51 protein-coding genes and 2 pseudogenes (2 of these 53 running past the window's edge) are annotated in these 57,671 nt (G+C 28.3%); 18 read left to right on the top strand and 35 right to left on the bottom strand.

Going from position 1 to position 57,671, the window contains the following annotated elements:
• The 11 genes from L1S46_RS01965 to L1S46_RS01915 all read right to left on the bottom strand — a co-directional run.
• Positions 1 to 753: the 5' portion of a 5-oxoprolinase subunit PxpA gene (locus tag L1S46_RS01965; RefSeq protein ID WP_238899020.1), read on the bottom strand. 15 nt of this gene lie to the left of the window's left edge; only the first 753 of its 768 coding nucleotides appear in the window; its start codon is at positions 751 to 753; its stop codon lies off the left edge, out of view.
• Between the two features lie 36 nt (positions 754 to 789).
• On the bottom strand, positions 790 to 1,578 hold the full coding sequence (locus L1S46_RS01960; RefSeq protein ID WP_238899018.1) for a putative hydro-lyase: 789 nt from the start codon (positions 1,576 to 1,578) through the stop codon (positions 790 to 792).
• A gap of 65 nt (positions 1,579 to 1,643) precedes the next feature.
• On the bottom strand, positions 1,644 to 2,717 hold the full coding sequence (locus tag L1S46_RS01955; RefSeq protein WP_238899016.1) for a DUF4392 domain-containing protein: 1,074 nt from the start codon (positions 2,715 to 2,717) through the stop codon (positions 1,644 to 1,646).
• Between the two features lie 10 nt (positions 2,718 to 2,727).
• Entirely contained in the window at positions 2,728 to 3,576 is an 849-nt protein-coding gene (locus L1S46_RS01950; protein ID WP_012058968.1) for a D-amino acid aminotransferase, read from the bottom strand.
• Between the two features lie 253 nt (positions 3,577 to 3,829).
• Positions 3,830 to 4,285 (bottom strand): Lrp/AsnC family transcriptional regulator, encoded by a 456-nt coding sequence (locus L1S46_RS01945; protein WP_236897882.1) that lies wholly within the window; start codon positions 4,283 to 4,285, stop codon positions 3,830 to 3,832.
• 14 nt (positions 4,286 to 4,299) lie between these two features.
• Positions 4,300 to 4,923: a cytidylate kinase-like family protein gene (locus tag L1S46_RS01940; protein WP_238899014.1), complete on the bottom strand. Its 624-nt coding sequence runs from the start codon at positions 4,921 to 4,923 to the stop codon at positions 4,300 to 4,302.
• Between the two features lie 85 nt (positions 4,924 to 5,008).
• Positions 5,009 to 5,713 (bottom strand): ABC transporter ATP-binding protein, encoded by a 705-nt coding sequence (locus tag L1S46_RS01935; protein ID WP_012058971.1) that lies wholly within the window; start codon positions 5,711 to 5,713, stop codon positions 5,009 to 5,011.
• A gap of 1 nt (position 5,714) precedes the next feature.
• Complete coding sequence (locus L1S46_RS01930) at positions 5,715 to 6,485, bottom strand: ABC transporter ATP-binding protein (RefSeq protein WP_012058972.1); 771 nt, start codon at positions 6,483 to 6,485, stop codon at positions 5,715 to 5,717.
• A gap of 1 nt (position 6,486) precedes the next feature.
• Positions 6,487 to 7,533: a branched-chain amino acid ABC transporter permease gene (locus L1S46_RS01925; RefSeq protein ID WP_238899012.1), complete on the bottom strand. Its 1,047-nt coding sequence runs from the start codon at positions 7,531 to 7,533 to the stop codon at positions 6,487 to 6,489.
• A gap of 9 nt (positions 7,534 to 7,542) precedes the next feature.
• Positions 7,543 to 8,427: a branched-chain amino acid ABC transporter permease gene (locus tag L1S46_RS01920; RefSeq protein ID WP_017210653.1), complete on the bottom strand. Its 885-nt coding sequence runs from the start codon at positions 8,425 to 8,427 to the stop codon at positions 7,543 to 7,545.
• A 103-nt stretch (positions 8,428 to 8,530) separates the two neighbouring features.
• Entirely contained in the window at positions 8,531 to 9,712 is a 1,182-nt protein-coding gene (locus L1S46_RS01915; protein ID WP_238899010.1) for an ABC transporter substrate-binding protein, read from the bottom strand.
• A gap of 820 nt (positions 9,713 to 10,532) precedes the next feature.
• On the opposite strand from L1S46_RS01915, the gene L1S46_RS01910 reads away from it, so the two are divergent.
• The 4 genes from L1S46_RS01910 to L1S46_RS01895 all read left to right on the top strand — a co-directional run bounded on the left by L1S46_RS01910 (position 10,533) and on the right by L1S46_RS01895 (position 15,879).
• On the top strand, positions 10,533 to 11,633 hold the full coding sequence (locus tag L1S46_RS01910; RefSeq protein WP_238899008.1) for an FIST N-terminal domain-containing protein: 1,101 nt from the start codon (positions 10,533 to 10,535) through the stop codon (positions 11,631 to 11,633).
• Between the two features lie 16 nt (positions 11,634 to 11,649).
• Positions 11,650 to 12,633 (top strand): methyl-accepting chemotaxis protein, encoded by a 984-nt coding sequence (locus tag L1S46_RS01905; RefSeq protein WP_238899006.1) that lies wholly within the window; start codon positions 11,650 to 11,652, stop codon positions 12,631 to 12,633.
• Positions 12,634 to 13,106: 473 nt separating this feature from the next.
• Positions 13,107 to 14,846 (top strand): ATP-binding cassette domain-containing protein, encoded by a 1,740-nt coding sequence (locus L1S46_RS01900; protein ID WP_238899004.1) that lies wholly within the window; start codon positions 13,107 to 13,109, stop codon positions 14,844 to 14,846.
• 103 nt (positions 14,847 to 14,949) lie between these two features.
• Positions 14,950 to 15,879 carry a metallophosphoesterase gene (locus L1S46_RS01895; RefSeq protein WP_017210660.1) on the top strand — a complete coding sequence of 310 codons (930 nt, stop codon included), beginning with the start codon at positions 14,950 to 14,952 and terminating at the stop codon, positions 15,877 to 15,879.
• Between the two features lie 211 nt (positions 15,880 to 16,090).
• Here L1S46_RS01895 and L1S46_RS01890 read toward each other — a convergent pair whose 3' ends face one another.
• Entirely contained in the window at positions 16,091 to 17,179 is a 1,089-nt protein-coding gene (locus L1S46_RS01890) for a leucine-rich repeat domain-containing protein (protein WP_238899002.1), read from the bottom strand.
• Between the two features lie 293 nt (positions 17,180 to 17,472).
• Between L1S46_RS01890 and L1S46_RS01885 the strand changes: the two genes are divergently transcribed.
• A complete protein-coding gene (locus L1S46_RS01885) occupies positions 17,473 to 17,877 on the top strand; it encodes a (deoxy)nucleoside triphosphate pyrophosphohydrolase (RefSeq protein ID WP_238899001.1) in 405 nt (134 codons plus the stop codon).
• A 104-nt stretch (positions 17,878 to 17,981) separates the two neighbouring features.
• Here L1S46_RS01885 and L1S46_RS01880 read toward each other — a convergent pair whose 3' ends face one another.
• Complete coding sequence (locus tag L1S46_RS01880) at positions 17,982 to 18,656, bottom strand: NAD(P)/FAD-dependent oxidoreductase (protein WP_012058982.1); 675 nt, start codon at positions 18,654 to 18,656, stop codon at positions 17,982 to 17,984.
• A 319-nt stretch (positions 18,657 to 18,975) separates the two neighbouring features.
• Between L1S46_RS01880 and L1S46_RS01875 the strand changes: the two genes are divergently transcribed.
• The 3 genes from L1S46_RS01875 to L1S46_RS01865 all read left to right on the top strand — a co-directional run bounded on the left by L1S46_RS01875 (position 18,976) and on the right by L1S46_RS01865 (position 21,036).
• A complete protein-coding gene (locus tag L1S46_RS01875; protein ID WP_238898999.1) occupies positions 18,976 to 19,725 on the top strand; it encodes an MBL fold metallo-hydrolase in 750 nt (249 codons plus the stop codon).
• A 30-nt stretch (positions 19,726 to 19,755) separates the two neighbouring features.
• The gene (locus L1S46_RS01870) at positions 19,756 to 20,499 is read left to right on the top strand and encodes an NADPH-dependent oxidoreductase (RefSeq protein ID WP_238898998.1); all 744 of its coding nucleotides are present in this window, start codon (positions 19,756 to 19,758) and stop codon (positions 20,497 to 20,499) included.
• A 357-nt stretch (positions 20,500 to 20,856) separates the two neighbouring features.
• Positions 20,857 to 21,036, top strand: coding sequence for a hypothetical protein (locus L1S46_RS01865; protein WP_017210666.1), 180 nt, complete (start codon positions 20,857 to 20,859; stop codon positions 21,034 to 21,036).
• Between the two features lie 220 nt (positions 21,037 to 21,256).
• On the opposite strand, the gene L1S46_RS01860 is transcribed toward L1S46_RS01865, so the two are convergent.
• The 9 genes from L1S46_RS01860 to L1S46_RS01820 all read right to left on the bottom strand — a co-directional run bounded on the left by L1S46_RS01860 (position 21,257) and on the right by L1S46_RS01820 (position 31,861).
• Positions 21,257 to 22,702 carry a DEAD/DEAH box helicase gene (locus L1S46_RS01860; RefSeq protein WP_238898997.1) on the bottom strand — a complete coding sequence of 482 codons (1,446 nt, stop codon included), beginning with the start codon at positions 22,700 to 22,702 and terminating at the stop codon, positions 21,257 to 21,259.
• A gap of 411 nt (positions 22,703 to 23,113) precedes the next feature.
• Positions 23,114 to 23,983 carry a Cof-type HAD-IIB family hydrolase gene (locus tag L1S46_RS01855; RefSeq protein WP_238898996.1) on the bottom strand — a complete coding sequence of 290 codons (870 nt, stop codon included), beginning with the start codon at positions 23,981 to 23,983 and terminating at the stop codon, positions 23,114 to 23,116.
• Positions 23,984 to 24,037: 54 nt separating this feature from the next.
• On the bottom strand, positions 24,038 to 25,429 hold the full coding sequence (locus tag L1S46_RS01850; protein ID WP_077830106.1) for an MATE family efflux transporter: 1,392 nt from the start codon (positions 25,427 to 25,429) through the stop codon (positions 24,038 to 24,040).
• A gap of 376 nt (positions 25,430 to 25,805) precedes the next feature.
• Positions 25,806 to 26,093, bottom strand: coding sequence for a DHHW family protein (locus tag L1S46_RS01845; protein ID WP_238898995.1), 288 nt, complete (start codon positions 26,091 to 26,093; stop codon positions 25,806 to 25,808).
• Between the two features lie 39 nt (positions 26,094 to 26,132).
• Positions 26,133 to 26,603 carry a response regulator gene (locus tag L1S46_RS01840; RefSeq protein WP_077830105.1) on the bottom strand — a complete coding sequence of 157 codons (471 nt, stop codon included), beginning with the start codon at positions 26,601 to 26,603 and terminating at the stop codon, positions 26,133 to 26,135.
• Between the two features lie 782 nt (positions 26,604 to 27,385).
• A complete protein-coding gene (locus tag L1S46_RS01835) occupies positions 27,386 to 27,649 on the bottom strand; it encodes a hypothetical protein (RefSeq protein ID WP_238898994.1) in 264 nt (87 codons plus the stop codon).
• Between the two features lie 240 nt (positions 27,650 to 27,889).
• Complete coding sequence (locus tag L1S46_RS01830) at positions 27,890 to 28,165, bottom strand: SDR family NAD(P)-dependent oxidoreductase (RefSeq protein WP_238898993.1); 276 nt, start codon at positions 28,163 to 28,165, stop codon at positions 27,890 to 27,892.
• Between the two features lie 10 nt (positions 28,166 to 28,175).
• A complete protein-coding gene (locus tag L1S46_RS01825) occupies positions 28,176 to 29,747 on the bottom strand; it encodes an ATP-binding protein (RefSeq protein ID WP_238898991.1) in 1,572 nt (523 codons plus the stop codon).
• Between the two features lie 392 nt (positions 29,748 to 30,139).
• Positions 30,140 to 31,861: a methyl-accepting chemotaxis protein gene (locus L1S46_RS01820; RefSeq protein ID WP_238898988.1), complete on the bottom strand. Its 1,722-nt coding sequence runs from the start codon at positions 31,859 to 31,861 to the stop codon at positions 30,140 to 30,142.
• Between the two features lie 485 nt (positions 31,862 to 32,346).
• Here L1S46_RS01820 and L1S46_RS01815 point away from each other — a divergent pair, with 485 nt between their 5' ends.
• Positions 32,347 to 32,556, top strand: a complete 210-nt coding sequence (locus L1S46_RS01815) for a cold shock domain-containing protein (RefSeq protein WP_023976494.1) — start codon at positions 32,347 to 32,349, stop codon at positions 32,554 to 32,556.
• Positions 32,557 to 32,775: 219 nt separating this feature from the next.
• Here L1S46_RS01815 and L1S46_RS01810 read toward each other — a convergent pair whose 3' ends face one another.
• On the bottom strand, positions 32,776 to 33,945 hold the full coding sequence (locus L1S46_RS01810; protein WP_238898987.1) for a GGDEF domain-containing protein: 1,170 nt from the start codon (positions 33,943 to 33,945) through the stop codon (positions 32,776 to 32,778).
• Between the two features lie 321 nt (positions 33,946 to 34,266).
• The gene (locus L1S46_RS01805; RefSeq protein ID WP_012058997.1) at positions 34,267 to 34,584 is read right to left on the bottom strand and encodes a nucleotide pyrophosphohydrolase; all 318 of its coding nucleotides are present in this window, start codon (positions 34,582 to 34,584) and stop codon (positions 34,267 to 34,269) included.
• A 189-nt stretch (positions 34,585 to 34,773) separates the two neighbouring features.
• Here L1S46_RS01805 and L1S46_RS01800 point away from each other — a divergent pair, with 189 nt between their 5' ends.
• The 3 genes from L1S46_RS01800 (at position 34,774) to L1S46_RS01790 (ending at position 38,865) form a co-directional block, all read left to right on the top strand.
• Positions 34,774 to 34,965: a hypothetical protein gene (locus L1S46_RS01800; protein WP_207716477.1), complete on the top strand. Its 192-nt coding sequence runs from the start codon at positions 34,774 to 34,776 to the stop codon at positions 34,963 to 34,965.
• 395 nt (positions 34,966 to 35,360) lie between these two features.
• Positions 35,361 to 37,094, top strand: coding sequence for an ABC transporter ATP-binding protein (locus L1S46_RS01795; protein ID WP_171788237.1), 1,734 nt, complete (start codon positions 35,361 to 35,363; stop codon positions 37,092 to 37,094).
• Between the two features lies 1 nt (position 37,095).
• Entirely contained in the window at positions 37,096 to 38,865 is a 1,770-nt protein-coding gene (locus L1S46_RS01790; RefSeq protein WP_238898985.1) for an ABC transporter ATP-binding protein, read from the top strand.
• 252 nt (positions 38,866 to 39,117) lie between these two features.
• Here the strand turns inward: L1S46_RS01790 and L1S46_RS01785 are convergent.
• The 5 genes and pseudogenes from L1S46_RS01785 to L1S46_RS01765 form a co-directional block, all read right to left on the bottom strand.
• Positions 39,118 to 40,684 (bottom strand): annotated as a pseudogene (locus tag L1S46_RS01785) (AAA family ATPase).
• Between the two features lie 290 nt (positions 40,685 to 40,974).
• Positions 40,975 to 41,457, bottom strand: coding sequence for a DNA-deoxyinosine glycosylase (locus tag L1S46_RS01780; RefSeq protein WP_238898983.1), 483 nt, complete (start codon positions 41,455 to 41,457; stop codon positions 40,975 to 40,977).
• Between the two features lie 307 nt (positions 41,458 to 41,764).
• Positions 41,765 to 42,328, bottom strand: a pseudogene (locus tag L1S46_RS01775) (Rpn family recombination-promoting nuclease/putative transposase); the annotation flags it as partial.
• 105 nt (positions 42,329 to 42,433) lie between these two features.
• Positions 42,434 to 43,090 carry a leucine-rich repeat domain-containing protein gene (locus L1S46_RS01770; RefSeq protein ID WP_171788234.1) on the bottom strand — a complete coding sequence of 219 codons (657 nt, stop codon included), beginning with the start codon at positions 43,088 to 43,090 and terminating at the stop codon, positions 42,434 to 42,436.
• Positions 43,091 to 43,281: 191 nt separating this feature from the next.
• Positions 43,282 to 43,542 (bottom strand): hypothetical protein, encoded by a 261-nt coding sequence (locus L1S46_RS01765; protein ID WP_238898980.1) that lies wholly within the window; start codon positions 43,540 to 43,542, stop codon positions 43,282 to 43,284.
• Positions 43,543 to 43,795: 253 nt separating this feature from the next.
• On the opposite strand from L1S46_RS01765, the gene L1S46_RS26265 reads away from it, so the two are divergent.
• The gene (locus L1S46_RS26265) at positions 43,796 to 43,921 is read left to right on the top strand and encodes a hypothetical protein (RefSeq protein WP_275298948.1); all 126 of its coding nucleotides are present in this window, start codon (positions 43,796 to 43,798) and stop codon (positions 43,919 to 43,921) included.
• A gap of 352 nt (positions 43,922 to 44,273) precedes the next feature.
• On the opposite strand, the gene L1S46_RS01760 is transcribed toward L1S46_RS26265, so the two are convergent.
• Positions 44,274 to 45,227 carry a hypothetical protein gene (locus tag L1S46_RS01760; protein ID WP_171788232.1) on the bottom strand — a complete coding sequence of 318 codons (954 nt, stop codon included), beginning with the start codon at positions 45,225 to 45,227 and terminating at the stop codon, positions 44,274 to 44,276.
• A gap of 195 nt (positions 45,228 to 45,422) precedes the next feature.
• Here L1S46_RS01760 and dndB point away from each other — a divergent pair, with 195 nt between their 5' ends.
• From dndB to L1S46_RS01735, 5 genes are read left to right on the top strand one after another with little or no spacing between them, the layout of a single operon-like run.
• Positions 45,423 to 46,508 (top strand): DNA sulfur modification protein DndB, encoded by a 1,086-nt coding sequence (gene dndB / locus L1S46_RS01755; protein ID WP_171788231.1) that lies wholly within the window; start codon positions 45,423 to 45,425, stop codon positions 46,506 to 46,508.
• Between the two features lie 2 nt (positions 46,509 to 46,510).
• Complete coding sequence (gene dndC / locus L1S46_RS01750; protein WP_171788230.1) at positions 46,511 to 48,139, top strand: DNA phosphorothioation system sulfurtransferase DndC; 1,629 nt, start codon at positions 46,511 to 46,513, stop codon at positions 48,137 to 48,139.
• A complete protein-coding gene (gene dndD / locus L1S46_RS01745; protein ID WP_171788229.1) occupies positions 48,129 to 50,288 on the top strand; it encodes a DNA sulfur modification protein DndD in 2,160 nt (719 codons plus the stop codon). The genes dndC and dndD overlap by 11 nt, the downstream gene beginning before the upstream one ends.
• Before the next feature lie 2 nt (positions 50,289 to 50,290).
• Positions 50,291 to 50,683, top strand: coding sequence for a DndE family protein (locus L1S46_RS01740; protein WP_171788228.1), 393 nt, complete (start codon positions 50,291 to 50,293; stop codon positions 50,681 to 50,683).
• Positions 50,680 to 51,870 (top strand): cysteine desulfurase family protein, encoded by a 1,191-nt coding sequence (locus tag L1S46_RS01735; protein ID WP_171788227.1) that lies wholly within the window; start codon positions 50,680 to 50,682, stop codon positions 51,868 to 51,870. The genes L1S46_RS01740 and L1S46_RS01735 overlap by 4 nt, the downstream gene beginning before the upstream one ends.
• Here the strand turns inward: L1S46_RS01735 and L1S46_RS01730 are convergent.
• The 5 genes from L1S46_RS01730 to L1S46_RS01710 form a co-directional block, all read right to left on the bottom strand.
• A complete protein-coding gene (locus L1S46_RS01730; RefSeq protein WP_171788226.1) occupies positions 51,867 to 52,250 on the bottom strand; it encodes a hypothetical protein in 384 nt (127 codons plus the stop codon). The genes L1S46_RS01735 and L1S46_RS01730 overlap by 4 nt on opposite strands.
• A gap of 137 nt (positions 52,251 to 52,387) precedes the next feature.
• The gene (locus L1S46_RS01725; RefSeq protein ID WP_171788225.1) at positions 52,388 to 52,660 is read right to left on the bottom strand and encodes a hypothetical protein; all 273 of its coding nucleotides are present in this window, start codon (positions 52,658 to 52,660) and stop codon (positions 52,388 to 52,390) included.
• 75 nt (positions 52,661 to 52,735) lie between these two features.
• The gene (locus L1S46_RS01720; protein ID WP_171788224.1) at positions 52,736 to 54,688 is read right to left on the bottom strand and encodes a P-loop NTPase fold protein; all 1,953 of its coding nucleotides are present in this window, start codon (positions 54,686 to 54,688) and stop codon (positions 52,736 to 52,738) included.
• A 22-nt stretch (positions 54,689 to 54,710) separates the two neighbouring features.
• The gene (locus L1S46_RS01715; protein ID WP_171788223.1) at positions 54,711 to 56,318 is read right to left on the bottom strand and encodes a DUF262 domain-containing protein; all 1,608 of its coding nucleotides are present in this window, start codon (positions 56,316 to 56,318) and stop codon (positions 54,711 to 54,713) included.
• Positions 56,318 to 57,671, bottom strand: the 3' portion of a protein-coding gene (locus L1S46_RS01710) for a P-loop NTPase fold protein (RefSeq protein ID WP_171788222.1). It continues 302 nt past the right edge of the window; only the last 1,354 of its 1,656 coding nucleotides appear in the window; its start codon lies beyond the right edge, outside the window — the gene reads right to left on this strand; its stop codon occupies positions 56,318 to 56,320. Before L1S46_RS01710 ends, L1S46_RS01715 begins: the two co-directional genes overlap by 1 nt.

The following is a 57,671-nucleotide window of genomic DNA, read 5'->3' as shown; positions in this document are numbered from 1 at the left end:
TAGTGGAATGATTTCTATATTTTCTTCTTCAAGGCTAAGCTTAATTTTTTTTACAAATTCCAATGCCTTAGCTCCATCTCCATGGACACATATAGAATCCACTTTAATTGGTATATCTTTACCAGTAATAGCTGTAACCTTATTTTCTTTTATCATCTTAATAACTCTTTTAATAGCAACTTCTTCATCTTCAATCATCGCTCCTTCTTTAGTCCTCGCAACTAAAGATCCATCTTCTTCATAAGCACGATCAGCAAAAGCCTCTCTTGCTACTTTTAATCCAATATTTTGTGCAGCATTTATCATTTCACTTCCAGATAATGCAAGTAAAATCAGTTCAGGATTCACTTCATATATACCTTCACAAATAGCTTCAGCAAGTTTTAAATCTTTTCCCGCCATATTATATAAAGCCCCATGTGGTTTTACATGCTGCATTTTAATTCCTTGGGCTCTACAAAAAGAATCTAAAGCACCAATTTGATATTGCACCATAGCTTTAGCTTCTTTTGGAGATACATTCATATTTCTTCTTCCAAAGCCCACTAAATCAGGAAAGCCAGGATGAGCACCAATGCTAACGCCAGCTGCCTTAGCTAGTTTTACTGTATAGTCCATTACAAGCGGATCTGCTGCATGGAATCCACAGGCTATGTTAGCAGAAGATATATATGAAATCACTTCTTCATCCAAACCAAGTTTATAGCTTCCAAAGCTTTCTCCTAAATCACAATTTAAATCTACTTTATACATAATTACCCCCGTTTGATCAGTTATGAGTTAAGCCTCTTAACTGAATTTAATGTCTATATTTTTAGTATCCGTTATAAGCATATGGCCAGGAGAATGTGTAATCACTATTTTAGGTTTAACATTCATAACCACAGATTGTGGTGTCACACCACAAGGCCAAAATACTGGAACTTCTCCTTCTTTTATTTTAACACTATCTCCAAAATCGGGCTTGCTAATGTCTGAAATTCCAATAACAGAAGGTTCTCCTATATGAATTGGTGTTCCATGAACCTTTGGCATTGCTCCAGTGACCATTACTGATTTAACAATTTGATCATAGGGAATAGGTCTCATGCTTACAACCATTTTTCCATTAAAGATCCCCGCTGGTTCACACTCTATATTGGTTATAAACATTGGCACGTTACAGTTTTCTTCTATATGCCTTACAGGTACTCCAGCCTCTAAAAGCTCTGATTCAAATGAAAAGCTACAACCTATTAAAAAGCTCACAAAATCGTCTCTCCATAAATGCTCAACACTAGTATATTCACCAGTTAATATTCCATCTTCATAAACTCTATATTTAGGTATATCCTTAGCTATATCTGCATCTTCTGCAATATATCTTAAACTCCTGCTTCCCACATCACTAACTTCTAATATAGGACAAGCTTTGGGATTTCTTTGACTAAATAATAAGAAATCATATGCTAACTCCTTTGGCAAGATAACCAAATTAGCTTGTGCATATCCTGCACACATTCCTGAAGTTGGTCCTGTAATTTTGCCTTCACGTATTAAATTTCGAACTTCACTTGGTTTCATCTTAGAATAATCCATAATTATCCCCTTCCTAATAATTATTCCTATATCACTACTTGCAAATCATTCCATGTGGGCAGCTGCTACACAACATTTTCATAAAAACCTAATTCAATAACTTTATCAAACCAAGTAGCACAGGTATCTTCTAATTTAATAGAATAAGATACACATTCTCTCATCAAATTAACTATTGAAAGATTCATTGATAATCCAAAACCATCTATAGCAGGTACTAGCCATCCATACATATCTATCATTCCACTTCTTGAGGCTACTACCATTGCTTCTTCTTGTAGCTCTTTTGTGTGTAATATTTCTAGATCTTTTTTTAAATATGCAATTGCAGCAATCAATCCATAACAGCCCCAGTCAGAAACTGTAGCAGTAATAAGATTATCTGCCTTTGTTGCTACTGCAATTCCACCATTACAGCCACAATTACATTTTCCTTCAGCCGCATATGGAATATACTCTTCTAAATGTTCACTAATAGTTCCCATACCAATTTCATTTCCAAGATCTCCTATTGCTATATTAAGAACACCCTTGCCCTGTAATTTAGTAAATAAAATATCTTGTTTCGCCTCTAATTCGGTTACATTTAATCCTACTGCATTATGATAAACACCAATTGAATTTGCCCCTGGACACTCAATGCTAATAACAGCGCTTGGTAATCCCTTAGCTATAATTTCATCAGCCTGCTTGGCAGCTACATTTTCATCCTTTGTAAATGGTATAGCTGCAATAGATATAGGATATTCTTTTAATTCCTCTATGCTATCATATAAGTGAACTCCTATTACTTGCGCTAAATTTTTTACAGCCTCCATATTATCTTCAGGACATATTATTACAGGTTTTACATTAAAAGCTTTAACTAAAGCTCTAGCTAATATCATAGAGCTAACAATTCCATCCATCTCAGCCTTTTTAAATGGAAGTAATACAAAACCAGTCATTATATAGACTAAGTCGCCATCTTTTAAGGTGTTCACCAATTTTTTTGCTGCATTTGTAGTTAAAGGCTCTTTTGTATACTCTCTTGCTGCAGAATATAAAATGCGGCATACACCATATCCCCTAGGGTCTAAATTCATTAAATTATCTAAATTCTCTCCCAAATTAAATATTGTCAATTCTTGTTGATTCATATTCTCCCTCCTATTCTGTTTTTGTTTCTTCTAAGAACTCATTTAACAATGCATCTTGTAATTTCTTTACAAGCTCTGGTGCTTTTCCACCTACAGGTATTCCATCAATTTCACTAGTTGCCATACAAAATTGACCTGAACTAGTAACTATAACTTCATCTGCCTCCATTAATTCCTTCAAGGTAAATGCTGTTTCATCTACAGGAATATTAAAGGATTTACACATTTTAATAAGGTGAGCTCTTGCTATACCTGGTAAAATTAAATTGTCTGTTGGAGCAGTTTTTAATATACCATCCTTAATAATTGATACATTGCTATGTGCACATTCAGTTACTCTATCCCCTCTATGGAATACAGCTTCCTGACATCCCGCCTCCTCAGTTTTTTGAGATGCAATTACACTTGGTAATAAATTTAAGGTTTTGATATTACAGTGTAAAAATCTAGTGTCTTCTAAAGTGATTAACTTTAATTTTTGTGACATATCCTTAATATTTAAAGGCTTTAACATAATCCATAGATTTGCAGGGACCTCATCTCCAGGAAAAGCATGATTTCTCATTCCAGTTCCTCTAGTAATTTGCCAATATACAAATTGTTCTCCTGAATCAACCTTTAATACCATCTCCTTAAGGATTTCTTTTACTTGCTCCTTTGAATAAGGAATTTTAATTCCTAATAAACCAGCGCTGTTGTAAAATCTTTCAATATGCTCCTCCAATGCAAAAATCTTGTGATTTCTGCTATAAGTAGCATCATAAACTCCATCTCCAAAATAGCAAACACGATCAAGCATTGGCACTGTCATTTCCTCTAATAATCCAAACTTTCCATTATAATAACCTAAATTCTCCATTGTATTTTCCTCCTAAAATTCTTAAAATAAAAAACCAGACATATTTTAGACCTTTGAATTTGACTTCTTCGTCTAAAGTATATCTGGTTTTTCTTTGAAACTAATACTATATTCATATAGTATATCCCGCAGAAATATTTTTCAATATTTTTTAAAATTCCAGTTAATTTTATTGTTATTTACTACTTAACCAAAATTTTTTCTTATATTTCAAAAAATTCAGTTATAAACCTCAAATTTTTAATATGCCTATTTACTCTTCTACCTCTGGTATTACACTAAATGTATTTTTTATATTTTTTAAAACAAAATGGGTTTTAGTTGCTGATACTCCTTCTATGCTTTTTATTGCACGATGAATTTTCTCAAGATGATCAGATGATTGACAAATTATTTTAAGCATAAAATCATAATCTCCGGTTAAATAATAACACGAAACAATATTATCATTGCCTTTAATTGCTGAAGTAAATTTATCATAGAACTTTGGATGTTCAAGACTAACTTCCATTAAGGCACACACATCATTATCTAATTTTTTTTGATCTACTATAATGGTATAATTTTGAATCACCTTATTTTTCTCCATTTTATGTATGCGTTCAAGGACTGCTGAAACTGACAAATGAATTTCATTACTTATAGAGGCTGCTTTAATTCTAGCATTTGATTTCAAACACTTTAATATTTTGTAATCCATTTTATCCATAAATATCTCCTTAGTTAAGAATTCATTCTTAACTTAATATATTCTTTAATATATCTAACACAATTTTCAATTCCTAATTTACTAGTATCAAGAGATAAATCATAATTTTTTACGTTTTCCCACTTGTTTCCCGTGTGGTAATAATAGTATCCTCTTCTATACTTATTCAATTTCCTAATTTGCTTAGCAGCCTCTTTTTCTGAAATACACAAACTTTCCATTTGATGTTTAATACAATACTCATTAGATGCATGAATAAAAATCTTAAATACATTGGGATTATCTTTTAAAATATAATCTGCACAACGCCCTATTACAACATAAGATTCTCTTTCTGCTAATTCCCGCAGTATCTTAGCTTGATAATTAAATAAATTATCATTTGAAGTAAAATCATTACTTTCTGGTGGAATCAATTCACCTTCATATACATTCTTTGACACCATATATAGTAAACTACTTTTAACATGCTCATCTGCATTTGCAAATAGTGATTCATTAATCCCACTATCATCTGATGCTAAACGTAATAATTCTCTATCATACATATTAATTTTAAGATCCTTTGAAAGCATTTTACCAATTGTTGTTCCACCACTTCCACAAGTTCTTGTGATTGCAATTACAAACCTGTCCATATTACCTCCCCCTTCATTTAATAGTGTAAATTACCTTTATTTTTTCATGACTTACTTTACACTATCATTTCATATGACCATCCTTTTATTCTCCTAAGTATGCTTTTCTAACAGAATCGTCATGTAATAAATCTTGTGCTAATCCTTCTAATACAACACTACCTGTTTCTAAAACATAACCTCTATCAGCTATTTGAAGTGCAGCATTTGCATTTTGCTCTACTAAAAGAATTGTTGTTCCAGCTTTACGGATGTTTTTTATTATTTCAAATATTTCTTCAACTACAATAGGAGCAAGACCCATTGATGGTTCATCAAGCAATAATAATTTAGGTTTTGCCATTAACGCTCTCCCTATTGCAAGCATTTGCTGCTCACCACCTGACATAGTTCCTGCAAGCTGCTTCCTTCTTTCCTTTACTCTTGGAAACAATGTAAATACCTCTTCCATTGATACTTTAATTTCAGATTTACTCTTTCTTAAATAAGCTCCTAATAAAAGATTTTCTTCTATTGTCTGATCACCAAATACTCTTCTTCCTTCTGGAACTTGGCTAAGACCATAAGATACTATCTTGTGTGCTCCAATATTGCTAATCATTTTCCCATCATAAGTGATTTCACCAGATTTAATTGGATTTAAACCGCTAATTGCTCTGAGTGTACTAGTTTTCCCAGCACCATTAGCTCCAATTAAAGTTACAATTTCTCCATTATTTACTTCTAAACTCAAATCGTGAATCGCATGAATTGCACCATAAGATATATTAATATTTTCTACTTTTAACATATTATTGTGCCGCCCCCTTTCCTAAATACGCTTCAATTACTTGTGGATTTTTTTGAATTTCTTTTGGAATTCCTTTAGCAATAATTTCGCCAAAAGAAAGTACATAAATGTATTCACATACATTCATTACAAGTTTCATATCATGTTCGATAAGTAAAATAGATATTTTAAACTCATTTTTTATCCAGCGAATAAGTTCAGTAAGTTCCACTGTTTCTTGAGGATTCATACCAGCGGCTGGCTCATCAAGAAGTAAAAGCTTAGGTTTAGCTGCTAATGCTCTAGCTATTTCTAGTCTTCTTTGTTTACCATAAGGGAGATTACTCGCAAGCTCATCTGCACTATCATCTAATTTAAAAATTTTTAATATTTCTAAAGCCTCTTGCTTCATTTTTTGTTCCTCATAAATGTGAGCTGGAGTCTTAATAATAGATGTAAACAAACTAGATTTTGCTTGAAAGTTAAAACTAATCATAACATTTTCAAGTACAGTTAATTCAGTGAAAAGTCTAATATTCTGAAATGTTCTAGCAATATGCTTTGATGTAATATCATAAGGTTTAGTTCCATCAATACGTTCACCATTTAATTGTATTTTTCCTTCTGTTGGTTTATATACACCAGTAAGCATATTAAAAAGAGTTGTTTTACCTGCACCATTTGGACCTATAAGACCAATTAATTGATGTTCCCCAATTTCCATATTTACATCAGAAACGGCAGTAAGACCACCAAATTTTATTGTTAATTTTTCTACTGAAAGTAAAGACATACTACTCACCAGCCTTTTCGCTTTGAACTATATTTTTTGTAGAGTTTTTCCCGAATTTTTTAAAAAATTTTATTATATTATCTACTGTAATTTCCCTTGTTCCAAGAATACCTTGTGGACGGAAAATCATCATGAGCACAAGCATAACAGCATATATTAAAATACGATATGTCTTAAATACCTCACTAAGTCCTCTTAAACATTCAGGTAAATAAATAAGAATTGAAGTTCCAATTACAGTTCCTGATAAACTTCCCATTCCACCAAGTACTACATAAGTTATTAACTCAATTGACTTTGAAAATGCAAAGCTTGCTGGATCAATAAAAGAATTAAAGTGTGCATATAAGCCACCAGCAAGACCAGCCATACTGCTACCTATAATAAATGCAATCATCTTGTATTTAGTAGAATTTATTCCCATAGCTTCTGCTGCTATTTCATCTTCTCTAATTGCCATAATTGCTCTACCTTTTGAAGAATGAATTAAATTTTTTAGTATTGCATAACAAATTGCTACACCTATTAATACTATTAAGAAAGAAGTGCTTCCTGGTATTCCTGAAATCCCTCTAGCACCACCAACATAATCTACATTTTGAATTACTACCTTTACTATTTCTCCAAACCCTAAGGTACAAATAGCTAAATAATCCCCTTTAAGTCTTAATATTGGATATCCAATTAACGCTGCTAAAATTCCAGCTAATATGATTCCTACAAGTAAGGCAATTGGAAAGGGCATATTAAAATTTTTAGTCATTATTGCAGATCCATATGCTCCTATTGACATAAAAGCAGCATGTCCCATAGTAAATTGACCAGTAAACCCTAATATAAGATTAAGACCTAAGGCTGCAATTAAAAAAATACCAATTTGTTTCATAATTCTAAGTATATAATCACCAATTATTCCTTGGTTTACAAGAAACATTAGAAACACATAAATTAAGGCAAGGACAACTGTTGTAATCATATATCTCGTATATGTGGTTTTAACCAAGCTTAAGCTTGGATTATCTTCATTTTTGCTTATCTTATTTGCCATTTTTATCACCTACACCTTCACATTGTTTTTCTTACCAAATAAACCTGTTGGTTTTACAATAAGAATTATAATTAAAATTGAAAAAGCAATTGCATCTGATAATCCTGAACTAATATATACCTTTGATAAAGTCTCAATAAGCCCCATTGCAAGTCCACCAAACATAGCCCCTGGTATAATTCCAATGCCCCCAAGAACAGCAGCTACGAAAGATTTAAGTCCTGGCATAACACCCATAGCAGGCTCAAGTCTAGGATATAGCATACCAACAAGTACACCAGCTGTGGCAGCTAGTGCTGAACCTAAAGCAAAAGTTAAAGAAATTACTCTATTAATATTTATTCCCATTAATGCTGCTGCATCTCTATCATAAGAAGTTGCTCTCATTGCTCTACCTGTTCTAGTTTTATTTACAAGGTATTGTAATGCAACACATAATATAATAGTAATAGCAAGTGCTATTATTTGAAGATTACTTATTGTTATTGCCCCAATTTTATAAGAAATTAAAGGAATTACTTGTGGAAAATTTCTAGTATTTGGACCTGCAACAAAATCAGCTTTTACAAAGTTTTGTAATATAAGTTCCATTCCCATTGTAGTTATTAACAATGTTACATTAGGTGAATTTCTAAGTGGTTTATAAGCAATTCTTTCAATTAACATACCTAAGACAGCACATGAAACCATAGAAAAAATTAAACATGGAATAAATCCAAGACCTAATACAGTTGCTGCAAAGTACCCTAAAAAAGCACCAACCATATAAATATCACAGTGAGCAAAATTAATTAATTTAATAATTCCATATACCATAGTGTAGCCAATAGCTATTAATGCATATACACTACCTAGGCATATACCATTTACAATTTGTTGTAATAAAGTACTCATGTACACCTCTCCTTTATAAAAGGCTATATCTCTAGGTCTACTTAAATTACAGCTTACCCCATTGATATAGCCGCTAAACAATAAAATTTAATTTTCTTTAGAATTATTTAACCTCAGTTTCAAATTCAAATTGTCCGTTTACAACTTTATTAATAACTACACTCTTAATTGGGTTATGTTTATCATCAAATTTATAATGTGTGGTTCCACAATCTGCATCTAACTTAGCCATTGCATCTTTAATAGCATTTTCATCTGTGCTGCCTGCTTTTTTAATTGCTTCTGCTAAAATGTATACTGAATCATAACTAAGTACTGAGAATGCACTAGGATCACCATTATATTCTTTTTTGTAATTTTCAACGAACTTTTTAATTGATGCATTATCTGATTTTAACGATAAGTGATCTGTAAAGTAAGATCCTTCAATGGCATCTCCTCCAACTTTTACAAGACCTGGATCACTCCATGAATCACTACCTAAGAATGGTGCCTTTATGCCAATTTCTCTTGCTTGTTTTGCAATTAATCCAACAGTTGAGTAGTTATCTGGAAGATAAATTACATCCACATTTAACTCTTTTATTTCAGTTAAAAATGCTTTAAAATCACTTTCTCCTGCATTGTAAGTTTTTTCATATGCTACAGTCCCCCCTGCCGCTTCAAAGTTTTTCTTAAATTCTTTTGAAATACCTACACAATAATCATTACCAATATCATAAAGCATTGCTACTTTTTTAGCTTTTAAATCTTCTGACGCGAATTTTGCACCAACTTGACCTTGTAATGGATCTATAAAACATGCTCTAAATACATAATCTCCACCTTCAGTAGTAACTTTCTCATTTGTTGACCCCGGAGTAATCATAACTACTTTTGAATCTTTTGCAACTGCTGCCATTGGAATTGAACATTTACTTGCATATGTTCCGACTACTGCCGAAACTTTATCTTGTGTAATTAACTTTGTAATAGCATTTGGCGCTGTTGCTGCTTGATTTTGATCATCTTCTGAAACAAGCTCTAACTTTTTACCAAGAACGCCACCAGCATCGTTTATTTCTTTTACTGCAAGTTTAGATCCGTTTTCCATTGCTGCACCTAAAGCCGGAACATCACCAGTTAATGGAAATACTCCTCCGATCTTAATTGTATCTCCACTAGCTGCACTTCCCCCATTTGAACTTACTTTAGCTGTCTCACTACACCCCATAACCATTGTTGCTGTCATTGCTAATACAGTTACTACCCCTAATATTCTTTTGAAAAATGTCTTTTTAATCATAAATATCTCCTCCAAATTTTCAATTTTTTATTTAACACTAGTCCTGTTTTATACAAAAAAAGCGCCTGTAAAATCTTCCTTGATTTTATAGACACCTTTGTCATATAGTTAATATTTTTAATCTTATTTTATGTTTACGCCATATTATGCATAATAATATTTACTTTTCTATTTTGAATATATTCCCAAGAATTATTGTAGGATAATTTTTTAACGTTAAAATTATTGTAAAAAAAATAGCTGGTGTGATTAACACCAGCCATTGTGTATAAATCTATTATACGGTATGTTGTGCAATTGTCAATAACAATTATGAGAATAATTGTAATTTCAAAAATATTTTCAGTTTTTTCTTAATATTCAATATTTTTTTCGCTTTGTATAATTATTGTTATAAGTTTATCAAGTGCTTTTTCCTTAGTACTGTACTTGTTCACCATATTGTCCGGATAATTTTTTCTTTATGATTCATTACAATAGGAAGCTGCCGCTTTGATATAATCTTTCTTATATTTTAACACATTTCCTTGTATTTGAGATAAAAAAGGAATCGCTTGAAATTAGCATTTTTTCCAAAAATCTTGATCTAAATTATAAGTATTTTTTGTATACTCAGAATTATGCCGAAAAATATAAAGATGTACTTATAAAACTATAGGTTAAGATCATGTAAATAATCCAATATTTTCATTGACTTTTATTTATGCAGTACGTACAATTATCAATAAATAGACAAATTTATTGATATATTGAGTAATTTTGCATAATAAAAAATTTATTAAATGTAATGTTATGCACTTTATTATAGAAGGTGGTACGTATGAATTATAAAGTAGGAAAAAGTTCAAAAGGTGACTTAAATGAAGCAGTATCAGAAGCTACGCTTGGGCTTAAAGCACCCAAATTAATTTTATTTTTTTCCAATGTTGAACCTTTTGAAGAATATTCTAAGAAAATTAAAGAAAAATTTCAAAGCAGTATTATTATTGGTTCCACAACATTTGCAGGCTTTTGCATGGATGGGGCTTATAAAAATTCACTGATGGTTATGGGGATTGAGGATGGAATTGAATGTTATGCTGATATATTAGAAGAGGTAGATAAATATCCTCTTAAATACATAGACAGAGTTACTAAATGTGTTAATAATTTTCGTGATAAATCTAATACCATATGCTTTGAAATTTCTACTGCTTTAATAAGCTGTGAAGAACTAGTTTTATCTACATTAAATTCAGTCCTTGATGAACATAAGATTCCCCTATTTGGCGGATCTGCTGGTGACAAAGGTAAGGCTGAAAAAACAATGGTTTCTTTTAACGGCATAGTATACCAAAATACATGTGCTTTTGTAATCATCAAAAACTTAAGCGGTAAAATCAGATTATACAGAGAAAATATTTATAAAAAAACTGCTCATTATTTTACTGCCACTAAAGTAGATACAAGAAATCGTATAGTATATGAATATGATAATAAACCAGCAGCACTTGTTATGGCACAAGCATTAAACACCACTGTTGAAAATCTTCCTAAATATTTAGATAGTTATCCTTTAGGCAGAATTATTGGAAGTGATCTGTATATTACAGCAAACCAAATAGTTACTAAAAATAATGGGATGTCATACCATGCGAAAGTATATAATAATTCAAAAATGGTTCTCTTAGAGCCTGATGATTATAAGAATGTAATTAATGAAACAATTGCTACTGTGAAAAAAGAAGTTCCAAATCCATCATTAGCTATTATGGTTAACTGTCTGGCAAGATCAATGCTTTTCGAAACAGATGGGTATTTAAATGAGTTTGCTAAAAATATGGGCAATGCTTTAGGTAACTATATAGGTTTTGCAGGTTATGGAGAACAGCTTAGAGATCAGCACTTTAATCAGACAATGGTTCTTGCTGTATTTGAATAGAATGAGGTAATGCGATATGAAGTGGTTTAAATTTAGAAAAAATAAAAATCAAAACGAAGAAGAAAATATTCAAGATGAACAGAATAACAAATTAAACACAGAAAAAGCGTCTAATTACGATAAATATGTTAACTATGGCATTTTACACATGGAAAAGAAATTTGGAGAATTCATGGATGAAGAAGTTAGGGTGACTCAATCCATTAAAGAAATCGACAATACATATTCAAAAATCAATGCCATACAAAATGTAATTAACAATATAGATTCTAATTTTAATGATTTTAGTCAATATGCTAATAAAATTAATGATGTTATGAATCGTTCTGACAGTGCAGTAAAGCAAGCAGATAATAAAATGGGTACGTTGGCAGATAAAATTAACGGAACATGTACTCAGCTAGATTCAATTACAGAGGCTTTTCATGAATTAGAAAATAACTCTAGAAACATTCAAAATATGTCAAATAGTATAACAGGCATAGCTAGCAATACAAATCTCCTAGCTTTAAATGCATCTATTGAAGCAGCAAGAGCTGGTGAAGCAGGTAGAGGTTTTTCTGTTGTAGCAGATGAAATTAGAAAATTATCCTTATCAACAACAGAATTAGTTAGTGGAATTGATAAAAGTGTTAAAGAATTATATGAAAGCATAGATTCTCTTAGAGAGGAAATTAGAAATTCTAAAACAGCAATTACTGATAACTATGAATATGCTCAAAATGTTCAAAAAGATTTCAAACAAGTAACTGATTGCACTATTGAAGCCAAAGAGTTTAGCCAACATATAATTAAAGGAATTGAACGTACAAGCTCTGAGATTAGTGGTGCAGTAACTGGTGTTGACTCTGTCACTGAGATTGTTAATTCTTTGGGTAATAAATTAGATACATTAAATTTAAGAATGAGCACAAGGTCAACTATTATCTGCGATATTATAAACTTTATGCAGCAGATTGAAAATTTACTAGCTGACTCTATTAATGATAATGGAAAGTAATTAAATATGCTTTAACTTAAAATATAATTTATATCATCAACAATTCTATTATCCCATATGTTATATTTCAACATAACATAAATATATTAATCCTAAGAAATAGTGATTTCTTATATTATATATAAAAGCTGAGATTTTCCTAATGGTACAAATCTCAGCTTTTATAAAAATGATTTAACAATATCAAGCTTCATGCTATTTGTACCTTCAAAGCCATTTAATATGCTTCCCACCTTATGTTTCTCATAAATTGTTAACTTTTTTTATTTTTACCTTCTTAAATTCTTAACTTGTTAAATTGTAAGAAAGTTTTATTTAAAACAATGTTTATTTAAAAGAATATCATACAATATATCTCTCACAAATGTTTATAAACTTCCCAATCTGTGATACAATCAAGTGTAAAATTCCACACAATATAACATAATATAAATGATTATAAAATTTAATCATATGAAAAACGAGGTAATAAAATGATAAAAATTGATAACTTGTCGTACTCATTTCCAAATAAAGATCTATATCATAATATTTCATTTACTTTAGAAAATGATCAGCATTGTGCTTTTATAGGTTCTAGTGGTAGTGGAAAAAGTACACTAATAGATATAATCATGGATCCTGAGAACTATATGTTTGATGGTACTCTAGAGATTGATCCAAATTGCAGGATTGGATATGTGAGTCAGTTCTGTGAGGTAGATAACACAAAAGAAACAACAGTTTTCGAATATCTATGTGAAGATTATATTAAACTACAAAATGAGATAACTTCTATTTGTAGCTTAATGGAAACCTCTTCTGATATTGATGCCTTACTAGAAAAATACCAAGAAGCTTTAGATGCTCTTGATGTAATTGGTGGAGATGATTTTGAAAGCACTCTTAGTAAGAAATTAAATCTTGCAAACCTAAGTAAACTTAAGGATTCAAAGATATCTGATTTAAGTGGTGGAGAGTTTAAGCTTATCCAAGTAATTAGGGAAATGCTTAATAGTCCAGACTTAATGATTATGGATGAACCTGATGTATTTTTAGACTTTGAAAATCTTAATTCTCTTAAAAACCTAATAAATTCTCATAAGGGAATGATGTTAGTTATTACTCACAATAGATATCTATTAAATAATTGTTTTAATAAAATTATTCATCTAGAAAATCATGAACTCCAAGAATTTGATGGAAGCTATATAGACTATAACTTCACATTACTTCAAACTAAAATCGAGCTTCAAGAACTGTCTGTTGCTGATGATGAAGAAATTGAGAGAAACGAACGCATAATCAAGAGACTGAGAGATAGAGCTGAAGTTACAGGGGAAACTGCTGCTGGAAGGTATCTAAAAGGTAAAATGAAATTCCTAGAAAGATTAGAAGCTCGTAGAATAAAAAGACCTTTTGTTGAAATTAAGCAGCCTTATATCCGTTTAACTACTAACAATCAAGTTGAAGAAAAAGTTGCTTTAAAAGTTAACAATTATAGTGCTGGCTTTGATGAAATACTTTTAGAAAATGTTAATTTTGAGATTAAATCTAATGATAAAGTAGCTATTGTTGGGTTAAATGGTACTGGAAAAACTACTTTACTTAGAGATATCTTTAAAAATGACAACCCTGCTATTGAAATAGATTCTGAAATTGAAGTTGCATATTTATCACAGCTTCAAGGAGAAATATTAAATGAGTCTAATACAATACTTGAAGAATTCCTAGACGCAGGATTTAAAACTTATGATGATGTTGAAACTTACATTTCAAACTATGACTTTGAGGAAGAAAGAATCAACCAAAAAATAAAAGATTTATCAGGTGGCGAAAAGAATATACTTCAATTAGCTAAAATTTCTGCAAGCAAAGCAAATATGCTGCTTTTAGATGAGCCAACAAGCCATTTAGATATATATTCACAAATGGCCCTTGAAGAAGCCATCTCGAAATATAATGGTGCTATTTTAATGATATCTCATGATTACTATTCTATAATTAATTGCGTAGATTATGTTTTACTCATTGAAGATAAAACAATCAGAAAAATGAATATGAGAAAATTTAGAAAGATGATTTATGCGAAATACTTTGATAAAGACTATTTAGAAATTGAACAAAAGAAAAGAGACTTAGAAATGAAAATAGCCATATCTCTAAGAAACACAGATTTTGAACGTGCAAAAGCCTTATCTGAAGAGTTAGAAGCATTGATTAAATTGCTTTAAGCATGATAAAAAATGATATCTCACTAACATATATTCTTCTTTAAAAGGGCAGATTAACTACATATAATCAAATTAATTTTAAATATCATAAAAGAGGTGTACTATGATAGCGGAAAAAAAGCTCGCAGAAAAGCGATTAACAGAAGCTTATAAGAATGCTAAAATTGAATATTTTGATAACAACTCTAAATACATATTTTTCAGTGATTGCCATAGAGGTGATGGTACACCCTCTGATGAATTTGCAAAAAATCAAAATATTTTTTTATTTGCATTAGAATTCTATCTTAATAATGGGTATACTTATGTTGAAGTTGGCGATGGAGATGAACTTTGGGAACACTCTAACTTTAAACATATAAGACTTGCACATGATGAAGTATATGCTCTATTAAAAAAGTTCTTTGATTCTGATAGATTGATTATGTTATATGGTAATCACAATGTACACTTAAAATATAGCAATTATGTAGAAAAGAATTATTATAAATTCTATGATGAATATAACGAAGAAGAAATAGAGTTGTTTCCTGGGATTACACCGTATGAGGCAGTTGTGTTTAAACATAAAAACACAGGTCAGGAAATACTAACTGTTCATGGTCATCAAGGAGACAGAATGAATGATAATTTGTGGCGCTTTAATATGCTTACAGTAAGATATTTTTGGAAATTTCTTCACTCAATAGGATTCATAAATCCTGCAAGCCCTGTAAAGAGTTCTGAAAGGATTCATAAAATCGAGCGTATTTATAGTCATTGGATTAAAATGAATAAAATCATGATTATCTGCGGACATACTCATAGACCCCACTTTCCAAAAGTCAAGGAATTACCTTACTTCAATGATGGATCATGTGTTAGGGCAAGTGGAATCCAAGGAATTGAAATAGTAGATGGAAAAATTATGCTTATTGAATGGAAAATCAGAACTGATTCAGAGGGTATTCTTCATATAAAAAGAAAAATATTAAGGGGTCCTGAGCAAATTGAAAAATTTGACCTAAGAAATAATAAAACAAATATGAAATAAGCTATAATATCAGCAAATTCTTCTAAGAAATATTATTTATTAAAGCTGAGACTTTCTAAATATATATATTGCGATTCACAATGCACATTTCACAATTGCGGCTAAAATTCTTGCAATATTTTTAAAATTATCATTAAGAATTATTTTTGCTATATATATATAAGAAAATCTCAGCTTATAAAATTACTAATTTACTACTTACTGTTTAATCTTAGGAATTCCCTACAATTTTATTATAATCTATACCAGCTTTAATTAAAAGTTGTTTCACTGACTCACTTTTTACATTAAACAAAGTATTTTTACATCCATTAAATGCTCCTTGTTCTATTTTAGTTATACTGTCAGGAAGAACTATGTTTGTTAAGTTAATGCAGTTTTGAAATGCACTATGCTCTATTGTTATAACAGTATTAGGAATTTTTATACTGCTTAAGTTTGTACATCCATAAAAAGTACCAATTCCTATATCTATAACTCCATCAGGAATAGTTATACTGCTTAAATTCTTACATCCATCAAAGGCACTACTTCCTATGCTTGTTACAGTGCTAGGTATTTCTATGCTTTTTAAATTTACTCCTCCAGAAAATGCATTCCATCCTATATCTGTCACACCATCTGGAATTGCGTATTTTTCGTCAACTTTCCCAACAGGATAATTTAACAATTTAGTTCCATTTTTGCTATACAATACTCCATCAACGCTCTTAAAAGTTATATTGTTGCTATCTACAGATATATTTTTTAAGTTTGTGCATCCTGATAATGCATATCCATCTATACTTTGTACACTAGCAGGAATGTTTATGCTTGTTAAACCCGTACACCCAAAAAACGCTGATCTTCTTAAGGCTGTTATACCATTTGGAATAGTTATATTTGTTATATTCTTATTTAGATAAAATGCTTTATTTCCTATACTTTTTATTGCAACATTATCAATTTTATCTGGAATTACAACATTGCTGTCATTACCTAAATAAGCCATTATTACACCAGTTTGTTTATAAAAAGCCCATGCTCCTTCTATTGTGACATTTTGAAATTGACCACTACTATTAATGACATTATCCCCAAACTCATTTGGCGTACTACCTAACATATAGCCTTTTGTATCAAAATAATATAAACTTCCATCAATTACTCTCCAGCCTGTAGCCCATGAATTTCCTTCTGAATACCACCAGCCTTTTTTATCTTGCTTCCATTCTGCATTTGCACCTATTGGATTTAACATTAATACAGAAGCTACTACCAAAGCACTAGCAATTACTTTTGTTAATTTCAATTTTTTCATATTATCCCCCTATTTTTCCTAAAGTTATAAAATGCCATTTTATTGTATTTTAACATAATTATTAATAATATTCCATAATGTTGTTTATTGTTAACTTTTTTCATTTGTATCTTCTTAACTTTTAAAAAAGGTAAACAGTTTTATTTAAACATTTGTTCCTTTTTAAAAATATTTAATTAAAACTTTGAAAAATGCTCATTTTTAACAAGGTTTATTTAAAAGAATGTTTAAATTTTATAAGTTTATTTGAAAATACAATCCATATACTATAAAATATTTTTTGAGGTGTTATGATGAAAAAAACTATTAATGTTGTAGCTGCAATTATAAAAAATGAGAACGAAGAAATATTATGCGCTCTACGCTCTCCTATTATGAAATCGCCAAATCTTTGGGAGTTCCCAGGTGGTAAAATAGAGGCTAACGAAACTCCAAAAGAAGCTATTGAAAGAGAAATCTTTGAAGAATTAAATTGTAAAGTGCGATATATTAATATACATAATGAAAATAGGCATGAATACGATGATTTTATTGTAAATTTGATAACTACTAACTGCGAATTAGTAGCTAGCTATCCTAAAGCTAATGAACATGCAGCTTTATTATGGCTGAAACCAGAAAGCCTGCTTTCTTTGAAGTGGGCTCCTGCAGATATTCCTGCTGTGCTTGAAATAATAAAAAATCATGCTATTATTTAGCATGATTTTTTACACTATTAGATATATTAAATTTAAACTAATTGATTTGTTCATTAATTTGAAAATTTTCTATTCAGATAAAGCCCTGTATTAAAATTTTCACTTTATAGATAACTATTAAGATTTATTTGTTCTTTGAACTCATCTAATCCTACTCTATCTATGTAATCGCCTAATCTTTCTCTGTTAGTTGCATTTTCTCTATATACTTCAATAACTTTTTCTATTAAATCATATACTTTTTCTTCTGATACAGAAAGTGCTATTCTATCTGCTATTCTTGGTCTTGCTCCACCTTTTCCGCCAACATAGAACATCCATCCTTTTCCGCTTCCTATTAATCCTATATCCTTAAATGCACTATCTGCACAGCTATGAGGGCAACCACTTACTCCCATTTTTAATTTATTAGGTAATTCTTTTCCATGATATAAGCTGTCCAATTTTGAACCAACTGCCACTGAATTTTGAAGACCTCTTTTACAAAAAGTAGTTCCTGGACATACTTTTATACTTCTTACACATAGACCTACTGCTGCACCTGGGTCCATCCCTAGATCATCCCAAGCGTTATCTAAATCTTCTTCTTTTAATCCAACTAATGCAATTCTTTGAGCTCCTGTAACTTTAATAGCTGCTGCATTATATTTTTCAGCTACATCTGCAATATTTCTTAAAATCTCTGGAGTTACAAGTCCAGCAGTTAAATGTGGAGCAATTGCATATGTTTCCTTATCCCTTTGTAATATTGCTCCTTTTTCTAATAAATCAGTTTTCATCGCGTATCTCTCCTAATTCTAATTCTCAAAATAAAGTATTAATGTTATATAATAATTTCTATTAGTTATTGTATCATATTTATAATCCAACCTCTAGCTAAAACATGATATTCGAAATATTCTGAACATATAGAGAATATACAATATATGGTATATATTTAAATTAAATTCTATTCATTAGATGCCAATATTTATGTACTTTAAGTTCGTGCTTTAAATTATTTAAACCAAAATACCGATTGACAAATTTAATTTTATTAAATATAATTTAGTCATGTCGAACACTGTATAAAGATTAATTATATCGGAGGAATAGATTATGAGAATTTTAGCATTGGAATTTTATAAAAATGGAAGAATGAAAGAATCTTTTGCATTTGGAGGATCACTTGAAAAAGAAAAAATTAATATAAACAAAGATTACCCTGCAAGCCTGCAAAATTATTTAATAGATACTGGGAAAGAGGTTATTCTAGTAGACACAGGTTTACCAGTTGAGACTCCTGATTTTGAGGATAAACCTGATCAAGCCTTATATATTGGTGAAAAAATTGCTAATTTTAAAGAAGCACTAAAAAATGTAGGTTATGCTCCAGAAGATGTTAGTAAAGTAGTTTTAACTCATAAACATCCTGATCATGCCGGTGAACTTAGAATGTTTGATCATGCAAAGATTTATATATCAAAAATAGAGCTTGAGGCTATGAATATTGCAGCCGACAATTTAGTTGAAGTTAATTTTACTGATGGACAGTATAAAAACTTTGATAAAAGCCAAATTATAAGTGAAAATATTTATATGCTGCCAGCTTATGGACATACTACTGGAAATTCATTAATTGTTGTTTACGATAACGGTATTCACTACATGATTCATGGTGATGTTACTTACACTGACGAAGCTTTAAGGCAAAACCAATTATCTGTTGTCTTTGAAGATAAAGGACAAGCAATTGAAACGTTAAATAAAGTCAGAACTTTTATAAAAGAAAATGATACAGTTTATTTATCAACTCATACTCCAGAAGGTGTAACTTCCCTAAAAAATAAGACTATAATGAAATTGTAATAAATCGTAAAATTGAAAGGATTGAATAAGATGAATAATACAATAGAAAATATAAAAAATCATAGATCAATTAGACAATATTTAGATAAGGATATTTCAGATGAAATCATAGATGAAATAATAAAAGCGTCTCAAGCTATGCCTAATTCAATAAATGGTCAGCAAACAACTGTCATAGCTATAAGAGATAAGGCAAAAAAAGAAAAACTTGCAGAACTTGTTGGAAATCAAGAATATGTAGCTAAAGCTCCTGTTTTCTTAGTTTTCGTAATGGATTTTTATAGAACTTATTTAGCTGGCGAAAAAACTGGTTATAAGCAAATAATACATGAAGACATTGAAAGTGCTCTAGTTGGTGCTGTAGATAGTGGAATTACTTTAGGTGCAGCAATAATTGCAGCTGAATCTCTTGGGCTTGGAACTGTTCCTATTGGTGGAATAAGAAAAAATCCCGAAGAAGTTATAGAACTCTTAGATTTGCCTAAATATACATTCCCACTTGTAGGCCTTGCAATAGGATATCCTTCAGATGAATCACACACTAAGCCAAGAATTCCTTTTGAAAGCTTTAGGCACAAGGATACTTATAACAAAGAAGCTATAGAAAATTCTATTGATAGCTACGATGAAGAAATGGAAGCTTACTTAAAAGACATCGGCAGATATGATAAAGAAAAAAATTGGAGTACTTTAACTTCAAGCGTTTATCAAAATATATATTATCCAAAAGTAAAGGATGTACTGAAGAAACAAGGATTTACCCCTGAAAAATAAATCTCTATAAATTATGTGTTTCGAAATTAGCTGTTTATTTAACGCATATGATTTATAAATAGCTTGTAGCTAGGATAATAGTTTTTTTTCATATATATTCCCTAATAAATAAAGAGTACCAATCATATTCCCCTTATGATTGGTACTCTCTTTGCATCTTTAATGTTTTTTTGCAATTTAATGTTTTACGTTATTAAAACTAATACCCCATATCATCCATTTATTCAAATCTTAATTCTTAATATTTCTTCCTTATTTAGTTTTGAGTATTTTTTAAAAAAATTTTAAAATAAGGAATATTCAAAATATTTAGAATATGATATAATAAGATAAAAATATATAGAGGTGGTATGCTTTATGGAGAAATATGGAGATCATGAAATAATCGTAATACAGAATAATGAAAATCAATACCCATATAAGGCAATTGCAAAAATAGGTGATAATGAGATAAAGCATAAAGGACAGAGTAAGTCTGAAGCAATTGATCTAGTTAAGCAAAGCATTAATAAGTTAAAATCTAAAAATATAATTTAACTGTAGTATAAGTAAATTCAAGCGAATGAAAACTATTACACTTAAAATATTAGGTATGGAAACTACATATAACCCCCGACAGATGTCGGGGGTTTTTATCTTAGAAATAGAAAAATAGACTTCTTTATTACCTCTTCATAAGAACTACTCGCTCTCACAACATTAAAACGTCATCAGGTAAAATGTTATTTTCAAATTCATAAGAATACCTTGTTTATTCTTATATATCAACTTTACTTACGGTACGAAGCCTGCCTTTGATAGGTGTTTTTTGTAACTGCTGGAACACCCACTCTCCTTTATTATTTAATATTTCTACAAAGGTAGATATATCAACTATATTGATTATTCCTATATCGTCTTTTGTCATACCTTCAATATTACAAAGCGTGCCTACAATATCTACCGCCCTCATCTTTGTTTTCTTACCTGCATTAATATGTAATTTCATAATCTCTTTACTTAGCTTCGCACCTTTTGTTTCTTTAATTTCAGGTCTTGTATTCATTTTTAAAGCAAATTCTTCTTTAAGATTATTTACAGTTTCCACTTTAGGTCTTTCCTTCAAAAGAATCTCTTTTCCGATATATTCATGTATATCATTTAAAAACTTACTTTCATTTTGTGTTACAAAAGTAATTGCTCTACCCATCTTGCCTGCACGTCCAGTTCTTCCTATCCTATGAACATAACTTTCCTTGTCTTCTGGTATATCATAATTAATTACATGGGTGATATTATCTATATCTATCCCTCTAGCTGCAACATCTGTGGCTATTAAATATCTAAAATAACCCAGCTTAAAATTATTCATTACTCTTAATCTATCACTTTGTTCCATTCCACCATGTATTTTTCTGCAATCATACTGGAGCTTTGCCAATTCTTTATAAACTTCATCTACCTTTTGTTTTGTATTGCAGAATATCATACAACTATCTGGATTTTCTAATATAGTTATATCTCTTAAGAGATCTATTTTATGTGATTCATTTACGTTATATCTTTCTTGACATATATTATCTGCAGCTTTGTTTTGCTCCTCTATTTCAATATGTATAGGATCTTTCATATATTTATTGCATAAAGTCTCTATATCTTTTGGCATTGTGGCTGACAATAACATGGTCACACGTTCTTTTGATAAGCTTTTTATTATTGTTTCCATTTGCTCTACAAATCCCATATTAAGCATTTCATCAGCTTCATCTATTATAAGATACTTTATCTTTGATAGATCAAATGTACCTTTTTCTATATGATCTATAATACGACCAGGTGTCCCAACTACTATATGTGTCTTTTGCTTAAGTTCCTTTTCTTGATCATAGAAAGGTGACTTCCCATAAATTGCAGCTGCTTTAATTCTTTTAAATCTACCTATATTAAAAAAATCCTCTTTGACTTGGATCGCAAGTTCTCTTGTTGGTGTAAGCACTAATGCTTGAGGTTTATTTTCTTCCCAATCCACTAATTGGCAAACAGGAATAGCATATGATGCAGTCTTACCACTTCCAGTTTTAGACTTTACTACTATATCCTTTTCTTCTAACGCAATCGGTATAACCTGTTCCTGAACTTTTGTTAACTCCTTGAAGTTTAACATGCTAATTGCTTTTAATAACTCACTGCTTAACTTATAATCATTAAAATTTGCTTTTATCATTTGATCATCTCTTTTCTATATCTCTTACTATTATTGTTACAAACATACATTTTTATCCCATATTTTCTCTTTATCATCACAATCCATATAACAATATGCATACTATCATTTTTATTATATCATACCCATGTATTTCATTTGCAATTAATGAACAACTTCCTTTTCTTTACATAAAAATACCCCATTTATAGTAGATAGTTTTATTATTTCAACTGTCTACTATAAAGGGCGTATGTCAACATTTAGCGGAGTTTTTGTTCTCTCCTGGGCACTTCTGAGATATATCATGCTGAAGTTGCTATTATTTTGAAATAATCTTATCTACCCATTCTTTATAAAAAATTAATTCTTTACTCTTATTTTAGCTACTTCTTCAATACTTAATCCTTCTAATTTTAGAATTTAATATTTTTATAATTCCCCGTTTAATATTCGATATATTGCTTTAGCTACTCCAAAATTTACATTTGTATCTGTAATATATTTAGCTACTTCTTTTATTTCATCAACTGCATTACCCATTGCAAAAGAATTTTCAAATTCTGTAAACATAGAATAATCATTTAAGCCATCTCCAAGTACTACTACCTCATCTTTTTTTATATTCAATTTTTGTGCTACTTTTGCAAGAATTTTTCCCTTCTCAGCATCCATATGATTTACTTCAATGTTAGTTCCAAAACTTGCTGATACAGCTAGTCCTTCTAATGCCTCCATCTTTTTACGAAGCTTATTTATAATTTCTTCTGATTGCGCAAAAGATACAAACTTTGCTATATTATTATGTCTATTTAAAAATTCATTCATATCAGTAATATATTGCATATTTTTAAAATGCAGATTATTCTTAGCATATTTTAATATCTCTTCTTCATCTTTTAATTCTGGATGGAATGTAAGAGATCTTTTTACCATTCCAGCTAAAGTTTCTTCTTTTGTATTTGTTGTATAAAATCCATCATCTGTGTATATTTCTATAGCCAGATCTGTACATTTCATTACCTCTAAAATTTCTATTGCTCGTTTTTTTTCCATATAAGTATGTTCAACTATATCTCCATTAATATCTCTATATTCTGCTCCATTTAATACAACACAATCACATTGTAAGTCATATTTATGTATAAACGGATCCACATCACAATACGCTCTTCCTGTAGCAATTGCAAACTTAATTCCATTTTTTTGTGCAGCCTTAATTGCTTCTATATTTTCTTTTGGTATATCGTGATTTTTCCCAATCAATGTTCCATCCATATCTGCTGCTATTAACTTAATCATTTATCTTCTTCTTCCTTTTCTATAATTTTTATCCCATGGCTTTTAGTTTTTATATTACTTTATTTCAACTCTAAAATTTTTATCTGAGTAAAAAACTATAAGTACAAAAATTGCACATGTAATCCAAATAAGTGGTTCTGATATACATACTCCTAAATAACCCATTGATGGAGCTAAAAATCCTACAACTGCAAATTTCCCAAAAAGTTCAATTGAACTAGAAACAAGTGGCGTAAATTTCTTTCCGATTCCCTGAAGCGTACTTCTATATATAAGAAGTGTGGCTAATACATAATAAAAAGGAGTATTAATTCTTAAATATTTTACTGCTGTATCTATAATTAAAGCATCATTTGATCCAGTTAAAAATTTTATTATATATGTTCCAAAGGCAAAGGCAGTTATAACAACTATTGTTGACCATATTGCACCCATGATAACTGTTTTTTTAAGTCCAATATTTATCCGTTCATATTTCTTTGCCCCATAATTTTGACTTACAAACGTGGCTGATGCTGTTGCCAATGTTCCAAGTGGCATCATGTAAATTTCACTAACTTTTCTTGCCGCCATATGTGCAGTTATTATTTCCTTACCAAAACTGTTTATTGCACCTTGAAGTGCAACTGAACCAATTGAAACAAGTGATAGCATAAATCCCATAGACAATCCTGAAGTAATTAATTCCATTACCATAGTACCATCATATTTAAAATCTCCTTTGGATAATTTTAGCTCCGGACATTTTTTTATAATATGATTAAATCCTAAGATTACAGCTACAATTTGTGATATGACAGTTGCATAAGCAGAACCTCTAACACCCCATTTAAATACTAAAATAAATGTAAAAACCAACACTACATTTAGAATTGAAGCATAAATTAAATATATAAGTGGACTACGGCTATCGCCCAATGCTCTTAGAACCCCTGCTATCATATTGTACATTATAGTAACAATCATAAACATTAAAATAATTACAATATATCCATATGCATCGTTTATTATTTCTTCTGGAGTATTTAAAAATTTAAGAAGATACATTATTGTACCTACTCCAACAGCCGTAAATACTATTGATATTATAAGGTCAAGAATTACTGTCATTGCCACAGCCTGTCTCATGTTATGCATCTCTTTTGCTCCAAAATATCTTGCAATCACAATAGCAAATCCATTATTTATACCAACCGCCATGCCAACAATAAGTCCAAACAGTGGGGTTGTAGACCCTATAGCTGCTAAGGCATTTTCTCCTAGGGTATGTCCAACAATCACTGTATCCGCCAAATTGTACATTTGTTGAAACACACTCCCAAGAAATATAGGTAATGCAAAATAAAAAATTTGTTTACCAGGATTTCCTGTTGTTAAATCCGTGATTTTATTTTTTTCCATTGTAGTTTTTTCCTCTCCATCTTGCTTTATATGTAATTTAAACATTCCATCAAAATCTTTTTTAATTTTACTATATCACAATATAATAAAAACTTATATTATCCGAGAATTTAGGAACAAAAAATACTTTTTAGGTATTTATTTTTTTTAGAAACATATTGTTTTTTCTATATCGTCCTTAGCAAAAAAGCACTGCACGAAATATATAAATTAGTGCAATGCTTGTATATGGAAAACATTGTTTCCCCAATGGGTTCTTCTGAAGTCCGAAGGGCTGAGGTTGCTACAGATAATTTATTAATTGTCTTATAAGAATCGAAGTGCTTTTTTATTATTTCAAATAAAAGTTTTTGCCATGCTTTTATTTTTCAAGATTTTTATTTAAAACTTTGTCAAACCCACTTTAAATAAAAAATGCATATCATTTTTCATTTAAAATTTGATTGGAATTTTCCTTAATATGAACCCAAAAATTTCGAAAATGGAATTGATCTGAAAAATATGATTCAACTTGATTCTTATAACTGCCATTTAATACTTTTTCGGTATTAAAACTAGGCCATTGCCCTAAGTAACGTCTTTCTTCTTTGGAAAAGGTTTTAGTAGGCATAGCCAAATGCAATATAAGCATAGCAAGAATAAATAAAAACGGAAACATAGGTACAATATTCTGCATACGAATAAAAATTTTATTATTATTTATTTGCATATTAATCCTCCAAGTTAAAATCTAAAATATATAAATGGGTTATAGGTTGAACCGACCATAATTAATTGTATTTCCATCCACAGTAACAAGTCTTGCTCCAATATTCATGACAATACCGCCAGCTGATATCAACATCTCATCCATAGTGCCTGAGTATTTTTCAAGAAATCGCTTCACTTTCACCATTAGAATCCTAGGACTATACGGCTTTATTAAATAATCATCTGCTCCCAGTTCATATCCCATAAGAGAATCATCCTCATCTGAGCGTGCATTCAACATAATTATAGGAATACTAGAATTTTTCCGTATTCTACGGCATACTGACCAACCATCAATCTTCGGTAGAACAATGTCTAATATAACTAATTCAACAGAATTTGATTGAAACAGCTCTAAAGCTTTTTCTCCGTCTGCAGCCTCTAATACCTGATATCCATCTTCAATTAAATAATCCACTATAACTTCACGTAAAATATCTTCATCTTCAACAACCAATATTTTATTCATTCCGTCCCTCCATTTGTTTACTTATAAACTTAATTAAAGTTAATGATTGTAATGTATAATTAACTTTAATAAAAGTATCAAATTTTGCTACTTCATTTCAAGTTTATCTTACAAATAAAATCTTTTATATTTACATACCTAATTTTATTATAACTACAAAACTAATCAATGCAAAATAAATGTATAAAAATACATAGTTTTAACTTTATAATCACACTTGCTTTATATTAATATAGTATACATAAATCCATACATCCTTTTATGTGTTTGTAGCCTTCATAGGCATAAAAAAGTGGCTTCGCCACGCTCCTTCGGAGAAACATACTAAAATATAAATCAAAACCATAGAAATTTGTTTTTCTCTATGGTTTTAGCAATAAAAACTATTCCAGTTTTTGTAAGGTGTCTGACCCCTTTGTCAAGGAAGTATGACTGAGTTTGCCAATTTCATAAATATTTCTAAGTATTTTTCTAATACACTTTATTAATTGGCAATTATATAATTGTTTCAAAATTTGGTTAATGTAAAAGCAGTAGCTTTATTTTTAAATCTAAGTAATTATACCATTAAAAATTATTTATTCATAAATGTAATTAAAGCTAATACTTTCTAAATATAAGAAAATATTAGCTTATAAAATATACGTTATTATTTTGTTTTTCATATTTAATACTTTCATAAATAATTGAAAGATATAGTCCTGTAGCAATTTCAGATAATATCTTTATCCCCTCTATAGAATTAGTTTTTCCTGCTCTATAATCTAGCTAATAATTTTTAATTACATTCTATAAAGGATCCATTCATTTGTGCTTAAATTTAACCTTAGGTCGCAAAGCATTTTCATATTATCCTTTATAATTTCACATGTAAAAGTATAGATATAATCTCCACCTATTTTTTCCTTATCCCTTCTAACTAGCCTTTCGACATTAATTACTTCTACACTGTCATCATTATCTGTAATAAAGAAACATATCGGTTTTACAATGCCTGCTCCATCAGTCCTAGTAACCACCTGAACCGATTTATCTACTATATTCATAAGCGCTCACTCCTATTTCCATTTTTATTATAATTTACACTTAATTGTACATGTGTTGCCTATCCTGAGGATAGTTTTCTTTCTAGCTATTTTTTATAAAAAATTCTGCCAACATTTCTTTTACTGTAAAAATTTAAAAGATATAATATTCAGAGTATCATATAATGAGATAAAAATATAGAGTGGTATGCTTTATTGAAAATATGGAAACCGAATATCACTCTTTGTCATATTCCTTCTCTAGATTCTTATAGTCTCCCTAAGTAAGGCTCTGATTATTCCTCCTAAAAAAAGGCTTATGTTAATTGTTGTTGCATGAATTCCAAGTGGTGCAAGTTCCATTACCAAAGTTTCAGTTATTCCTTCAACCGCAAATTTTGTTGAGCCATATAATCCCCATCCTTGATAACCACTTAAGCCTCCACAAGACGATAAGTTAATTATATATCCTGAATTCGCTTTTCTCATATAAGGTATAACTGCTCTAATTACATTTAAAAGTCCAAATACATTCACATTTCAAAAGTTAAAAATAAACATCTGAAAATTCTATTCTTATGCGTTCATCCTTATTTTTAATATTTTTATTATATATCGTATTTTCCTTAGCTACTGCTCCAGCTGGAAGCATCACAGTAAACTTGCTTCCTTTTCCATATTCACTTTCAACATTTATACTACCACCATGTAATAGAGCAATAGATTTAACTAGACTCAATCCAATACCAGTACCTTCCGCATTTCTAGACAAAGATTTATCCGCTTGTTCAAATCTATCAAATATAATATCCATTTTTTTCTCTTCAATACCAATCCCATTATCCTCTACTGATATTTCAACCCATTCATTCATATCCTTAACATTTACAAATATTTCACCATTATCATTTGAAAATTTTGTAGCATTCGAAATAAGGTTTAGCATTATTCTCTCGATTTTTTCTGGATCACACGCAATAATCTTCTCTTCCGTATCCGTGTCAAAAATAATATTTAAGCCTTTAATTTTAACAAAACTTGTTACTGACATAACTATTTCTTCTACGACATTAACTATATTCACATTTAATAGGTTAAGTTGAAAAAATCCTGCTTCTATTTTTGATGAGTCCACTATATTGTTAATAAGCTTTGATAACCTATAGGTATTTAGCTTTATTGATTTAAAATATTTAATAAATATATCCTTTTTATTTATTATTGAATCATCCATATAATACATTTCTAATAACTGAGCCGTTGCCGAAATTACGTTTAATGGAGTTTTAAGTTCGTGAGATATATTAACTAATAACTCTTCCTGCTTTTTTAATGTATTTTCCATGATTTTATTCGTCTTTATTTCAGCAGTAACATCCATTTCTAATAATTTATTTTGTTCTTCTAGCATTTTTTCTAATTTTTTTCTTTCTGTGATATCCCTGCTGAATCCTGATACAGATACCAAATCCCCATTTTCATTATATGTAGGAACTAAATAATCCTCTATCCAAACATAATGCCCATCTTTATGCTTAAATCTTAGACAAAAATCTTTGGAAAAATCAGTGTTTTTATCCACTCTAGATTGCATAATATTGGTATCCTCAGGATGAACGATTTCGAATACAAAATGAGGGTCAGTATAGTACATTTCTAGTTCATACCCTAAAGTCTCTTGCATCGAAGGGTTAACATATATAAACTTAAATTTCGGTAAAATTTGAAATATAAAAAAAACGTCCTTAGTTTTTTCACATGTTTTAATTAATTGATTGTATCTCTCTTCAATGTGAATATATTTGCTTATATCAATAAGAGACAAATATGTCCCAACTATTTTAGAATCATCATTAAAAACAGGTTTAGAGACAACCTCAAAAAGTAACTGGTTGCCATCTTCTTTTAAAACTAAGGCCTCGAGACTTTCACGTGATAATAACTCATCAAATCTATAACCTAAGAATTTATCAATATTAGTATTTAAAATTTCATTTTGCATAAATCCTAAAATTCTATAGCAATTTTTAGAAATAAATTTAATAACTCCCTCAGTATCTACTTTAATAAGTAACTCTCTACTTATTTCAAAATTATCTGAATCAACATTTAAGTTCATTTTTCTATTCTCCTGACAATATATGTATACTAAATTCAACAGCAAGAATTAAACATTTGAGAGGCTTAATTTGGATTCCTTTCATATATTTACATAATTTCTCGCTAAAAATAATTATAACATATAATCACAAAGACATCTTAATTTTTTGTTTTTACTTTGATTACAGATGAAAATTTTTACACAAATACATTTAGTAGTTATAAGTATATAATTTATGGCCCCCAGAGGTTGTAGTCGAGAGTTTACGAACGACCTGCTAATAACTTAATCTCCAAATAAAAAAAGAGCCTTGTTACAGGCTCAATATTAATATTTACTTTATTACTTGCTCGACTTTTTTCAAAAGCATTCAAATGATTTTTTTGATACATCTTTCACAGATATATACCCTAAACTTTAAACTTAGACATTTCAGCTTTTAACTTTTCTGCACTTTCTTTTGTTTGTGTAACCTGTTCTAATACTTCATTGGATTTATGACTAATTTCTGAAACTTTATTTGCTATATCTACCGTTCCACTTGCTCCTTCGCTTGTTGCTTCTGCTACCCCATCTATAGTTTTTAAAATATCATTAATCGATGCTAAAAGTTCCTCTGATGTTGAACTAAAGTCCATAACAAGGTCATCTACAAATTTTGCATCTTCACTATACTTTCCTGCTACTTCAATCATATTACTATAGTCTCTCTTTACATCTTTAGACACAAACTCTAAAAGATTATTTGAATTATATGAAAGATCGTTAACAGCTTCTCTAACCTTATTTGTTACTTTCTGTATTTCTGATACAGTATCTTTTGACTGTTCTGCAAGTTTTCTTACCTCGTCTGCAACTACAGAAAATCCACGCCCTGCTTCTCCAGCTCTTGCTGCTTCTATCGCTGCATTTAATGCCAATAGGTTTGTCTGTTCTGTTATCTTCATAATTGAATCAGATAGTACATTAATTTCTTCAACTACTTTTGACTTTTCTAAAGCTTTTTCAAGTCCATCTTTTGTATTTACAAATGTATTATGAGCTGTCCTTTGAGAATTTTCAATATTTTCTTTAGTTTGTTGTGCTCTTTTATTTATTTCTCCCGCTTGAATCGCTCCCTCTTGTGATTTTTCAGCTATTGATTGTACTGCCTTACCTATTTCTTGAGAAGTTGCTGAAGTTTCTTCTGCTGAAGCTGAGGTTTCCTCAATAGTTGCTGAAAGTTCCTGCGTAGTTGCTGAAACATCCTCTATATTTCCATTAAGAATTTTCACTTCATTATTCACTGTGTTAACAACCTCTTCAATTTTATCTGATTCTTCTACAATATTTTTAATTAATGATTTTAAGCTTCCATTTATATTATCTAAAGCTTTTGCCATTGTTCCTATTTCATCTTTTCTCTTTTTCAATTCCACAGGTACTTCACTCGTAAAATCTCCACTTGATAGTATGTCCAAATAGTTAACTGAAATATCTAAAGGTTTAACTATATTTTTTGTGATAATCTTAGACATCAAATATCCTACTATAATAGAAACAGCTATAGATATTAGAAAGATTAATGTTATCTTTTTATAATTCTCATTGTTTAACTCATTAATCTCATCGGCTTCTTTTACAGTATGCAGCGCTAACTCTTTTAAATTTGCTTGAAAATTGTTGGCCACATCTTTAATATCTTCATTCTTTTCTAATGCTTCCTTTTGCTTTCCCTCTAAAGCAAGTTTTAATATCTCTACCCTTCCTTCCCTATATTTTGACAAATCGTTTTCTATAGTTATAATCATATCTTCTTCATACGTATCTAACTCTACTTTTTTATAGTTTTGAAAGTTATCATCAAAAATTTTCATTCTTTTTTCAATGTCCTTCATTTTTTCATTTTGTTTGTCTTTATCATCTGGATATAATATTATGTAATACATATCTGCTTCAATTGCCCTTGCCTGATTTCTATTATCATTTAACCAGTTAATTGCATTTAATTTATTATTATACATTGATTGCATATTATCATTGCTTATTTTTAGTTGAATGTAACCGAAAATACCAACAAATACTGTAAAGATCAATAGTATTGAACTTAATAAGTGTAATTTACTTTTTATTTTGATATTACTTAATTTCAAAATAAAATCACCTCCAAATTGATTTTCGCTATTTTTTATACCATTACTCTCTGCAAAAATATTTTAGTACTGTTTTATTGCCAAATTCGACATAAGAATGTATATTGCTATATTATCATTACATATTCAATATATTTCTTTGTTAAATTATATCCCATAATAAATAAGCATCATATTTGTTTAAAAACTGCTTTAAATCAAATCACCCCTAATCTATCCTATTCCGTAATACAAATAAAAAATGAGCTTATCAAAATTTGACAATAATCTTGCACATTAAACCTATTTTCCCATAATATTCTTTTGTTTATAATTATAACACATTTTTTCTAATTTTATATTAGAATTTAATATAAAACGAAAAAAGCTTAAAGTTAATTATTTTTCACTTTAAACTTTTGATTTATTACATTATTTTAATGTTTAAAATCCAGTCTTTTAACAAAGACTATAAAATATAATTATTACAAAAGGAGGAATTTTTCATGGCTAAAGTTACTGGCGTAGTTAAATGGTTTGATACAGAAAGAGGCTATGGATTTATATCTTGTGACAAAGGAGATGATGTTTTTGTACATCATTCCCAAATTAAAGATAAAGGGCCTGATAAAGATCTGCATGAAGATGAAAGTGTTACCTTCGACATTGAAAGTGGCGAAAAGGGACCTATGGCTACAAATGTTCAAAGATTATAATATAAGATTCTAGATATATGGCTCAAAAGAATTCTATCATTTACTTTGTAGAATTCTTTTGAGACGTTTTCTCTTAATATTTCCATCTACTTAAAATTTTTGTTCTCCCAAAAGAGGACTGTTAACCCACTAGGTCGTAACGTCAAGAGTTAATATTTTTCCTAATTCTTTATGGCCCCTCTAATAAGCATTTCGAAAGTTAAATGTATTATTTGAATCTTAAGATGCTATTACTATTCGATTTCTACCTTGATTTTTAGCTTTATAAAGAGCAACGTCTGCTGATTTAAACGAAGTATCAAAGGATTTAGAGAAATTATCTTTTAATAAAGAAATTCCAAAGCTTGCAGTTATTTGTATTTGGAATTTATCAGTTACAATTACTTTATTCTGAATTTCTTGTCTAATATTTTCAGCTAATACATAAGCTTCATTAATTGAACTTTCAAAAAGAAATATAAGGAATTCTTCACCACCCCAGCGAGTAGCTAAATCTGTAGTTTTTATATGTTTTATTATAATATTACTTATTTCTTTAAGTACCGTATCTCCAACTGAATGACCGAATTTATCATTTACATGTTTAAAATGATCCACATCTATCAAAATAAGAGTTGCGATTTTTTTAGATTTACCAATCATTCTCATTTTTTCAGAGACATGATTACTAAAACTCCAGCGATTTAAGAGTTCTGTCAATGAATCATGACTTGATATGTAGTTCAATTTTGTATTAATCTCTCTTAGAATTATGTTTTGAGCTATTTTCTCATAATTAGAATTATAAACTCCTGTTGAAATTATAATAATTGCTAAAAAGAAAATAAAACCATTTATAATGTTTGTAACTAACAAATTAATATCATTCTGAAATATTACTAGTCCACTTAAATAAGCTAAGAATGGAATAGAATACACAGCTAAATTTAAGGGAGCTCTCAACATTATAATACTACTAAATATAATAAGGTTAGCAATAAATACACTACTTACATTCCCGGGTTTAGCTTGATCTAAAGCACTAATCATAGCCATAGAACTTAAAATTAATATAGTTAAAGTTGGAATTAATAACTTATTCATAATTCTAAATTTATTTTTACTATATTTAGTCAATAGTTTTATAAGAATAATTCCAATAAAAGAAACAATCACATTAAGTGAATGTAAAATAAAATATTTACTATCATTCCAAATTATATATGAAGAATGGTTTATTAAGTAAGGAATATCATTAAATAATATGAATAAAATTTCAACTATTATAAATATAATAAGAATTAACTTCATTCTTTCAAGATTAGTTACATTAATATCATTGATAACAGTAGCCTTTTGATCCTCTGTAAGGCTTAAATCTAGCTTTTTCAAAAAAAATAATTTATTCATGGGATAGTTCTCCTAATAAATTTTAAGATAATTATAAAGTATTTTTCGATATATTTTTATAAATAATTACTTATAATAACATTTTACCACAAAAAATACAAATAGAACATATTAATCCAAGACACATGAGACCATAGTCCAATTTGTGAATCCTCATGTTCTCACATGAAATATGCTTGTATAGATTTTTAATCTATATCTGTTTAATCTGATAATATTCTTCTTATAAAATGGTCTGATTCTTTTATTGATGTGGATGCAGTGCAAAATAAAGCTTAGATTTTCTAAATATAAGAAAATCTAAGCCTATAAATATGATTTTTATAACTCTGTGTACTTCTTGCTGTTACCTTTAGCTTTTTCTACTGGATATTTCTCTTCGTTTTTATCCATTTTGCTATTTATAATTTCCTCTAAATCTACTCCTAATGAATCAGCCATATGTATACAATAAACCATAACATCAGCCAGCTCTTCTAAAACATGTTCTTTATTATAGTTTTCTTCATCCCATAAAAATTCTTCTAGAAGCTCTCCTGCTTCTATGGATATAGCTTTAGATAGATTTGCTGGGGTGTGAAATTGACTCCAGTCTCTGTCATTTCTGAATTTTCTTATTCTATTTATTGTTTCTTTCATATTGTTCACTCTTTCTATGCTTTTCCAGTTTTTATGTTTATTATAGCATATATTACATAAAATGAATTTCATAAAAATCTCTAAATATTATAGAGTCATATTATTTTTTAACCTTTATATTATTTTGTGTTGAACACAGCTCTGAGAAAATAATTCTTATCCCTGCAAAATACCCTTGAGATGTAAAAAATGAAGAAAAGAATAATTGTTGTAGCTGGAATTTTTAAAAATGAAAGCAAAGAAATATTATGTGCTTTATGCTCTCCTGTTATGAATTCACCAAATCTATGGGGGTTCCCAGGTGGTAAAATCCCTAATAACGAAACAAAAAAAGAATCTATTAAATTTAATTATTCCCTTGCCTTTTTTGTTAATTTGTAGTATATTTGCAACATGATGTTTAAAAAATAATTTTTTAAGGAGGTTTAACTATGAATACAATTATATTATTTATTGCTTTTATAAAATTAAATACATGTACTTATTCATCTGTGAAACCTCGCGAAAGAACCGCTATGTGATATCTATGATTAACTTTTAGCGTTTAACTTTTATATTATTTTGCGTTGAACACAGCTCTGAATAGCTGTGTCTTTTTTGCGTTTAAAGGTTTATAAAGTTGCTTCTTTTAACTTAGGGCACATTCAAAACTTATTATTTATCTTCATGCGCCTAATTGAAAACTTTATAAATTTAAAATTTTAAACATCATGCAATATCTAGGCATATCAAACTATCAGATTATTGAAATCATATGCCAAAAAGGAGGAAATTTCATGACCTTATTTAAAAATTACATTGCAAAACAATGGAAATTATTACTTTTGCCTATGTTTGCTATGATAGTTTCCATCTGTGCAGATAGCTCTTATCCTTACTTTCAAAAGATATTTATTGATAATATAATTCTTGGTCATATGGATAATTATTTAATTATATTTTTAATAGTTGTTGTTTCAGTTGCACTAATTCATGGTTTATTTTCTTACTTAAATGAGTATTTGTTCGATAAATTTGCTCTTATAGTGTGTAAAAAATTGAGACAAGATTTATACTCTAAATTTCAGTCTTTTGAATTCTCTTTTTTCGATAATAATAACACTGGTGAATTACTTTCGAGAATTATTGAAGATGTGGATGTAGTATGGGACACTCTATCCTTTGGACTGAGATTGCTATTGGAAGCAATAATACTTTTTTCAGTTTCTGCTTTTATAATGTTTAATATAAATAAAACTTTAACGATTATCTGCTTACTTGTTTTATTACCTGTTGCTTATATTGGAACAATTATGGACAAGAAGTTCTGGACTGTATATTCACAAATTAGTGACCAAACAGCCGAAATAAACTCTATAGTTCAGCAGGATGTTTCTGGTATCAGACTTGTAAAAGCTTTTGCTCGTGAAAAATATGAAATATCAAATTTTTTGAAAGTTAACAAAAAATTCTTTGATTTAAATGTTGAGCAAGCAAAAATAGTTGGGACTTATGGTCCTATAATTGAACTTTTAACAAACGCTGCACCAATTTTAATGATTGTTTATGGTGGTTATTTATGTATTCAAGGAAATTTAAGTTTTGGTAGTTTAGTAGCATTTACTAGTTATATTTTTAATCTTTCTTGGTGTGTAAAGAATTTAGGTTTTTTTATTAACTTACTTTCACAAAATAAGGCTTCTATGAGTAAAATTACTGATATTTTAGATAGAAATTCTGAAATTACTTCCAAGGAAAATGGTTATAACCCTACTGAAGTTAAAGGAGATATTATATTTAAAAATGTAAGCTTTTCTTATAACAATGTTGAAGTACTTCATGATATAAATTTAAATATTCCTCACGGAAGTACTGTTGCAATAATGGGTACCACTGGATGTGGTAAAAGTACATTACTTTCTCTAATAGGCAGGTATTACGATGTGACTAAAGGAGAAATTTTAGTTGATAACGTCAATGTTAAGAACTGGAACTTAGAAACTTTAAGAGCTAATATGTCTGTTGTATTTCAAGATACTTTCTTATTTTCAGATACAATAAAAAACAATATAGACTTTGGAAGTGATAAATCTGAAAGTGCTTTAATTAAAGCTGTTAAAGATAGCGCTGCTTACTCCTTTATTAAAGAAATGCCAGAAGGTTTTGATACCATTATTGGTGAAAGAGGTCTTGGCCTATCAGGAGGACAAAAACAAAGACTTGCTATATCAAGAGCAATATTAAGAAAATCACCTATTTTAATTTTAGATGATTCAACTTCTGCCCTTGATATGGAAACTGAATTTAAAGTTCTTCAAAATCTAAAAAATGATAAGAAAAGAGCAACTACTTTTATAATTGCCCATAGGATATCTGGTGTAAAAGACGCTGATATAATTCTCTTTATGAAAGATGGTCGAATTGTAGAAAAAGGCGATCATTCAAGTTTAGTAAAGGCTAAAGGCTACTATCATAGTGTATATTCTCACCAATTTCAAGATTTTGAAGCACTTACATTGGAGGCGAATTAATATGAATGATATTTTACACGAATCATCTAAGATTCAAATAGTAAAAAGACTATTAACCTATGTTAAACCTTATAAACTGAAAGTTACTCTTGTAATTTTACTTTTACTTATTGTAATGGCTTGTAATTCAGTTACCCCTTATTTAATGAAAATATCTATAGATACTTTTGTTGCAGAAAAAAATGTTAAAGCTTTATTTCTTCTTGGATGTGGGTTAATACTTATGAATGTATTTTCAATGATTTTATCTGGAATCAGAACTATCGCCATGTCTAAGATTACCAATCAAATCTTAGTGGATATTAGACATAGCTTATATACTCATATACAGACTTTAAGCTTTAACTTTTTTGATAATAGACCCGTTGGAAAGATTATTTCAAGAGTTGTTGGAGATGTAAATGCTCTTCAAAATTTATTAAATAATAGCATTGTAAATTTAATTCCTAACGTTTTTACTATTATACTTGTAATTTGTCTAATGCTTATATTAAATCCAATGCTTGCTGGTATTTGCTTAATTACAATGCCTTTATTATTATTTGCAATGTTCTACATTCAGATTAAGGCAGATAATAAATGGAAAATTTTTAGAGAACATCGTTCTTCTTTAATTGGATACACTCATGAATCTTTATCAGGAATGAAGGTAATTCAAGGTTTTAGCAGAAAATACTACGCTAAAGATAAATTTGACAGCCATATTGGAAATCATGCAAAAGGTTTTATGACTGCTGTATTTACTCAAGATTTCTTTTGGCCATTTTTGACTTCCTTCCGTGGTTTAAGTATGGTAATTCTACTCGGCTCTGGATATTTGTTAAGCAAACAAGGAAATTTAAGCTTAGGTACTTTAATGGCATTTTTTATGTACATTGAAATGCTTTGGAGACCTATAATAAATCTCTCTTCATTTTATAATGCCTTTGTTACCAGTATGTCTGCTGGCGAAAGAATTTTTGATATTTTAGATACCAAAAGCGATATTGTAGATGAAGCATCAATTAAGGCTCTCCCTCAAATTAAAGGAGATATTGAATTTGATCATGTTACTTTTTCTTATACTAATGCTGATATTCCAGCACTTAAGAATACTTCATTTAAATTAAAAGCTGGCGAGAAAATAGCTTTAGTTGGTGAAACTGGTGCAGGAAAAACAACCATAACTAATTTAATTAGCAGATTTTATGACCCTACCTTTGGCTGTGTAAAAATTGATGATTTAGATATAAAAGACGTCACTGTTGAAAGCTTAAGAAGCCAAATGGGTATAATGCTTCAAGATTCATTTTTATTTTCAACCTCAATTAAAGAAAATATACGCTATGGTAAATTAACCGCTACAGATGAAGAGATAATACAAGCTGCAAAGGCAGTTAATGCTCATGGGTTTATCGAAAAACTAGAAAAGGGATATGATACTGATGTAAATGAAAGAGGCTCAAGACTATCCCTTGGTCAGAGACAATTAATAGCTTTTGCAAGAGCTTTAATTGCAGATCCAAGAATACTAATACTAGATGAAGCAACTGCAAATATAGATACTGAAACTGAATTATTAGTTCAAGAAGGTATAAAAAAGCTTATGAAAGGAAGAACCTCAATAGTAATAGCTCATAGACTTTCTACAATAAGAGATTGTGATAAAATTTTTGTACTTTCTAAAGGCAGAATAGTTGAGTCAGGTACTCATGATGAGCTCCTTAGAAATCATGGCTATTATTATAAACTGTATTCAGCTCAATACAGCTTCCTAAAGCAGGATGCTTAAAAAACTTCAAGGCATCTAAAAACTGACTAAAAAAAGATAACAAAATAAATAACTTAGCTAACTCATTTAGGAGTTAGCTAAGTTAAAAACATATTAAATTAAGCTCTTTTTTCAATTCCTCCTGATATATCTACCATATAATGCTTTTTAGGTACACATACGCCTGTTGTATTAAACCTTTTAGTCATAGCTTCACTATTCATCTTTAAATAGTATACTGCTCTGCAAAAATTACTAATAACTATTCACTATCTATACAAACGCCACAAATATTTCCTTTCCTTCATAGTGTATTATTTCTTTTTTATACTCTTTATCTTTATTAAAATTGTAAACAACAAGATATCCCTTATCTAACCCTTGAATATCTAGATAGTCTTTAAGCTGATTTAATCTTTTTTTATGTGAAATGATCTTAGTTGCGCTCCGCGCTTTTTTTATCTGGGCATATTTTAAGTTCAATTACGTACTTACTTGAAAGATAACTAACTACTATATCAAGTCTCTTTTCTTCAGAAATCTGTACTTCTTTGAAATCAAACCCTACACCATTTATTATTGGTTTTATAAATGCTAAAAATAGTAATCTACCCTCACGTTCTATAAATTTTGAGTCAATGGAACTGTATTGTTCTTTAATAAACTGCTGAAATCTTAGAAGTATCCTTTCAAAATCTAATCCATTTTCAATTATGAAATTCTCTTTAAAATTATAAGTTGACATATCTGTTTTATTTTCAAGCTTGGAAGAGAAATAATTATAAAGCATTTGCTCAAATATTCTGTTAGATATTTTTACTCTTCCATCTATATTTTTTAAATATCCATATATAACTCCTAAATTAATAAGTGGATTATGAATATTAAAAGTCTTTTCCGTCCCATTGATTATTAAATCAAATATATAGTCTTTAAATTCATTATTATTTTCAATATTTTTTACTAAATCATCAAAAAGTGTATTATTTTCTTGTAGTAATTCCTTTACTGATCTATTAATATTTTCTTCATTCCATAATAATTGATTTTCATCAATTATCTGACAAAGTCTGCTTACTAAAAAAGGGTAACCACTTGTATAAAAATAAATTATTTCTGAAATTTCTTTAATACTAATTGTTACATTTTTATCTTCTGAATATTCTTTTAACATTGTGCTTATCTCATCTGAATTAAAACTCATATCTACATTGAAATTTACTGCTATATTCCAAGGACTATTATATTTTTTTTCGTCATCTTGTCTGATTTTAAGCTTCAAATTCTTAATATCATACACCCCAGCAAGAATTACTGAATAAAAGGTTTTATCTTTACCCTGTTGCCTTAATAAAAATTTATTTCTAAGCATTTCTAAAAAGCTCATAAACAACTGATTATTAGAGCTCTTATCAACTTCATCAATAAACAGTACAATCTCTTTGTCAGCAATTCTACAGAAATTTGTAATAGCTTTTGACACAGCATTTAAATCATTAATATCTTCAGACATTTCATAAAGTTTAGATGAATATTCTTGGTAATTAAACTGGATACTATCTCCGAAGATTTTTAATATTGTTTTAGAAAAAGTTTTTTCTTCCTCAAATATTAAATCTCCTAAACCTTCAAAACTAATACTTAAAACTAAATATTCATCTTTCAATTCTTATTCTAACATATACATTGTAGTAGTTTTTCCATATTGCCTTGGTCTATTTATAACAAAATAATCTCCTCTATAAACCATATTTTTTATTTGAGTTAGCTTATTTGTTATATCAACCATATAATGCAAATGAGGAATGCAAACACCTGTTGTATTAAATCTTCTGTTCAAAATCAACACCTCTTTTCCGTAGTTGTATTCTATTTTTTTCATTGATACCCGAACCACTTATATAGTAGTTATTATACCATATATTAAGAAACTAAAATTTTTTTCATTCTAATCTTCTTAACTTTTTTTATTCTTAAATTGTAAAAAACTTTTATTCAAACCCATATTCCTTTAAAAGAATATTTAATTCATCTATATTACTGATTCCTATACTATCAACTTTTATCTCATCTATGTTTTTAACAAAAGCACTGTGGGTACTTACACTGAAATATCATTTTTTACTGCATTTACTCTTTTATGCATTTCCAATAATCTATAAGATTATCTAATGTAAATTTAGCATTAGCAGGACTAGTTGAAGGTAACTTTATAATATCTCTTTTTATTATTGGATATGTATATTTCATGTAAAGCTTAAAAGCCTTGTCACCATTTGCATATATCTTTTCAATGCTAGCATTATTCAATACAATAGATAGATCTGCTGGTACTACATTCTTAATACTACTGTCACTTGATCCTGTGATTTCACAGCTTTCTATTACGTCCCAGAGCGCAATCCCATTATTTAAAAGCATATCTTTCTTGTCAAAAGTTGTATTAGCTTCATCACAATCAAAAATTCCTGCTATTACTTTCCAAAATCTATTTCTAGCATTGGCATAATAAAATTGAGATTCTCTTGATTGAACTGATGGAAATGTACCAAGTATTAATATCCTTGATTTTCCATCATAAATAGGTTCAAGTATCTGCTTTACTTGTGACATACTATTCCTTCCTTTCATACTTAAAAGAGTTACTATTTATCTTTTTTCATTTTATAGCGGTGAATTTAAGTATCCTATAAATGTTTTTATTAAATTCCCCCTTACTTTAAAAGCTTTTTCTTTATATAACTTTTTAACTCCATTTAGAATCATACAAGTTTTGCCCTCTTAACAGAATTCTGTAATTATCTGATATTTTACTTATGTAAAGTTATATCATATTGGTACATATGAAAAAGCAGTAAATCAAGTTTTTATTAATTTACCGCCTAAAATCATATGCTATTATAGTATACATTATTATACTTTAAATTTTAATTTTTAATATTTCTTCTTTACTGAGTTTTGAATATTTAATTATTTTCTCTATTGGCTCATTATCTTTTAACATTTCTTTTGCTATTTCTAAAGCTTTTTCTTCTCTGCCCTCTTCAATTTTTTCTCTATCTCTTTCCAACAAAGTCATGTAAGCTCTTGATTGTGCTTCGCACTTTTTCACAATGTGCACCTCCATTAAAATATCACTTTTAACTTCCTTCACTCTTCTATGTATATTCTTAACAAGATTTCCTTTAGTATGCTTTACCTTATCATCTGTTGAATCTTCTACATAAGCAAGGAATTCTAGTAGCTCATTACTTAAATCATTCATAATTCCTTTGGAATTTAATATTATTTTCTGAGCTTCATCGTTTAACATTATACTACTATCTTCTAAGCACATATTTTGAAAAGTATATTTATGACGTCCTTTATCAAATAAATCAAATGTGCAGATAAATATAATATAACTTTTTGCTAGTTTTCTATAATCTTCACCTTTACTTATTAGGTCTAAATCAATGTTTCCTTGATAATATTGAAACCTTTTAGTTTAAAGTTTTATTCATCTTTTTACCTTTACCTTTTCTTTAAATTTTAAAAGGAATTGCTTAAAATCAGCAATTCCTTCCAATATAAATCTAGTTAATGAGCATCATTTAGTATTTAATATAATTCTACTTGGGGATATACCATACTTGATTAAATATTGTTTTGTTTTTTCACTATTAACATAAAACACCGCCTCATCACACTCATCAAATGCATCACGTCCTATACTTTCCACACTATCTGGAATTATTATCCTTTTTAAACTAACACACCTTTCAAATGCACTATTTCCAATGCTAGTTACACTATCTGGAATTGTTACATCTGTTAAAAACTCACAATTATAAAATCCTCTATTTCCTATGCTTTTTATCTCAATATCTCCTATTTTTCCTGGTATAACTAATGGAATACCAGTTTTTCCTGGACCCCAAGGGACATTTCTATTAAATTTTACAATTCCGCTAGTTGACTTAAGAATATCAAAATCCCCAGCTTTAATACATTCTATCCCAACTCCATTATCATCTAAATACCAGCCATCTACATCTTGATTCTTTTCCATATATCCAAAAGTACCGAAATAATACCAGTTTCCAGAAATATATCTCCAACCTTTAGCCCATGAATCACCTTCTGAATACCACCAGCCATTAGAATTTTGTTGCCATTCTGCACTTGCACCTATTGGATTTAATAATAATACTGAAGCTACTATTAATACACTAGCTATTACTTTTGTCAATTTTAACTTTTTCATATTCTCCCCCACTTTTTACCACTTCATTTTAAATTAATGTTCTATTATATTTTAACATAATTACCAATAATATTCGACAGTATCATAAAACAGGAGATTTATTTATTTTTTATATCTTCCTTCTAGATTCTAGTATTTTCACTGAATCCTCCGCTAATTCCTTATCAATAGTACTTCTAGGAATTCAAATCTTATCTTCTTAAAAGCTCCTTAATGCACTTCACAGGCCTCTTCAAAAACTCATCTTTAGAAACTCTAATTACATTTTCTCCTATTATACTCATTATATTTTCATCATCAACAATAATTTTCACATCTTCAATATTAAAAGCTTTGATCTTACTTTCATCGTCAATACTATTATCTGTTTCAATGGATATTTCACTATAACGTGTATTTAGCTCCATGAATAGCCTAAATTCATCTTTTGTCTTAATACATAGTTGTGCCACTTTCTTTGAATTATGTAGTAGATACAAAGTTGTATATATAAAGTTTCTAATAGACTGATTTGATATTTCTATTTTATTTTGAAGCTTATACCACGCTTCAATCTCAAACCTATAATATAGACTTTCATCAGCCTTTGGCAGCTCATGTATTTCACTTCTTTTTATTATGTCAATATTCTTAATTTTCCCATACCAAAATATCCCTGCGTCATAACAAACCTAGGTTATTATTCCAGGGGTGAATTTTCCTTCAATGTTTCTAAAACCTAAAAGATCTGTACTATCTGACCAACCAGGTTTTACTGGAAATAAATTAAATCTTTTATCTTCTTCTGTAGCTACAAGAAACTTTAAAAATAACTCTACAATTTTACTTTAACCTGTACCTGATATTTCTTATAAAATTACGAATGGTTTTGTTTTTAGGTGACCTCAACTTAATTTGGGGATAAGAATTTTTAATAAGAATATACCTCTAAAGAAGTAAATACATTTTCATCTATTAATTATGTAAATGTACATACATTATGAATAAACTTCCAGACATTTCATAAATAACATGATCAAAAATGATAAGGTGTTCTCTTTGTCTGGTATACAGTGAAACACACTTTTCAATTTAAACTCAAATTCTAGTTGGAGTTTTTAGTAAAGCACAATCTCATTAGTTAAAAATTTATAATATTCATCAAAATACATTTCTATAAGATCCCATACTTAATGTATATTCACTAATTTCTTTTACTCTGTTGTTCATATAAATTTAAAGTTGTCCTAATTAATGTAAATAAACTAGTTGAATAAAACAAAGCATCTACCCATGAATTAGTATTAGAATCAGTAAATTCACATGCTTTTAATATAAATGTCACAATTATTATTACATAGTATTTAAATAAACAAAATTGCTTGTTTACCATTTCTAATTCTTTATCTAAGATTTTTTTATCTTCTTTCTTAGCACTCTTTTTTTTAAAAAAGAATAAAAATTTGAACATTAAAATAATCACATAATTTATTGTACTAAAAAAAATAAATGTCAAAAAATATCTTAATGTTTTAGTTGACGCAAACCAATATGTTGATAATGTATTTCCAAAAAACTGACCAATTAACAAAATCAAGCATATACTGGTGCTTACTCCTAAAACTGCAAAAGTAATTAAATACATACTATTTTTAAATAACTTATCAAGTCTCAACCCATTAGTAAATAAACTTAGAATTAAAAACACAAGAATTAACGGAAATAATACTATACTATATACAAAATATATAATTGTTTTTTTTAGTTTTTTTCTTGTCGCAATATGTTTTCGAGCATAACGATTTATTTTTATTATATACATACTTGAAACAAACATGAACAATATTAAATAATAAATTATTTTCAAAATAAAATTATTGACTTCTAGATTTCTACCATAAAAATAGTAAATAAATGCCATTCCAATTGAAATTATAGTAAATACAATTCCAATAATTAAATGAAAAATAGAATCAGCATTTTTATCAACTTTTAAGACATCATTGTAATAGCTTTTAATTAATGTAATAAAATTTTTTATTATTTTTTTAATAGGGTTTTCTTTCTTTCCTTGCAACTTCTCACTATTTAAATTTGAGAACTTATTATTAAATTTTCTTTTGCGTTTTTTCTTTTTACTTATGTGTGAATTTCCCATAATAACTCCTTTTCTTATTGTGTGCTTTAGCATATGTTATTACAAAATATACGTTATTTTTCTTTACCATGAAAATTATAACATTTATTACGATCATTTTACAAACATTAGTTCCCATTTTTTTAAAATATCTTTACTTTCCTCTACGTACGTAATATAATGAAAATATAGATTTATACGTACGTAGGAGGAACCATGAAAAGTAACTTTAACTACTCTTTTCCATCTGTAAAAGGGAAACAAGCAAATAGAGATTTTTTTGTGATAATGTGTCCATTATCAATTTTATCAAAATTATTTCTTTTCAATGAAGATGATCTACCTCCAGAACACAGGGCTCAAAGAATTTTAAATAAGGCTAGAATTCCAGAAATGGCATCTTATATACTTAACAACCCTAATGACTATGTTTTTTCATCAGTAACTGCTTCAATAGATGGTGAATTTGATTTTGAACCTATCAATAAGGATCTTGATGAAAAAATTGGAGTTTTAAAGGTTTCTATGGATAGTAGACTGTTAATTAATGACGGTCAACATAGACGCGCTGCTATCGAGGAAGCTATAAAAGCTGACCCTAAGCTTGGAGATGAAACAATTTCAGTTGTTTTATTTATAGATGAAGGATTAAAGCGCAGCCAGCAAATATTTGCTGATTTAAATAAACATGCTGTTAATGTATCTAAATCAATCGGGATTTTGTACGACTCAAGAGACCCTATTGCTATGATTACTAAATCCCTTTTAGAAGAAAACAAACATTTAATGCACTTTACGGATAAAGAAAATCCATCTTTACCAAAGTTCTCACCAAAGCTATTTACTTTGAGCAGCATAAATGAGACAAATAAAAAACTCGTAAGTAAATTAAACTTAAACGACTCGAACACAGCTGTTTTTGTAAATGAATTTTGGAATATTTTATGTAAAAGCATGAAAGAATGGCAATTTGTGTTTAATAAAGAGTTAAGCCCTCATAAATTTAGGAGTGATTACATAAGTTCTAACGGAGTCGTTCTTGAATCTTTAGGACTAGTAGGTAATTATTTATATAAAAATAATCACGAAAACTGGAAACAAATTCTTTCTAATATAAGACAGATAGATTGGCATCGATCTAATTTAGAGGATTGGCAAGATAGAGTCATAGGCCCCAATGGAAGAATTGTTAAGAGTGCTACATATGTAAGATTAACGAATAACTTAATAAAAATGAAATTGAATGTAACTTTAACTAATGACGAATTGAAATTAGAAAAAGACTGCAAAAAGGAAGGCTGAATATGAATACTGAATTACAACTAAAAGTAAATGATATACTAGACGAAATGAAAAAGGTATATAAAAATGACTCAAGACCATGGGTTATTGGGTATAGCGGTGGTAAAGATAGTACCACCGTAGTTCAATTGGTATTTACTATGTTAATGCAATTACCTCCAGAAGAGAGAAGTAAGGACGTCTATGTTGTTTCTTCTGATACCCTTATAGAAAATCCTATTGTTTTAGGTTATTTAAATAAGAATTCTACCCTAATAAATGAAGGTGCAAAAAAAGAAAATATTCCATTATATGCTCATATGGTTCATCCTGAATATGATAATACATATTGGACTAATATAATTGGAAAAGGTCTCCCTACTCCTACATCAATTAGATTTAGATGGTGTACTGAAAAGCTTAAAATTAAACCTTCTAATAAATTTATTGAGGAAAAAGTCAAAGAAAACGGTGAAGTTGTTGTTCTTTTAGGTGTTAGAAAGGCTGAAAGCATTGCTAGAAGTATTAGAATAAAAAATAGAGAAATTGAAGGTTATCTTCTAACTCCTCATGTTACTCTTACTAATACTTACGTATATAATCCAATAGTTGAATTAACTACTGATGATGTGTGGGCAATACTTCTCTCTAACAATGGTTCAAATCCATGGGGTGCTAGTAATAATGAATTATTCACATTATATATGGGTGCTGATGGTGGTGAATGTCCATTTACTACTACAAACGATAAAGACACTCAATCTTGTGGTAATTCAAGAATGGGGTGTTGGATTTGTACTGTTGTAAATAAAGATAAATCTTTGACTGGTTTTATACAAAATGGTGAGACTTGGCTTCAACCTTTACTAGACTTTAGAGAATGGATAATCAGTATTCGTAATAAACACGAATATAGAATGCAATATAGAAGAGATGGCAATCACTACTATAAAAAATTACACTTAGAGAAATTACCTTTATTAAATGACTACACAATAAATCCAGATTATATTTTCCCAAACACTGATGGTGAAGGTTATATAGATTTAAAGAATTGTCAAACTGAAATTGATAACGGTAATTACAGTGAACCTGAAGATAAAGATAAAATTTATTTAGAACTACTTCCACTTTTAAGTGTTAATGATTCTAATGATGTTATGTTAGATAAATCTAAGATTCAAAAAGATGACAAAGGCGAATATATAAATATAATTGGATATGGTCCTTTTAATTTTAAGGCTAGGCAATTAATTCTAGAAAAACTTTTAGAAATACAAAAACTTATTAATGAGGAATTCGATATTGAACTTATCACTAAACAAGAGTTAGAATCTATAGATAGAATTTGGGATGATGAAGAAGATCTAACTCATAGAACTTTAGTTGATTTATATTATAGAATCATGGGCGAAAGACTTCCTTGGGATGATTATAAAAAACCAATGTTTGATAATGAAACTATTGATGAAATATCAAATTTATGTAATAAACATGATATTAACCAGGATTTAATTAACAGACTATTAATTGAAACAAATAAATATAAGCATTTTACAAATAAATCTGTTTTAGATAAATCAATTAATAAAATTCTTAATCAAAGACATTTACACAAAGCAATAGTTGAGGAGATAGAAAATGATAATTAACAGCATAACATTAAAAAACTTTAGATCATATGAAGATGAAATTACTTTCTCCTTTACGCCACATGATAATAAGAATATTGTTTTAATTGGTGGAGAAAATGGAGCTGGTAAATCAACTTTATTTGAAGCAATCAAATTATGTATTTATGGACCTATTACTTATGGATATATTGGTCAAAATTATAATTATCAAACTAAGATCAAAAATAATATAAATGATAATGCATTTAAAAATGAAAATATAGAATGTTTTTTAGGTTTAAATATTTCTTTTAAGGATGGAACTGAAATTAAAGAATACAATTTAAAACGTTCTTGGAAATATGTAAATCAAAAAATAATTGAAGAATTTAATGTTTACTTAGGAGATAAAGAGTTAAATGATGAAGATAAATTGTATTTTGATAAATATTTAAAATCTGTTATTCCTCCATCATTATTTGATTTCTTCTTTTTTGATGGTGAGGAGTTAAGTGATTTCTTTACTGGTAAAAATGCAAATTCTAATTTAAAAGAGTCTATTCTTGAATTATTTAATTATGATACTTTTGATGTATTAAAAAAGCAATTATTAACTCATCAAAGGTCTAAATCAAAATCTAATATAAAAATTGAAGAAGCTCAAAATAATTTTGATTTACTAAACTCTTCTGTTAAAGAAATAAAAACAGAGATTGAAGAACTAGAAAAAAAGGTGCTTTTATATGAAGAGCATTTTGATAATTTGCTAATTAAAAGAAATGGAATTGAAGATAACTTTAGAAATAGTGGTGGACTTTTAGAAGGTGAAAAGGCAGCTTTAAATTCTGAAATAACAAAGCTTGAAGTTGAACGTACTAATACAAACCAAGATATTAAAGATTTTTGCAATGACACTCTTCCTTTTTTGTTAGTTACTGATCTTTTGGAAAAAACAAAAATTCAAATTGAAAAAGAAGATAATTTAACTTCTTATAATTCCATAAAAGAAAAATTATCTGGAAGGATTGTAGAGGAAACTCTTAGCAGTCATCTTAAAAAAGATACAATTGTAAATTCTTATGATGAAATTGCTTTAGATTTATTAGATAATATGTTTAATACTTCTGAACTAAATAACGTAACTATAATGTTGGAATTATCGGCAGAACAAAAAGCTACAATAAATCATACTATTAATACTATTTTATCAAATAAAGATACCTTCTCTAATAGTATTATTTCAAAGCATAAGAGAATCTCTAAAATAGGATATAAATTAAAAAATTTAAGAGATAAATTAACTTCATCTATATCTGATGATATATTAAATAGTTATTTAGAATCTCTTCACTCAATTAACGAAGAAATAAATAGTGTTCAAAATAGCATTGCGGTAAAAAAATCAACTATAGATTCAAAACATGATGAATTGAAAAATAAAGAATATCATCTTACGCGAGCAAGAAATGAGTATACTACTCTACTTCAAAATATGAATGTTTTAGATATGTCATCACAACTTATTGAATATTTAAATGAACTTCTTACTAATTTAACTAAAGATAAAATATCTTTAATTGAAGATGAATTTATAAAAATCTTTAGCACTATAATTAGAAAGGATAACTATGTAAATAGTATTGTTATTGATGATAATTTTAGTACTACTCTTTACATAAATAAGGACTATAATAGTACTGAATTATTAAATGTAATACACAATCTTGGATTTGATGGTATGACAAAGAAGTATGGATTTAAATTCTTAGAAGATTTATTAAAACATTATAATGTAAAAACAAATGACGAGCTTAAAACCAAAATAATTAATGATGTTTTAGGCAATTATATAAATTTAAGCACAAAAGTAAATATTAATGATTTTTCTAATGGTGAAAAACAAATTTATATCCTTTGTTTAATATGGGCAATAATTAAAAGTTCAGGAGTTGAAATACCATTTATAATAGACACTCCTTATGCTCGTATAGATGAAACTCATAGAAATTCATTAACTACTACTTATTTACCAAATATAAGTAAGCAAGTAATAATACTTTCAACTAATAAAGAAATTGATAGTGAATTATATACTGTTGTAAAACCTTATGTATGTGATGAGTATTTACTATTATACAATGCAGACTTACGTAAAACTGAAGTTAAAAATGGATATTTTGAGGTGTAATTATGGGATTTAGATTAAAAACATCAAAGAAGACAAAAGAAATATTTGAAGAAATAGGTAAAAGTTCAAACCTTAAACCTTTTGCTTTAAGTAAAATAGCTGTTTCACTTTCCTTAAAAGATAAAACTTCAATTGAAGACTATAAAAATGATGATATGACTGGACTTGATCTCCAAAGGTCAACAGTTACAGGAGATTTTGATACAATATTTAAAGCTCTTATCGAAGTTAATCTTGGTCGTAATATAAATGATGATGAATATTACCCACATTATATGAAGCTTCATATGGATAGAGGTGCTGAACTCTTATCTCATCAATATAAATATTCAGGTGGAAATTTAGAAGGATTTTTGAAAAAAGCATTAGATAATAAAGGTGGTGCTAATTTATGATATATTTAGATAATAGTGCAACTACGCCTATTGATCCTGAAGTATTAGATGCAATGTTGCCATATTTAAAAGAGGAATATGGCAATCCCTCTAGTAGATATTATACCCTAGCTATAAATGCTAATAATGCAGTTGAAAAAGCCAGACAACAGGTTGCAGCATTAATAAATGCTCAGCCAAAAGAAATAGTATTTACTGGTGGAGCTTCTGAAAGCAATAACTTCATAATAAAAGGTGTAGCTGATTATAAAAAATTCTATGAAGAAAGTGGAAATCATATAATTACATCAACAGTTGAACATAAATCAGTACTTCAAACATGTAGCTTCTTAAATGGTGATGTATTTTGGAATAAATCTGAAAAATCATTAGCAAGCCAATTTTTAAAGAAAAAGTCAACTACTAAAAAGATTGATCGTGGATATGAAGTCTCATTTCTTCCAGTAAATCAATATGCGCAAGTTGAAAATGATACTTTTATAAATTCAATTAAAGATAATACTATACTTGCTTCATTTATATGGGGTAATAATGAAATTGGTTCATTAAATGATATTGAAGACTTATGTTCTATTGCAAAAGAAAAAAATATACTATTTCACTCTGATGCTACACAAATTTTAGGCAAAATTGATATTGATGTAAAAAAACTTCCTGTAGATTTCCTTTCAATGTCAGCCCATAAGATTTACGGCCCTAAAGGTGTTGGTGCAGCTTTTATTAGGCAAAATGGCTTATCTGATTATAAAATAACTTCATTAATTCATGGTGGACTTCAAGAAAGTGGATATAGAGCTGGAACTTCTGCTGTCCATAATATTGTTGGATTCGGTAAGGCTTGTGAAATTGCTAAACGAGATATGAATGAATATATTAAGAAAATATCTGAATTAGAAATTGAAACTAAGAAAATGCTTACTGAAAAATATCCTGGCGTTGAATTTTTGGGTGATCCTGATAATCATATTCCTGGAGTTATTGGAATGCTTATTCCTGGGATTGTTAATGATATGTTTATTAAGGATATGGCTGATAGGTGTGCTATTTCTTCAGGGTCAGCTTGTGGTATTGGCGAGCCTTCTTATGTTATTCAAGAGATTGGAATTACTGATAGAAGTTCTAATTTCATACGACTTACTCCAAATAAAAATATGAACTCTTATGATATTGAAAAAGCGAGAATTTAATTCCCGCTTTTTAATAGTTCATCAATAGTATATAGCTTGCTTTCCTTTACTATCTGTTCTATTTCTTGTTCGTATTTATCATATATACCATCATTTAATTTCTTTGAAAAAATAGTTATTATATTTCCTTTTGAAAATGACTTACAAGATGGTATGCTTTTTATCACAACACTATGTTCATTTAAATGAACTGTATGTGTAATTGCTCCATCAAATAAATATATTTGTTGATAATCATTTTGACCTGAATTAATATATATCTCCTTCCACTTAACTAATACTTCGTCTATTTTACTTGAAATATCTCTTTCCATATGATTGCTATAGAATTTCATTGCTGTTTCATTATTAAAATCAGAAATAATAACTCTAATTTTCACTTTATTCTTTAATGCTTCTGTTAATAAAGCTGCATTATCTCTTGTCCAACTATATCCATATACATGTAAAATATCTATTCGTTTTTTAGCTAATTTAATTATTTTTTCTGGTGTTAACTCTTTCTCATTATTTATATCTATTTTTTTATGCCTAATTTCATTGCATCAATTTCACTATTGAAACCTTCTGAAATGTCTTTTATTAATTCTTCATCTGTAGCATATTTTTTTAGTATGTCTAATAAACAGCTTACAATAATATATGAAGATATTGTTTGTAAAAATATTTTCCAAATGTTATCTACCATATTAAACGTAATAAATAATACTACGCTTCCTGCAATTAAAATTAATAAGCACTTTCTGTACTTGTTAATACTCCTCATATATTTGTTTTTAGTACCCTTCATAATACCTCCAATAACCTAATTTTTTTGACGACATTTAATAATATCCATAAATATTCTAAATGCTATATATAAAGATTAATTGTTTGAATATTCCGTAGATGCAATTTCTTCATTGCTATTCAAGATCTCGTTTTCTTCTAAATAGTCAAGTTTTGCTGTTATTCTAATTAAGTCGTCCTTTATTTTTTCAAGTTCATCTAATGTTGTTTCTTCACTAACTTCTATTTTCTTATTTATAGGATTATATTTCTTAGACTTTATGATTTCATTTAAATTAGAAATTATACTTTTATATTCATTTCTCCACTCAAATACGATCTCTAAATTATTACTTCTTTTGTTATAATCAAATCTAAAAGCCCATTCTCTCCCCCCATCAGTTTTAATATATATATTAACGTTTTTAACAATTCCTAAAATATATTTATCCCGTTTTTTTGAGTACACATTATAAAAAAACCAATAAATTAGATTTTTTGCGGGTGAATTTTCTGATAGCATTTCTAAAAATATTATAAGCTTTTTACCGGTTATGTCAGATTTTATTTGAGCTAACTCTCCCCACTCTGATTCCGTTTCATTTTCAGAAACATTAAGATTACTTACACTTATATAAAGAGATAAATGATATATTTCCTCATTTAATTTCTTACTACTTTTAATATCACGATCCTTAAAATATAATTCAAATAGCGAATATACTTTTTCATATAAGTTTTTATTGCTATTATCTTTATTTATTTCCTCTAAATCCTCTGCTAAGCTATTTTTACTGTTGATAGATGTATTTATATTATTATCCTTAATATTTTTAACAAATTCAGCTAATGCCTCTCCAAATAATTTACCAGAATCTTTTTTTTCATTATCATATATTTCAAAAAAGCGCTCGAATGTTTTTCTTCCTGCTAATTCATATGAAAGTTTTTCTTTGTAAAATTTGGGATACACTTCTCTAATAATACATAAAAATGCTAATAGCTTCGTATTAATCATTAAGTTATTTTTTTCTATATTTTTAAATTTCATAAAAACATAATTTAAAAACGTTAAATTTAATATACGTTTTATACGTCTTGGATTTATATCTGTTGCAATTATTAAATCTGATATAAAATCATCTTTTAAATCTTTCTTAAAGTTTTCAAATATATTCTCTTTAGGATCTAATTTTCTCCCAGGAGTTTTCCTATGTTCTAGTATTGACCAAATATATCTTTTAATAGCTTTACCATCAATTGATGGCATATAAAACGGGATTTGAATAATTTTTTCTAAATATTCTCTTGAAAAATCATTTAAATCAAAATTTACAACATCATTTTTATTTTCTTTACTGAATTTAATAAAACTTTCATATTTATTTGATAACGCACTTTGAAGATAGTTAATATCGCATCCCAAAAAGAATATACAATTGTTAGAGTTAAATATCAACTTAATTGATTCTATAACTTCCATAACTTTATCAACACTACATCTATCTAAATCATCAATAAAAATCACTATCTTTTTGTTTGAAATAAAATCATGATTCAAAATATAACTTATCGATTCTTTTAAAGCAAAATTTTCTGAAATATATTTATTTATAGTATCTTGCTGTTGATCTAAACTAAATTTGTTAAAATCATATTCAGCTTTAATTGGCTTTAGATCTAAAGTTAATTTAAGAGGAGTAAAAATAGCTTTTATAAAATCCAATCCTGATTCATCACCAAAATATCTAACTTTATTTTTAACTTCTTGATATAACTTGGCTACAAAAATAGTAATAAAATTTTGTGTATGTCCATATTCCCATGGATTTATCTCGACTGTATAAAACTTTTTCTCTTTTTCTATCCTACTCTTTATTAAATTCATAAATGTTGTTTTTCCAGATCCCCATTTTCCATGAATTCCAAAGACTAAAGGAGGTGTAATTAAATCATTATTATTAGTTAATATATAGTTAAATGCTTCGATATATGGATTATATCCTAAATAATCTTCTTCGCTAGCTATATCATTAAAAAAATTAGCCATTTTGAATACCTCATTCCATAAATTACATATCTTCTAAATCGCTTGACCAATTTAATAACATATTAATAAATTTTGAAGTTCTTAATGCTACATCAGATTCATTTGAACATTGTTCTTTTTTTGATGCATAATAATTTCCTAACACATATTTTTCTTCCTCATCTGAAGATATTCTTTTTATGGTACCAACATCTCTCCCATATTGCTTTTGGAATATGTATTTAACCACTTTATCACTCTTCCAAATTCTATCACTTAACTTTATTGAATTTTCAATTTCATTACGCGTAATTTTTTTCTTTTTAACACTCTCAACAATATTCTGTCTATCATTAATATTGGTAATCAGTTCATTAAAAATATTATCTAAATTTTTAACACTTTTACCAGTTAACTTTCTACCTAATGATAATCCTTCAATCTCTTTAAAAATTTTCTTTATAAACTCTAAATCATCTGAGAATTCATGTATGCATTTCATTAAAAACGAATAACAAGCTTCTTGTCCAAATTGATGGATATAGTAATGAGAATCTCCATATTCACTATCTTCATATTCGCAAAATAATTGTTTATATATCTCTGCATATTTGCACAAATCTTCCAAAAAACTGAAAGTATGTTCTACAGTTAAACATTCACTTTTAAAAATATCTTGAAAATCTTTTACCACTTCTTCAATATTACGTATTTTATTTATTTTACACATCATATAATATTTTAAAAACTTTAAAATATCGATATCTTCTAAATTACAAACAAGTTTATCCCAATATTCTCCAAATTCTTCATAATAGCTTTCGTCAATACTTTTAAATTGTATACAAGAAAAAAATAAATTTCTAATTACATCAAATTGTGATAACATCAATCCTTTATTATTTAAAGAATTAAACAATAAAAATATATTGTCCCTGCTCTCACTTAATACTACAATTATTGAGACATTAAACAATACTTCTTTATAAGATTCAAGTATTTTTCTCTTCGCTAATATATTATTTTCACTATTCAACTTTTCAACTATGTTACTATAAAAAAAACTATAAGTATTTATTATATTATATTTTCTTAATATATCTCTTTCCTTTGTTGGAGATTCCAAATTAGATTGAATATACTTAATCGCTTTATCATACACACCTTTATTTTCACTATATTCATCTATAAACTTTTCTTTTGAACTACTGTAAACTTCAGTAAATATAGCTAATAAATCCGAATCATTTTTACATGCCTGTATTTTTATTCCATCTTTACACATTATAAGATTCTTTTGAATTTCTCTTGCAAATGTATTTAGTTCAAGTTTAAATGCACAATCTCTAAGTACACATAATAATATAATATTTGTCAAAAGTCTTTGCTGTCCATCAACAATACTATACCTATTGGTGTCTTTCCGAACTAATGTAATTACTCCCAAATAGTGGTCTTTTTTACTATCAATAATTTTGTTATAATCTTCTAATAAGTCTTTAATTTGATCATCTTTCCATGAATATTTTCTTTGATATACATCAACTCTATATACATTATCCAGCTGTTCAAATAATTCTCTTATATTTGTCTGATAAATTTTTATATCTCCATTTTTACTCTCTTCATAATTTTCTATTAACAGTTCCACTATTTCTTCTTCCTTTCCAAATTACATATGTTCTTTAACAATAACAATTGTTCTTTTATATCTTCATCTCTAATTCCATTTAATGATTTAATATCAGTTACTTTCACTTTTATAATATTCTTAATAAATTTGATACTTATAATTTTTTCAATTTTGTTAATTTTAATTGTAGCTAACTCTACATCTTTTATTGAGCATACTCTGATATTATTAGCTTGTATATCCAGTTTAAATATATCAATACTAAACCATGAATAAAAAAACCATATAAAAAATTTATTCATATTACTATCAGTAATAAGTGCAAGAAAATCTTCTGAATTCATTCCATTCTCATAATTACTTATGATTGTAGTATATTTGTTTTCATTGCATATCTGACTGACATATATATATTTATTAATATTTTTAATTAATTCATAGATATTATTGCTATTAGCCATTTGTTTATCATTTACAAAATACTGAACACACATATTTTCATTTTTTAAACATATATTTTCATAATTACATAATAATTTTAATCTTTTTAATTCCTTAATACTTTTATCAATTGATGTAAAATTATCCTTGAAATATTCAGGTTCCAAATCAGATATAACATTTAAAAAAGATATAAAATCAATATTTATACTATCAACTTTATTAAATTTCATAATTATAAAATTCAAGTAAATAATTGATAATATCCTTCTTATTTTCCTTGGAGAACAACTGTATTTAAAAAATATTCGTGTTAAATATTGCAATTTAGGTTTAAACTCTCTATCATTGATACTTATATTGTTTTTGAATTTTTGTATCTCAGTATTTGTATTTAATATTTTCTTTAAAAAAACATTAATATTATCATAATCTAATGCAGGAATATTAAACGGGATTTGTATAATTTTTTCCAAATATTCCTTTGAAAAATCATCCTTATTTTTATTATAATTTTTGTTTTCATTAAAATATTCCTTATATTTAATTGCTATTGATGATCTTAAATATTCTATATCACACCCCATAAAAAAAATACAATTCGGTGAATTAAGAAATAATTTTATACTTTCAATAACATTTATTACCTTATCAACTGAACACCTATCTAAATCATCAATAAAAATTATAATTTTTTTATCTTTAATACTTGAATCATTCAAAATTTCTTTTATTTTTTCTTTTTTTAAATAATTATCCTTAACAACATCATTCAGCATCTTTTGCTTTTCAGATTCTACTAATTTGGAAAAATCATACTCAATTCCAGCCTTGGGTAGATTGGGTATTGTTTCTAAATCAAGTTTTAATTTAGCACCACGTAAAATTGGTGTGAGTAAATCAGTAATTTTCCCCTTCGTTTTTTCTAAT

The sequence above is a fragment of the Clostridium sp. YIM B02500 genome (assembly GCF_022324665.1).
In the GTDB taxonomy this organism is placed as follows: domain Bacteria; phylum Bacillota; class Clostridia; order Clostridiales; family Clostridiaceae; genus Clostridium; species Clostridium beijerinckii.
The sequence above is the reverse complement of the archived record's forward strand: the minus strand, read 5'-3'. Positions and strand labels throughout refer to the sequence as shown.

Coding starts and splice junctions, on each gene's coding strand:
- L1S46_RS01960 (WP_238899018.1), bottom strand. CDS start 1,578: ATGGATTATTCTAAGATGAAACCAAGTGAAGTTCGAAATTTAATACGT.
- L1S46_RS01955 (WP_238899016.1), bottom strand. CDS start 2,717: ATGAATCAACAAGAATTGACAATATTTAATTTGGGAGAGAATTTAGAT.
- L1S46_RS01950 (WP_012058968.1), bottom strand. CDS start 3,576: ATGGAGAATTTAGGTTATTATAATGGAAAGTTTGGATTATTAGAGGAA.
- L1S46_RS01945 (WP_236897882.1), bottom strand. CDS start 4,285: ATGGATAAAATGGATTACAAAATATTAAAGTGTTTGAAATCAAATGCT.
- L1S46_RS01940 (WP_238899014.1), bottom strand. CDS start 4,923: ATGGACAGGTTTGTAATTGCAATCACAAGAACTTGTGGAAGTGGTGGA.
- L1S46_RS01935 (WP_012058971.1), bottom strand. CDS start 5,713: ATGTTAAAAGTAGAAAATATTAATATATCTTATGGTGCAATTCATGCG.
- L1S46_RS01930 (WP_012058972.1), bottom strand. CDS start 6,485: ATGTCTTTACTTTCAGTAGAAAAATTAACAATAAAATTTGGTGGTCTT.
- L1S46_RS01925 (WP_238899012.1), bottom strand. CDS start 7,533: ATGGCAAATAAGATAAGCAAAAATGAAGATAATCCAAGCTTAAGCTTG.
- L1S46_RS01920 (WP_017210653.1), bottom strand. CDS start 8,427: ATGAGTACTTTATTACAACAAATTGTAAATGGTATATGCCTAGGTAGT.
- L1S46_RS01915 (WP_238899010.1), bottom strand. CDS start 9,712: ATGATTAAAAAGACATTTTTCAAAAGAATATTAGGGGTAGTAACTGTA.
- L1S46_RS01910 (WP_238899008.1), top strand. CDS start 10,533: ATGAATTATAAAGTAGGAAAAAGTTCAAAAGGTGACTTAAATGAAGCA.
- L1S46_RS01905 (WP_238899006.1), top strand. CDS start 11,650: ATGAAGTGGTTTAAATTTAGAAAAAATAAAAATCAAAACGAAGAAGAA.
- L1S46_RS01900 (WP_238899004.1), top strand. CDS start 13,107: ATGATAAAAATTGATAACTTGTCGTACTCATTTCCAAATAAAGATCTA.
- L1S46_RS01895 (WP_017210660.1), top strand. CDS start 14,950: ATGATAGCGGAAAAAAAGCTCGCAGAAAAGCGATTAACAGAAGCTTAT.
- L1S46_RS01890 (WP_238899002.1), bottom strand. CDS start 17,179: ATGAAAAAATTGAAATTAACAAAAGTAATTGCTAGTGCTTTGGTAGTA.
- L1S46_RS01885 (WP_238899001.1), top strand. CDS start 17,473: ATGAAAAAAACTATTAATGTTGTAGCTGCAATTATAAAAAATGAGAAC.
- L1S46_RS01880 (WP_012058982.1), bottom strand. CDS start 18,656: ATGAAAACTGATTTATTAGAAAAAGGAGCAATATTACAAAGGGATAAG.
- L1S46_RS01875 (WP_238898999.1), top strand. CDS start 18,976: ATGAGAATTTTAGCATTGGAATTTTATAAAAATGGAAGAATGAAAGAA.
- L1S46_RS01870 (WP_238898998.1), top strand. CDS start 19,756: ATGAATAATACAATAGAAAATATAAAAAATCATAGATCAATTAGACAA.
- L1S46_RS01865 (WP_017210666.1), top strand. CDS start 20,857: ATGGAGAAATATGGAGATCATGAAATAATCGTAATACAGAATAATGAA.
- L1S46_RS01860 (WP_238898997.1), bottom strand. CDS start 22,702: ATGATAAAAGCAAATTTTAATGATTATAAGTTAAGCAGTGAGTTATTA.
- L1S46_RS01855 (WP_238898996.1), bottom strand. CDS start 23,983: ATGATTAAGTTAATAGCAGCAGATATGGATGGAACATTGATTGGGAAA.
- L1S46_RS01850 (WP_077830106.1), bottom strand. CDS start 25,429: ATGTTTAAATTACATATAAAGCAAGATGGAGAGGAAAAAACTACAATG.
- L1S46_RS01845 (WP_238898995.1), bottom strand. CDS start 26,093: ATGCAAATAAATAATAATAAAATTTTTATTCGTATGCAGAATATTGTA.
- L1S46_RS01840 (WP_077830105.1), bottom strand. CDS start 26,603: ATGAATAAAATATTGGTTGTTGAAGATGAAGATATTTTACGTGAAGTT.
- L1S46_RS01835 (WP_238898994.1), bottom strand. CDS start 27,649: ATGAATATAGTAGATAAATCGGTTCAGGTGGTTACTAGGACTGATGGA.
- L1S46_RS01825 (WP_238898991.1), bottom strand. CDS start 29,747: ATGAACTTAAATGTTGATTCAGATAATTTTGAAATAAGTAGAGAGTTA.
- L1S46_RS01815 (WP_023976494.1), top strand. CDS start 32,347: ATGGCTAAAGTTACTGGCGTAGTTAAATGGTTTGATACAGAAAGAGGC.
- L1S46_RS01810 (WP_238898987.1), bottom strand. CDS start 33,945: ATGAATAAATTATTTTTTTTGAAAAAGCTAGATTTAAGCCTTACAGAG.
- L1S46_RS01805 (WP_012058997.1), bottom strand. CDS start 34,584: ATGAAAGAAACAATAAATAGAATAAGAAAATTCAGAAATGACAGAGAC.
- L1S46_RS01800 (WP_207716477.1), top strand. CDS start 34,774: ATGAAGAAAAGAATAATTGTTGTAGCTGGAATTTTTAAAAATGAAAGC.
- L1S46_RS01795 (WP_171788237.1), top strand. CDS start 35,361: ATGACCTTATTTAAAAATTACATTGCAAAACAATGGAAATTATTACTT.
- L1S46_RS01790 (WP_238898985.1), top strand. CDS start 37,096: ATGAATGATATTTTACACGAATCATCTAAGATTCAAATAGTAAAAAGA.
- L1S46_RS01780 (WP_238898983.1), bottom strand. CDS start 41,457: ATGTCACAAGTAAAGCAGATACTTGAACCTATTTATGATGGAAAATCA.
- L1S46_RS01770 (WP_171788234.1), bottom strand. CDS start 43,090: ATGAAAAAGTTAAAATTGACAAAAGTAATAGCTAGTGTATTAATAGTA.
- L1S46_RS26265 (WP_275298948.1), top strand. CDS start 43,796: ATGTTTCTAAAACCTAAAAGATCTGTACTATCTGACCAACCAGGTTTT.
- L1S46_RS01760 (WP_171788232.1), bottom strand. CDS start 45,227: ATGGGAAATTCACACATAAGTAAAAAGAAAAAACGCAAAAGAAAATTT.
- dndB (WP_171788231.1), top strand. CDS start 45,423: ATGAAAAGTAACTTTAACTACTCTTTTCCATCTGTAAAAGGGAAACAA.
- dndC (WP_171788230.1), top strand. CDS start 46,511: ATGAATACTGAATTACAACTAAAAGTAAATGATATACTAGACGAAATG.
- dndD (WP_171788229.1), top strand. CDS start 48,129: ATGATAATTAACAGCATAACATTAAAAAACTTTAGATCATATGAAGAT.
- L1S46_RS01740 (WP_171788228.1), top strand. CDS start 50,291: ATGGGATTTAGATTAAAAACATCAAAGAAGACAAAAGAAATATTTGAA.
- L1S46_RS01735 (WP_171788227.1), top strand. CDS start 50,680: ATGATATATTTAGATAATAGTGCAACTACGCCTATTGATCCTGAAGTA.
- L1S46_RS01725 (WP_171788225.1), bottom strand. CDS start 52,660: ATGAAGGGTACTAAAAACAAATATATGAGGAGTATTAACAAGTACAGA.
- L1S46_RS01720 (WP_171788224.1), bottom strand. CDS start 54,688: ATGGCTAATTTTTTTAATGATATAGCTAGCGAAGAAGATTATTTAGGA.